Raw genomic sequence first — 44,276 nt, forward strand, 5'->3', positions numbered from 1 at the left:
GCGACATGGGCCGCGTCGATGCGCTGGTGGAAGACATTCTGCTGGCCAGCCTCGACAGTTGCATTCTTGAGGGCGAAGACCCGTTGCCCCGTGACGGTGCTGGCCTGGCCTCGCTGGCCGAGCGCAAGCGTGGCGCCTGGACCGAGCACGCCGAGCGCGTGGCGAAGCTGACCCTGGAGATCCTCAAGCTCTGGCACGGTTTGCAAAAACGCTTCAAGGGCAAGATCGACCTGGCGCAAGCCGTGGCCCTCAACGACATCAAGCAACAGCTCAGCCACCTGGTCTATCCCGGGTTTGTCCGGGAAACGCCGATGCAGTGGCTCAAGGAGTTGCCGCGTTACCTCAAGGCCATCGAACAGCGCTTCGAGAAAATTGGCGCGCAAGTGCAGCGCGACCGGGTCTGGAGCGGTGAGTTGAGCGGCCTGTGGACGCAATACCAGGCCCGCGCCAACAAACATGCCCAGGAAGGCAAGCGCGATCCGCAGTTGGAGCTGTATCGCTGGTGGCTGGAGGAATACCGGGTGTCGCTGTTTGCGCAACAACTGGGAACCAAGGTGCCGATCTCCGACAAGCGGCTGAACAAGCAGTGGTCGCAAGTCGAACCGTAACGCCTTTGTAGGCGCTGGCTTGCCAGCGAAGGCGGCCTGGAGCCATGTGTCGTCAGTGATGACCCCTTCGCCGGCAAGCCGGCTCCTACAAGGGTGGCGGCGTCTCTGATAACTGTAGGCGCTGGCTTGCCAGCGAATGCGGCCTTGAGCCGTGCGTTGTCAGTGGCAGCCCCTTCGCCGGCAAGCCGGACTCCTACAGAGATTGTGTGTGTTTTGATGGGCGGGTTCGCCAGCAAAAAGGGGCCAAACCCCACGGTTTATGGCAAACTTCGCGCCTATAAACACCAGCCCCGCGGTTTTAAGCCTTCACCATCGCGGGCCGCTCGGAATAAAGCGATGCCAGGTTTTGCGTCCCCAGGATGGGAATAGACCCTTTGCGTGTTGGTACGACGGTGCCAATGCTTTCTGCCTGAACAGATTAGAGACACGACCATGCATAACGTCGTCATCAGCGGCACCGGCCTGTACACCCCGGCCAACAGCATCTCCAACGAAGAGCTGGTGCAGTCTTTCAATGCCTACGTCGGGCAATTCAACGCCGACAACGCCGAGGCCATCGCGCGCGGTGAAGTGCAGGCGTTGACCGAGTCCAGTGCAGCGTTCATTGAAAAAGCCTCGGGCATCAAGAGCCGCTTTGTCATGGACAAGGAAGGCATTCTCGACCCGCAACGCATGGCGCCACGCCTGCCGGAGCGCTCCAACGACGAATGGTCGGTACTTTGCCAGATGGCCATCGGCGCCGCCGAACAAGCCTTGCAGCGCGCTGGCAGGACCGCCGCGGACATCGACGGCGTGATCGTCGCCTGCTCCAACTTGCAACGCGCCTACCCGGCCATCGCCATCGAAGTCCAGGAAGCGCTTGGCATCCAGGGTTTCGGTTTTGACATGAACGTGGCCTGTTCCTCGGCGACCTTCGGCATCCAGACCGCCGCCAACAGCGTGCAACTGGGCCAGGCCCGGGCGATCCTGATGGTCAACCCGGAAGTCTGCACCGGTCACCTGAACTTCCGTGACCGCGACAGCCACTTCATCTTCGGCGATGCCGCCACCGCGGTGATCATTGAACGTGCTGACCTGGCGACGTCCAAGTACCAGTTCGACATCGTCAGCACCAAGCTGCTGACCAAGTTCTCCAACAACATCCGCAACAACTTCGGCTTCCTCAACCGCGCGGCGGAAGAGGGCATCGGCGCCAAGGACAAATTGTTCGTGCAGGAAGGCCGCAAGGTGTTCAAGGAAGTCTGCCCGCTGGTGGCCGAGCTGATCGCCGAGCATCTGCAAGAGAACCAGCTCAACGTCAGCGACGTGAAGCGCTTCTGGCTGCACCAGGCCAACCTCAGCATGAACCACCTGATCGTCAAGAAACTGCTGGGGCGCGACGCCACCGAGCAAGAAGCGCCGGTGATTCTCGACACCTACGCCAACACCAGTTCCGCCGGTTCCGTGATTGCCTTCCACAAGAACCAGGACGACCTGGCCGCCGGCTCGCTGGCTGTACTCAGCTCGTTCGGCGCCGGTTATTCGATTGGTAGTGTGCTGTTGCGCAAGCGCTGATTTCGAATTAGCTGCCGCAGCAAAAGAAAAAATCGCAGCCCAACGCTGCGATTTTTTTTGCGCAGAGTTTTTCAGTTGAGGGTTTTGTGATGACGGCTTCTGTGGCGAGGGGGCTTGCCCCTGTTCGACTACGCAGTAGTTGCAGGTCAGATTGATGCGGTATGTCTGATAAATCGAGGTGGTTGGTTTGGGGACCGCTTCGCAGTCCAACGGGGGCAAGCCCCCTCGCCACCATTGATTGAGTGCAGGCGGGATGTGAAAACAGACTCGCGTTGATGCATCGGAGGATGATGGGGACCGACACACCAACGCCAGGCTGTAAAAGGGGCTCAGGCATCCTTGCCTGAGTCGTGCAGCGGGGTGATCAGAACTTGGCTTCGGCATCCAGTTGCAGGGTGTTGATGTCCGAATCTTTCTTGTTGATGTTGGCGTTGGTCTGGTCCGAAGTCGCCATGAAGTAAGTCGCGCCCAGGGCAAAGTTCTTGTCCAGGTCGTAGCTCACTTTCAACTTGCTGCCGCGCGAACCGGTGTAACCGTTGGCGAAGTCAGAGTCGGTGAAGGCACCCACCACCGCGTTACGCTGGACGTCGCGGTAGTTGTAGTCCAGGTTGAAGCCGTAGATCTTGGACTTCACACCGGCCAGCCAGCCTGTGTCCTGATCGTTGCTGGCGTCGGTGTTGTTGACGTACTGGCCGTAGATCGACAGCGGAACCGGCAGGTTGGTGAAATCCAGCTGACCAAAGCCTTCATACAGTTTGAAGGTTTCGCCCGGGCTGTTGCCATTGACGGCCAGTGCGCATGGCGCAGTCACGGTGCCGGTGGTTGGGCAGGCACTGCTGCTGTCGTTGTCGTAGGAGTAGATACTGCCGCCCAACGTCATTTTCATGCTGTCGGTGATGGCGAAGCGACCACCCAACTGACCGGCGTACAGGCGCAGGTCGTGCTTGAACTGCACGCCTTCGCCGTCGACGTTGTCCTTGAGGGTGTAGTGACCGGCGCTACCGAACAGCTCGGCGCTGCCGCTCAGCGGGTACTTGTAGGTGACGGCCAGACCTTCAGGGTTGATGTCGCTATCCCAGATGATGTCGCCCATGCTCACCCATTGTTGCGGCATCTTGCCGCCCACCAGGTGCAGGTTCTTGATCGCGTCCGGGTGGTAGTCGATGTAACCCTGGTCGAGCCAGATCGACTTCTTGTCGAAGTAGTTGTTCAGGTCCTGGTTGGTCGAACGAGCGTCGTCGTTGCTGCCGGTAGCGATACGGATACCGGTGTCGACCTGCGAGTTGATTTCGCTGTAGGCACCCAGGCGGGCACGAATGCGCTGGCGGTCCTGGTCCTTGCTGTTCGGCACGCCATCGTTGTGTACGGTTTCTTCACGGAAGCGCACGTCACCCTTGAATTGGGTCTTGGCGGCCCAGGCCAGTTTCTGGTCGAACGCGCTCAGTGTGTCGGTTTTCTTCGCGGTGGCCGCGATTTGCTCGTTGGTCTCTTGCTGAGCCTGACGGGCGATCTGCTGGTCTTTCTGATCCCTGGCCAGCTCGGCTTGCAGTTCGCTGTACTGCGCGTTGGTAATCGAGCCGTTAGCCTTGAGCATGTCGAGCAGTTTGGCGTCGACTGCGGCACTGGCCGGAACACTCATGGCCAGCAGCAAACCGCCACACAGGGCCGCCGCAGTTTTCGTGGAAGCAAGACGCATATCAATCTCCGAAGATGAGAGGGGATGACAGAGCCATCCGGGACACAACCGACCATTAGGGGCGGAAAACAGTGGCCGGGTATAACCCGGCGCTCTAAAAACAGGCGCCAGTATCGCGATGGTTTATTACAGTGCGGTGGCAATGTGATGTCATGTCGATGACGATACAAAGGCGCCCTGAACTATTGAGTTAGAGCACTGTCGTCGTTTTACCCGTGTGCAACGCAGAGCGATGGGTGATACTCGCGGGGCTTTCACGCCATGAAGAGTGAGGACGGTGATGCCGTTGCAACGCCTGCAAAAACTGTCAGAAATCGCCCCGCGCACCTGGGACGCACTGGTGCCGCAGAACCAGCCTTTTCTGCGCCATGCTTTTTTGAGCGCACTGGAAGACAGCGCCAGCGTCGGCCCCCATACCGGCTGGCAGCCCGAGCATTTATTGCACGTTGAAGGTGAGCGCCTGATCGCGGCGCTGCCCAGTTATCGCAAGTGGCATTCCTATGGTGAGTACGTGTTTGATCACGCGTGGGCCGATGCCTGCGAACGTGCCGGCATCGATTACTACCCCAAACTATTGACCGCCGTGCCGTTCAGCCCGGTCAGTGGCCCGCGGTTGCTGGCGGCTACGGTCGAAGACGGATTCGAGTTGCTCAACAGCCTGCCGGGTTACCTTGAGATCGAACAGCTCACCAGCGCCCACATTAATTTCACCGACCCGTTCACCGACGCCGCACTCAGCGAACAGCCGGGCTGGTTGCAGCGCGTTGGCTGTCAATACCACTGGCAGAATCGCGGTTACCGGGATTTTCAGGATTTCCTCGACGTGCTGAGTTCGCGCAAACGCAAGCAGATGCGCAAGGAACGCGAGCAAGTGGCAGGGCAGGGCTTTGAGTTCGAATGGCTCGAAGGGCGAGAGCTGAGCCAGGCACAGTGGGATTTTGTCTATGCCTGCTACGCCAATACCTACGCCGTGCGTCGGCAAACACCGTACCTGACGCGGGAATTTTTCAGCCTGTTGGCCGAACGCATGCCGGAGTCAATTCGTGTGGTGCTGGCCAGACAGGGCTCACGGCCGGTGGCGATGGCGTTCAGCCTGGTAGGGGGCGACAGCTTTTATGGCCGTTACTGGGGATGCCTGGCGGAGTTCGACCGCTTGCATTTCGAGACGTGTTTCTATCAGGGCATGGACTACGCCATCGCCAATGGCTTCCAGCGTTTCGATGCCGGCGCCCAGGGCGAGCACAAACTGATTCGCGGGTTTGAACCGGTCATCACCCATTCCTGGCATTACTTGCGTCATCCCGGTTTGAAGGCGGCGGTGAAGGATTTTCTGGAGCAGGAGCGGTTGGGGGTGCTGGCTTATGCAGAGGATGCGAAGTCAGCCTTGCCTTATCGACAAGGCTGATCTTCAGCGTTTCAGCTTTCTTCCTTGCCCAGCCAGCGATACAGCACGCCGCCGACCACGGCACCGAGCAGGGGCGCGACCCAGAACATCCACAGTTGCTGGATCGCCCAGCCGCCGACGATCAGCGCCGGGCCGGTGCTGCGCGCCGGGTTCACCGAGGTGTTGGTGACCGGGATCGAGATCAAGTGGATCAGCGTCAGCCCCAGGCCGATGGCAATGGGTGCCAGCCCCGCCGGTGCGCGTTTGTCGGTGGCGCCGAGAATGATCAGGATGAACATCGCAGTCATCACCAGTTCACAGACAAACCCCGCCGCCATTGAATAGCCGCCCGGCGAGTGTTCGCCATAGCCGTTGGAAGCCAGGCCGCCCGCCAGTTCGAAACCGGGTTTGCCGCTGGCAATGAAGTACAGCAACGCGGCGGCAATCACGCCGCCGATGACCTGGGCGATGACGTAGGCCGGCAATTCATTGGCCGGAAAGCGCCCGCCTACCACCAGGCCGAGGGACACTGCCGGGTTGAGATGACAGCCGGAAATATGGCCGATGGCGAACGCCATGGTCAGCACGGTCAGGCCAAAGGCGAAGGACACGCCGAGCAGACCGATCCCCACATCCGGAAAAGCCGCCGCCAGCACCGCACTGCCGCAACCACCCAACACCAGCCAGAACGTACCCACCAACTCTGTAGCCGAACGTTTTAACAGAGACATGAAGAAAGCCCTTTCGAGATTATGCTGCCTAGAGCATCCAGCCGATGGACTGCAGAACCACCTCCAGAAGGTTGAAGTGAGTACAGCACGGTTTTTTCAGAATTCCAGCAGGCAAAAAAACCGCCAGGACCCATGGTTGGCAGGTTCTGGCGGTTTTTTTGGTTGCTTTGGCATCACTTGACTTCTGTAGGAGCGAGCCTGCTCGCGATCGCGGTGGGTCAGTCAACATCATTGTCGACGGATACTCCGCCATCGCGAGCAGGCTCGCTCCTACAGGTTTTGTGGGCACCGCGGTACTCAATCGATGCCGACAAACCCCCCTGTCTGATGCTGCCACAACCGCGCATACAAACCGCCATGGGCCAGCAGTTCGGCGTGGGTGCCGGTTTCGGCGATCTTGCCGTTTTCCAGCACCACCAGCCGGTCCATGCGGGCGATGGTCGATAGCCGGTGGGCGATGGCGATCACGGTCTTGCCCTGCATCAGGGTTTCCAGGCTTTCCTGGATCGCCGCTTCGACTTCCGAGTCCAGTGCCGAGGTCGCTTCGTCCATGATCAGGATCGGCGCGTCCTTGAGCAGCACCCGGGCGATGGCGATGCGCTGGCGCTGGCCGCCGGAGAGTTTCACCCCGCGCTCACCGACGTGGGCATCGAAACCGCTGCGGCCTTCGGCGTCGGACAGCGAAGGGATGAACCCGTCGGCCCGGGCCTTGTGCACCGCTTCCCAGAGTTCGGCGTCGGTGGCGTCAGGCTTGCCGTACAGCAAGTTGTCGCGGATCGAGCGGTGCAGCAGGGAGGTGTCCTGGGTGATCATGCCGATGCGTTCGCGCAGGCTTTCCTGGCTGACGTCGGCGATGTTCTGGCCGTCGATCAGGATGCGTCCGCCTTCCACGTCGTACAGGCGCAACAGAAGGTTCACCAGGGTCGATTTGCCGGCACCGGACGGGCCGATCAGGCCGATTTTTTCACCGGCCTTGATGGTCAGGTTGAGGTCGCCGATGATCCCGCTCTGCTTGCCGTAGTGGAAATCCACCTGTTCGAAGCGCACTTCGCCACGAGCCACGGCCAACGGTTTGGCCTGGTCACGGTCGGTGACGCTGACCGGTTGTGAGATGGTCTGCAAGCCGTCCTGCACCATGCCGATGTTTTCGAAGATGCCAGTCACCACCCACATGATCCAGCCGGACATGTTGACGATACGGATCACCAGGCCGGTGGCCAGGGCAATCGCCCCGACGCTGATCAACGATTGTGTCCAAAGCCACAGGGCCAGGCCCGTGGTGAAGACGATCAGCAGGCCGTTCATGGTGGTGATGACCACGTCCATGCTGGTGACCACGCGGCCGGCCAACTGGGCTTTCTCGGTCTGTTCCTTGATCGCTTCGCGGGCGTATTGCTGCTCGAAGTTGGTGTGGGCGAACAGCTTCAGAGTGGTGATGTTGGTGTAGCCGTCGACAATCCGCCCCATGAGTTTGGAGCGCGCATCGGAGGCCACCACCGAGCGATCCTTGACCCGCGGTACGAAGAAGTAGAGGGCGCCGATGAAGGCGAAGATCCACGTCAGCAGCGGGATCATCAGGCGCCAGTCGGCTTCGGCGAACAGTACCAGCGAGCTGATGGCGTAGATCAGCACGTGCCACAACGCATCCACCGCCTGCACGGCGGAATCGCGCAGGGAGTTGCCGGTTTGCATGATGCGCTGGGCGATGCGTCCGGCAAAATCGTTCTGGAAGAAGTTCAGGCTCTGCTTGAGCACGTAGCTATGGTTCTGCCAGCGGATCATGCTGGTCATGCTCGGGCTCAGGGTCTGGTGCACCAGTAGGTCATGCAGGCCGACGAATATGGGGCGTAGCACCAGCGCCACCACCACCATCCAGGTCAGCTCCAGGGCATGCTCCTGGAACAGGTTGACGTTCGGCGTGCCTTGGGCCAGATCGATGATGCGGCTCAGGTAGCTGAACAACGCCACTTCGATCAAGGCACCGATCAGGCCGACGATCAGCAGGGCGGCGAAGCTCGGCCAGACCTGCTTGAGGTAATAGGTATAAAACGGCAATACGCGGTCCGGCGGCGAGGCCGTCGGTGCATCGCGAAAGACATCGATCAGTTTTTCAAAACGGCGATAAAGCATCGGTTTTTCACCCGCGAACGGGCTCTCCTTTTAACGGTTTGAGCCCTTGCCGGTACACACCGGCAACAGCCCGGACATCCTTGTCCAGCTTAGTCTCAGTCGATGCGCTTGGCCGACTTGATGAAGACTGGATCGGCCGGCACGTCTTTCATGCCGCTGCGAACGGTGGTCGGCGAATTGACGATGATGTCGACCACGTCCATGCCCTTGACCACTTTGCCGAACACCGCGTAGCCGTCACCGCTGTCCAGGAAATCGTTGTCCTTGACGTTGATGAAGAACTGGCTGGTGGCCGAGTCAGGATCAGAGGTACGGGCCATGGACAAGGTGCCACGTACGTTGACCAGGCCATTCTTGTGCTCGTTCTTGATCGGTTCTTTGGTTTCTTTTTGTTGCATCTGTTGGGTGAAACCGCCGCCCTGGACCATGAAGCCCGGGATCACGCGGTGGAAAATCGTGTTGTTGTAGAAACCGCTGTCCACATACTGAAGAAAGTTCTTGGTACTGATCGGGGCCTTGACCGGGTCCAGTTCGATTTCGATCTGGCCGTTGGTGGTGTCCAGTAAGACGTGCGGCGCTTTTTCCGGCGTCGCAGCCATCAGGTTGGCGGCAAACAGAACGGAGCCAGCGGCGAGGGCGATTTTTTTCAGCATGGGTCAATGATCCTGAGTGGTGGTGTCGACTGCGATGAGAAAATCCAGCAGTGTCTGGTTGAAACGGTCCGGCTGGTCCAGCGGCGTGGCATGGCGTGAATCGGCGATCACCACCAGCCGCGCATGGGGCAGCAGTTTTACGTAGTTTTCCTTCAGCGCCACCGGTGTGTAGTCCTGGTCGGCGCTGACGATCAGGGTTGGACAGGCGACCTTCGAAAGTCGTTCCTGAACGCCCCAGCCGACAATGGCATTGAAGCTGGCGAGATAAGCATGTTTGTCGTTTTTTGCCCAGCGCTCAGCCATCTTTTGTCGCAAATCAGCCTGCTCGGGTTTCGGGAACAGCTTGCCACCCAACGCCTTGCCGATGGTGCGCAGGCTGAGGGCGTGCATCAGGCTCCAGCGCTTGAACCACTGCCAATAATCCTCGCGGCTGCGCAGTTTGACCTCGGGCGCGCTGTTGACGATGCACAGGCTCTTAAGCAGTCGCGGCTGGTCAACGCCCAGTTGAAAGCCGATCATGCCGCCCATGGACAAGCCGACATAATGTGTCGGACCCAGGTTGAGGTGCTCGATCAGCGCGACCAGGTCGGCACTGAAACCAGCGATGGTGTAGCGCTCCCGGGGTTTGTCGGAACGGCCGTGGCCGCGGACATCCGGGACGATCACTCGGTAGCGGGTGGCCAGTGCCGGGATCTGCTTTTCCCAGTCCAGCGTGCTGGAGCCCAGGCCGTGGACCAGCAGCAGCGGCGTGCCGTGGCCGTATTCCTCATAGTGCAGGTTGCAACCTTCGTGTTCGAAATAGGCCATGCATACACTCCGTGTCAGGCTTGTTCGGGGGCGGCAAATGGTGCGTCCAGCGGTGCGGTGTCAAACGTGCGCAGCAGCTCGATGAGAATCTGCGTGGCCGGGCCGAGCGGTTTGTCCTTGTTTGAGTACAGGTAAAAACTCGGGTTGCGGCTGCCGCCCTGATCCAACGGTAGCAGCTTGAGCGTGCCTTCCTTGAGTTCCCGTTCGATCAGGTGCCGGGGCAGCCATGCAAACCCCAGGCCGCTGCTGACGAAGGTCGCGGCGGTGGCCAGGCTGCCGACGGTCCAGCGCTGTTCGGCGCCGAGCCAGCCGACGTCCCGCGGTTGCTGGCGGCCCGAATCACGGATCACCACTTGCATCTGGCTTTCCAGGTCCTGGAAGCTCAGTTCGCGGTTCAGGCGGTGCAGCGAATGCTCGGGATGGGCAACCGCGACGAACTCGACGTCGCTCAGCTCTGCGCCCAGATAACCGGGAATGCTCAACCCGGTGATGGCCAGGTCGGCGACGCCTTCGAGCAGGACTTCCTCCACGCCCGACAACACTTCCTCGCGCAGACGCACCCGGCAGCCACGGCTTTGCGGCATGAACGCGGTCAGGGCACGGACGAGGCGGGCGCTGGGGTAAGCCGCATCGACCACCAGGCGCACTTCGGCTTCCCAGCCCTGTTCCATGTGATGGGCCAGGTCTTCGAGCTGGCTGGCCTGCTTCACCAGCTGCCGGGAGCGGCGCAGCAACACACCGCCGGCTTCGGTCAGCACGGCTTTGCGTCCGTCGATGCGCAGCAACGGCACGCCGAGCTGGTCTTGCATGCGGGCCACGGTGTAGCTGACCGACGATTGCGAGCGATGCAGCGCCTCGGCGGCCTGGGCGAAGCCGCCGTGATCGACCACGGCCTGAAGCGTTCGCCATTGATCAAGGGTCACGCGGGGCGCTTTCATGTTGAGCTCCTCTTGTCCTAAGCTGGCAGCCCTTATTGGAGGCTGCTGAATGAAAAAATTCTGTTGTGTGCTGCTGGCGCTGCTGCCGCTGACCGCGTTTGCTTACCCGATCGATGTACAGAAAAACCTCAACGGCATGAAGATCGACTTCGAAACCTTCGATGCCGACAGCGACATCGGCTCCATCCGAGTGGCCAACTACGGTGACGTCGATGCGAGTTGCAAAGCGGTTTTCAGCAATGGCCCGGAAGCACCGCGTACCCGCAAGCTCGATGTGCCCGCCGGCAAACACAAAAACGCCACCGCCAAATTCAGCCGCGACATCATCCGGCTGCGCATCGAGCTGAGCTGCACACCGAAATAACACTGCTTTTCTGTGGGAGCGAGCCTGCTCGCGAAGGCGTCGTGTCATTCACCCTTTATGTCGACTGACACGCCTCTTCGCGAGCAGGCTCGCTCCTACAGGGGCATGATGTGCTTATAAACGAATTTATTGATGGGTTATAGCAGTTATTTGCGCTTTTTCATCGATATGACTCTGTTTAACCTTCACTCCATCGCCCTACAGCATTCTCAGATGGAGGCTACATCCAATGTCCCGCGTTCTGATCATCGAAAGCAGTGCCCGTCAGCAAGACTCGGTGTCCCGTCAACTGACCCAGACCTTCATCAATCAGTGGAAAGCCGCTCACCCGAATGACCAGATCACCGTCCGTGACCTGGCCGTCAATCCGGTGCCGCACCTGGACATCAACCTGCTGGGTGGCTGGATGAAACCCGCCGAGCAGCGCAGCGACATCGAACAGGTTTCGCTGGAACGTTCCAACCAGTTGACCGATGAATTGCTCGCCGCCGATGTGCTGGTGATGGCCGCGCCGATGTACAACTTCGCGATCCCCAGTACCCTCAAAGCCTGGCTCGACCATGTGCTGCGTGCCGGTGTGACCTTCAAGTACACCGAGACCGGCCCGCAAGGCCTGCTCAGCGGCAAGCGAGCTTATGTGTTGACGGCTCGCGGTGGCATCTACGCTGGCAGCACCGCCGATCACCAGGAACCGTACCTGCGCCAGGTCATGGGCTTCATCGGCATCCACGACGTGACGTTCATCCATGCCGAAGGCATGAACCTGGGTGGCGACTTCCAGGAGAAAGGCCTGAACCAGGCAAACGCCCGGCTTTCACAAGTGGCCTGACCGGTTAATCGCCAGATAATCGCCGGATGGTCTAGTGACCTGGCGCAACCCTTCAAGCCTGTACGCGCATCGAACCTCCCTTCGCACTTGTTGCTCCTGAGTGCCCTGGCCCGATTGAACGCTTTAGCGAGATCGGGCTTTTTTTTGTCTGCATTTCCATGACGGCCACAACCCCTGTAGGAGCTAGCTTGCTAGCGAAGACGGCGTGTCAGATACATCGTTGTTGAAGTGCCGACGCTTTCGCTAGCAAGCTAGCTCCTACAGGGGGATGGGGGTTTTCCGATAGGTTTTGGGGATCGCGATTCAAGGCAAAACCCGCTATCGTCGCCGCCATTCGAAATGAGGCGAGCATGGGCTATCTACTTTTTGTCACGCTGATCCAGGCGTTTTCCTTCAGTTTGATCGGCGAATACCTGGCCGGTCATGTCGACAGCTACTTCGCGGTGCTGGTGCGGGTATTGCTGGCGGGATTGGTGTTCATTCCACTGACCCGCTGGCGCTCGGTGGAACCGGCGTTCATGCGCGGCATGCTGCTGATCGGCGCGTTGCAGTTCGGCGTGACCTACGTGTGCCTGTACCTGAGTTTCCGCGTATTGACGGTGCCGGAAGTGTTGCTGTTCACCATCCTCACGCCGCTGCACGTGACCCTGATCGAAGATGCGCTCAATCGTCGCTTCAACCCTTGGGCCCTGGTCGCGGCGCTGGTGGCGGTGACAGGAGCGGCGGTGATTCGCTTCGACCGGATCAACCCGGACTTCTTCATGGGCTTCCTGTTGCTGCAACTGGCCAACTTCACCTACGCCGCCGGGCAGGTGCTCTACAAACACCTGGTGGCGCGCCATCCAAGCGATCTGCCGCATTACCGGCGCTTCGGCTACTTCTATCTCGGTGCACTGGCGGTGGCGTTGCCGGCGTTCCTGCTGTTCGGCAAGCAGAACTTCCTGCCTGAAGCACCGTTGCAATGGGGCGTGCTGCTGTTCCTCGGCCTGGTCTCGACCGCTTTGGGGCTCTACTGGTGGAACAAAGGCGCGTGCCTGGTGAACGGCGGGACGCTGGCGGTGATGAACAACCTGCATGTGCCGGTAGGGTTGCTGATCAACTTGCTGATCTGGAACCAACATGAGGAACTGGGTCGGTTGTTGCTGGGTGGGGCAGTGATTTTGCTGGCGGTGTGGATCAGCCGGTTGGGTGTGCGCCAGCCATTGGCTACTCACTGACCCCGGGACAAGCCTAATCCCCTGTAAGAGCGAGCCTGCTCGCGATGGTGTATCAGCCACCATTGTGTCGACTGACACTCCATCGCGAGTAGGCCCGCTCCTACAGGGATTGATGTGATGCCCAGATTATTTCGGTGCCAATTGCCCCAGCAGAAACTCGATGAACGCCCGCGTCTTTTGCGGCACCCGTCGTGTTGACGAATACACCGCGTTGATCGTAATCGCCGGGGCCTGCCATTCGCACAGCACCGGTACCAGTCGCCCGGCCGCCAATCCATCCTCGACGATGAAGTCGGGCAGCAGGGCGATGCCCATGCCAGCCTCTGCGGCCTGGGCGAGCAGGTCACCGTTATTGGCGTGCAAAGGCCCGGTGACGTTCACCCTCTGGGTCTCCTTGCCATTGCACAGTTGCAAACTGACGCCGCTTTGCAAATACCCGTAGTTCAGGCATTGGTGGGCGCGCAGATCCTGCGGTGTCTGCGGGACACCTGCGCGTTCGAGATAGGCAGGGGACGCCACCATGATGCGCGGCGCGGGCGCCAGTTGCCGGGCGATCATGGTCGAGTCGGGCAGGCTGGCGATGCGAATGGTCACGTCAAAGCCGCCTCGCACGGGGTCAACCTGCTGGTCGCTGAGTACCAGTTGCAGTTCGATATTCGGGTGCTGCTCGTGAAACAACGGAATCAACGGCCCCAGTCGCCGTAGCCCGAACGACATCGGCGCATTGACCCGCAACACCCCGCGCAACTCGCCGATGCCGTCACGGGCGCGTTGTTCGGCCTCATCAAGGGCTGCCAAGACTTCACGCGCTGATTCGAAATACTCGGCCCCGGCTTCAGTCAGGTGCAGGCTGCGGGTGGTGCGTTGCAGCAATTGCACGCCAATGGCGTCTTCCAGCGCCTGAATCTGTTTACTGACTTTCGAGCGTGGCACGTCCATGGCCCGGGCAGCCGCCGCAAAGCCGTTTTCGCCGACCGTGACGACGAAGGCGCGCATGCATTCGATGCGATCCATGATTGTCCCTCTTTTGGAATCAATGATTCTCGATTTTAGGTAATTGTCCCTTTTGTCGCTAGCCCCTAAAGTGACATCCAAGCCGACGACAAAGCCACTCACGGCAAGGTCGACTCACCCAGACCTCATTCGAAATCATCGACATCAAAAGGAACGCGCCATGTCTATTCGTGAACTGCTCAACCCAACCAACTCCGCCCTGATCCTGATCGACCACCAACCGCAAATGGCTTTCGGCGTGCAGTCGATCGATCGCCAGACCCTGAAGAACAACACCGTGGGCCTGGCCAAGGCCGCCAAGATCTTCAACGTGCCGACCCTCTACACCTCGGTCGAATCCGAAAGCTTCAGCGGTTATATCTGGCCCGAGTTGCTGGCAGTACACCCGGAGCAAAAGCCGATCGAGCGCACCTCGATGAACTCTTGGGAAGACAAGGCGCTGGTCGATGCCGTGAAAGCCACCGGCCGTAAAAAGTTGGTCATTGCCGCACTGTGGACCGAGGTCTGCCTGACGTTCCCGGCCCTGGAAGCCCTGGCCGAAGGCTACGAGGTGTACATCGTCACCGACGCTTCCGGAGGCACCAGCAAGGAAGCCCACGACATGTCGGTACAACGGATGATTCAGGCCGGAGCGGTGCCGGTGACCTGGCAACAAGTGCTGCTCGAGTACCAGCGTGACTGGGCCCACAAAGAGACTTACGAGGCGGTGATGGAACTGGTGCTGGAACACAGCGGCGCATACGGCATGGGTGTGGATTACGCGTACACCATGGTGCACAACGCACCGCAGCGGCAGGTCAAGTAACACTGAAACTGAGCAATCCTTGTAGGAGCGGGCTTGCCCGCGAAGGCGGAGTGTCAGTCGACATCACTGTTGAATGACCTGGCGCGTTCGTGGGCAAGCCCGCTCCTACAGGTTTTTTGGGGGTTACATCATGCGTTTTTCGGCGACATCGGGCAGGTGGCTCGCGCCCAGCATCGCCGGCAATACCCCCGCCCGCAAATCCATGCCGCTCGGTTGCTGATACAGGTTCAACCCGAACTCCGGCAGCACGGCCAGCAGGTAATCGAAAATATCCCCCTGGATCCGCTCGTAGTCGGCCCATGCCGTTGTGCGGGTGAAGCAGTAGATCTCCAGCGGAATACCTTGGGCGGTGGTCTGCATCTGGCGGACCATGCAGGTCATGTTCGGCTGGATCCCCGGGTGGCTTTTCAGATAGGCCAATGCGTACGCACGGAAGGTGCCGATATTGGTCATCCGTCGACGGTTGGCCGACATCGCCGCGACGTTGCCCTGGGCTTCATTCCATGCCTTGAGTTCGGCCTGTTTGCGGCTCATGTAGTCGGTAAGCAAATGCACCTGGGACAACTTCAGCTCTTCGTCGTCACGCAGAAAGCGCACGCCGCTGGCGTCGATGAACAGGCTGCGCTTGATCCGTCGCCCGCCCGATTGCTGCATGCCGCGCCAGTTCTTGAACGACTCGGACATCAGGCGCCAGGTCGGGATCGAGACGATGGTCTTGTCGAAATTCTGCACCTTGACCGTGTGCAGCGTGATGTCCACCACATCGCCGTCGGCGCCGACTTGCGGCATTTCGATCCAGTCGCCGACACGCAGCATGTCGTTGCTGGTCAATTGCACGCTGGCGACGAACGACAGTAGCGTGTCCTTGTAGACCAACAGGATCACCGCCGACATGGCACCCAGCCCCGACAGCAGCAACAGCGGCGAGCGATCGATCAACGTGGCGACGATGATGATCGCGCCAAAGATGTACAGCATCATTTTCGCCAACTGCACGTAGCCTTTGATCGAGCGGGTGCGGGCGTGCTCAGTGCGGGCGTAGATGTCCAGCAGGGCATTGAGCAGGGCACTGACCGCCAGCAGCAAAAACAGAAACGTGAATGACAGCGCGACATTGCCGAGGAAGTTCAGGCTGGCTTTGCTCAGGCCCGGCACCAGGTTGAGGCCAAACTGGATCACCAGCGATGGCGTGATTTGCGCCAGGCGATGAAACACTTTGTTTTGCAGGAAATCATTGATCCAGTGCAGGGCCGGCTGGCGGCTGAGCATTTTGGTCCCGTGCAGAATGAGGTAGCGCGCCATCCGTCCGAGGAACAGTGCAATCGCCAGCAGCAGCAACAGCGACAGGCTGGTGTGCACGAGCGGGTGCTGGTCGAGGGCACCCCAAAGGTCCAGGACGTTGATCCAGAGCTGTTTGATATCCATGGTCAAAAACGATTCTTCTGTAAGGCGCGAGAGCGGATTAGAGCATTTAAGACGCTTTGTATTACGTTCGGGGAAAAATCAGGCAACAAAAAAGCAACTGTTTACCGCCATTTGCACAAAGAAACTCGGCCTGAGCGCTCGAAACCGTTACCCTATGCAGCTGTTTTTTTGCATTTCTTCGAGGTAGCACCCGTGTTTTCCCAATTCGCCCTGCACGAACGCCTGCTCAAAGCCGTGGACGAGCTTAAATTTGTCGAGCCTACGCCAGTGCAAGCCGCGGCCATTCCGCTGGCGCTCCAAGGGCGTGACCTGCGGGTGACGGCACAAACCGGTAGCGGCAAAACCGCTGCATTCGTCTTGCCGATCCTTAACCGTCTGATCGGTCCGGCGAAAATCCGCGTCAGCATCAAGACGTTGATCCTGTTGCCGACCCGCGAGCTGGCCCAGCAGACCTTGAAGGAAGTTGAACGCTTCTCGCAGTTCACCTTCATCAAGTCCGGCCTGATCACCGGCGGCGAAGACTTCAAGGTCCAGGCCGCGATGCTGCGCAAGGTGCCGGACATCCTGATCGGTACGCCGGGACGGATGATCGAGCAACTGAACGCCGGCAACCTCGACTTGAAAGAAGTGGAAGTGCTGGTGCTCGACGAAGCCGACCGCATGCTCGACATGGGCTTCGCCGATGACGTACAGCGCCTGGTCGACGAGTGCACCAATCGCCAGCAGACCATGTTGTTCTCGGCCACCACCGGCGGTTCGGGCCTGCGCGAGATGATCGCCAAGGTGCTGAACAACCCTGAGCACCTGCAGCTCAACGCGGTCAGCCAGCTGAACGAAACCACCCGCCAGCAAATCATCACCGCTGACCACAACCAGCACAAAGAGCAGATCGTCAACTGGCTGCTGGCCAACGAGACCTACCAGAAGGCCATCGTCTTCACCAACACCCGGGCCATGGCCGACCGTATCTACGGCCGCCTGGTGGCTCAGGAATACAAAGCGTTCGTGCTGCACGGCGAGAAAGACCAGAAGGATCGCAAACTGGCGATCGATCGCCTGAAGCAGGGCGGCGTGAAGATCCTGGTAGCCACCGACGTCGCCGCTCGCGGCCTGGACGTTGATGGCCTGGACCTGGTGATCAACTTCGACATGCCACGCAGCGGCGACGAATACGTACACCGTATTGGCCGTACCGGCCGCGCCGGCAACGATGGCCTGGCGATCTCGCTGATCTGCCACGGCGACTGGAACCTGATGTCGAGCATCGAGCGCTACCTCAAACAGAGCTTCGAGCGCCGCACCATCAAGGAAGTCAAAGGCACCTACGGCGGACCAAAAAAGGTCAAGGCCTCCGGCAAGGCCGTTGGCGTGAAGAAGAAAAAGACCGACGCCAAGGGCGACAAGAAGAAAACCGCCGCCAAGACCCCGACCAAGCGCAAGAGCGTCAACCGGCCGAAGAGCGATTCGCTGGTGAGCAAGGACGGCATGGCGCCACTCAAGCGCCGCAAGCCCGAAGCGCCAGCGGCTGAGTAAGTCGTTGTAAGCGACCCACGAAAAACCCGGACACTGTCCGGGTTTTTTATGCGTGGCGTAGATCAGCCTTCGGTTTTCTTCTCCGCGGTTCCCAGCTCCTTCAAGCGCTGGTCGATCAACTGGCATTTGTCAGGCAGGTCCTTGGCGGCGGTGCCGAGGTCCATTTTCTGCAGTTCGTCATTGATTTCCTTGGCCTTGGCCGGGTTCTGCTCGGTGAGCTTGGCGACTTGCTGGGCCAGTTGTTCGCGTTTGGCGGTGGCTTCCTCCGGCGTGCAGGCCCAGGCGGGCAGGGCACAGGCGAGGGTGGCGATGAGAGTGAACGTCAGCAATGGTTTCATGGGGTGGGCCTCAGGTCCGGTCAAGGCGGTTACCCGGTTGAACGCGCAAGCCAGGCGAAAGTTCATTCTCTGGGTTGAGCGGCGCCGCGATCAGTCTTTTACCGCGATACACATCTGCAGTTGCATCACGCCGGTCTTTTCATCGAAGGCTGCCTCCACCGGATAGCGTTCGAACCCCGGGCGTTGGTCGTACTCCAGGCCGCTTTGCGGCATCCATTGCGTGCACATTTCGCCCCAGGCCGCCGGAATCTCACTGGCTGGGCCTTTGAATTCGGCCACGGCGTAGCGCCCGCCGGGGAGGGTGGTCACGGCAAACGGGAACTGAGGTTCGAAATCGGCAGGTACTTCGACGCAGGCGTCGTAGCGGCAGTATTGGGCCGGTGTGGTGCTCGGGTCGTCGTGGCCGATGCCGTAGCGCACGCGGTTGAGCAGGTTGTTTTCGATCATCCACGGCGCCACGGTTTCGCGCCAGAAGGCACCGATGGCCGGGCCGTAGGGGCCGGTGTAGCGCAGGTAGGCGACACGGGCGGGGGGCAGGGTTTTTAGGGTGACGTTCATGATCTGGGCCTTGTTTTTATAGTCTGTGGTTGTTGCGTTGGCGGTTGGGGCCTCATCGCGGGCAAGCTTGCCCGCGATGGCCGCGCCGCGGAGTCAGCGTTAACCCCCCTGACAGCAGCTCGACTTTTCCTGTCCTTCATATTTGTCATGATGGCGCACCCACTCCATGATTTCGTCCTCGTTGCGGCCCTTGGGCGTCAGGTCGAGGTAGTTGTAGGCGCCGACCAGCATGTCCAGGCCGCGGGCATAAGTGGAGTACGTGTGGAAAATTTCGCCAGCGTCATTGCGATAAAACACGCTGAGGCCGGGGAGTTCTTCCTCGGCGCCGTCAGTTTTTTCGTAGTTGTAGGTAGCCGTTCCAGCGGCGACGTCTTCGGCACGGGCACTGACGCCGAAGTCGTAATTGAAGTCGCAGCCTGCTGACGACACCCAGTCAAACTTCCAGCCCATACGCTGCTTGAACGCCTGGAATTCGGTGAACGGTGCATGAGACACCGCCACCACCGCGATGTCGTGATGCGCCAAGTGCTGATTGGCCCCATCGATGTGGTCAGAAAGGAATGAGCAACCAGGGCATCCTTCGTCCCAGCCCTCGGCAAACATGAAGTGATAGATGACCAATTGACTGCGGCCACCGAAGAGGTCCGCCAGTTTCAACTCGCCCTTGGGTCCCTGGAAAGGGTAGTCCTTGTCGACTTTTACCCAAGGCAGGGCGCGGCGTTCGGCACTGAGCTTGTCCCGTGCCTTGGTGAAGGCCTTCTCACGGGCCAGGTGGTGTTGGCGGGCGGCGAGCCATTCTTCCCGCGACACGACGGGATGATTCTGGATGTTCATGCTGGTTTCTCCTGCATGGGGCGGGGAGGTGTCTTACACAGACTAGTCGCTCGACTCCCGTGGAATTCGACATGCCGCCGGTCGGTCGTCAGCCAATACCGGGCTGAACGGCTGCCGTGCGTACCGGTCACAACCTGTAAGGCCCTGGCAATTGCGCAGATATCAATCATACGGGCACCGGAGGTTGAATCAGGATGACGACTTACAACTGGGATCTAATCGAGCGCTTGTTGCACGAAGCGCAGAACAGTGCGGGCCACAGCTTCACGCCGCGACCCTACGCTGAACAGCATGCGGCGCAGAAGGCCGCCGAAGGCGAGCCAATCGAGAATCTCGATCATCTGAAAGCGGTGGCCGGCGAGTACGAAAAGCTGCTGCTGGAGCGAGGCTATATCGAACCACGGCCGGAGGATGAAGGCGGGACGGGCGCCAATTACATTTTGACGGCGCGGGGTTCGCGCTTGTTGAGCCTGCTCGACAGCAGCATCCCCGGCAACGACCATCCACGCCAGGTGCTCGATGAGCAGGACGATGCGCTGGATGAGATGACCTTCGATCAGTTGGCGTCGAAGGCGCAAATTGCCTGAAACGCTGTGATCCCCTGTAGGAGCGAGCCTGCTCGCGAAGGCGTAATGTCAGTCGCATCGATGTTGGATGTACGGGCGCTTTCGCGAGCAAGCTTGCTCCTACTGAGGGAGGGCGGCTTTCAGGCATTTCAGGTCACTGAAGTCCTTGCGCACCCCCTCGATCTTTTTCAGTAACCGCTCACGCTGGCTGGGTGTGCTTTGCGCCATCAAGTCGACGAATAACGAGCGCGCCTGGGCTTCCGTATTGGCGAAGGCCTGGCGATAGGTGGGTGTCCACAAACTCTCGCGATCGACCAGCAGTGTCTCGATGCGTTGTGGGAATTGTGGACTCTGACGTTGCGCAACGGCGGCGCTGAACTGCTTCTGCCAATGGATGCGGTTGGCGATCCATTGGGTGTTCTGGTCGCCCAAGGCGCCGGACCACGCGGCGACCCGCTGTTGCTGGGTGGTGCTCAGGGGGCCGAGCCAGTCGTTTAGTCGTTTTTCCATGCGCTCGCCACGTTCCTTGATCTGCTGGTCGAGAGATGGCTTGAGGTATTCCTCCTGGCGTTTGCGCTGGTCCTTGGCGAAGGCCTCGTTCATTTCGGCGACCTGCTTGTCATCCAGACCTTGCAACAACTCGATGGCTGATGGCGTGATTTCCCGGGCGGTCTCGGCGATGGCCTGTTCGGCTTCGCGGGTGCGGGCCTGTAAGGCGGCATCAGTGACTTGGTTAGTCGCGATCATGGTTTGCAGGCGGTCCAGCCAATCGAGGTAGCCGGGCAATTGCGTGGTGCAGTGCCAGCTCAGGTGATCCTTCAGGCGTTCGTTGAGCCAGCTTTTTTGCTCGCCGTTCATGTCCAGGTAGTCGCTGAGCGTCCATGGGATGATCACGTCGAGGTTACGGTAGGCCAGGCCCATGCGGCTGCAGGCGCCTAGGGCGAGGGCGACGGTCAGCACAAAGGCGACGTGTTTTAACCAGCGAGACATGGGCGAATCCTTGCGAAAGCCGGCTTTCGGCGGCTGATGCTCATGTGAACCCGGCAGGGGCCCGGCAGTTCAGCCCATCAATAGAATGCGCGTTCAGCCTTCAGGGTGACCAGCCCGTCGCACTGGCTGTTGTGCCCGGAGTAGGCCGAGCAACTGCTGCCGCCCAGGTTCGAGTCACTGTAGATCAGGTCAAGGTCGATCCCCATGAATGGGCGCGACAGTTTCAGCGACCAGTCGGTAAAACTGCCGACATAGCCGCCATCCACCGACACGGGTGTGTTGAGTTGGTGGGTGGTGTATTTGAGGCTGATGCCGACACCGAACGGTTGATTGCCGCTCAAGTCAGCGAACAGAGTGCTGTTCTGTTTGTCCGGGTCATTGCTGAAGGCAATGCCGAAGCGACTGCCGAGCAAGGTCAGGCCGCCGAACAATTCCTGACTGGCGGGGGTTGTGACTTCGGGGTAGCTGTAGCGAATCAGGCCCACTTCGTAGCCGAGGGTCTGGTCGAAGGGTTGTTTGAAGCCTGCGTAGGTATCAATCTCGAGGTCTTTTCCCGGGCTGATGCCGGCACTCGGCGACCATTGGCCGAAGTAAAAGCCACTGTCGTGGCTCAGGTCCAGGCCACCGTGGAACGAGCCGACGGCCGATGGTTTGACCAGGCCTTGGGCCATGCTGCGGGTAGGCGTGGTGCCGAGTTTGAGGTCGAAGTCGCCCAACTCGCGCTGAAAGATCTGTGCATGGGCGACAGGGCACGCCAACAAGCTGCCGAGCAATGCCAATAGATAGAAAGGTTTGAACATGCGTCACTCCATGAACCGCGAGGGCAGGCTGCTGAGCCTGCTGAAACGCTTGATCCAGACGCGTGCAAGGATACCGGCGAATGATCGGCAATGAGGGCCGTTCGTCGATTTTTCGATTTTATGGGGGATGCGGGGGGAACGAGGGTTCCAGTCCAAGCGCTTCGAAGCTCAAAGCGCTTTGGGACCAGTTGTTACACAGGGATTACTTTTTGCCCAGGGTGATCTGCTTGGACGGGCCGAATGTCTGGCCGCTGACGCCTTTGGCAATTTGCTGGATTTCACCGCCGGACTTGAGGAACGCAGCGATTTGGCTGTTGATCGACTCGCTGGTTTCGACGGCTGGAGCTGGCTTTGCTTTGCTGGTGGATGCTTTTACGCGCATGGCGGCCATTAACCTGTAGAAAATTAACTTGGCCAGGCATCGTACAGGAATTACCTGATAATTGCTTGGCAAATATCCCTTCGTGATATCTGGCGGGACGGGCTAACTAGTCGTTGGCAATTATCCGAAATAGGCGTCTAACCTGCTGTTTTAACTAAGAACATGACTGCCGCAAATATCGCGATCGGCTGGCTTGGGTGTGGCGTAAATGCCCGGATCGGTCTGACGAGCGGCGAGATGCCCGGCGCAATCCACGGAAAATAAGGGCTTTGAGCGGAAATTTCTCGCGTCACCGGGCCGGGTGCCGAACGCGCGGCTTAAAACCGGGTAGAATGCCGCCACGCAATGAGGGTATTGGACATGGCTTTAGTCGGGCGTTACAACAGTTTACAAGTGGTTAAACACACTAACTTCGGTTTATATCTGGACGGTGGCGCGGACGGCGAAATCCTTCTGCCTAATCGTTATATTCCAAAAGATATTCCCAGCGAAGATGAAGACTGGCTCAACGTTTTTATTTATCTGGACAGCGATGACAAGCTCATCGCAACGACTGAAAAGCCGAAAGTTCAAGTCGGTGAATTCGCCAGTTTGAAAGTTGTTGAAGTTAACAGCATTGGGGTTTTCCTGGATTGGGGGTTGCCTAAAGACCTGTTGCTGCCGTTCTCCGAAGAGAAACGCCAGATGACGGCAGGCGAATATGTGGTCGTGCATGTCTACCTCGACAAACACACCCGCCGCATTACCGCGACCGCGCGCCTGGACCGCTACCTGGACAAGACGCCGGCCAACTACACTGCTGGCCAGGAAGTGGATTTGCTGGTGGCCGAAGCCACCGACATGGGTTTCAAGGCGATCATCAACAACAAGCATTGGGGCCTGATCCACAAGAACGAAATCTTCAAGTTCATGCGCGCCGGTAAAGAAGAGAAGGGCTTCATCAAGGAAGTTCGTGCCGACGGCAAGATCAGCCTGAGCCTGCAACCGGTCGGCCAGGAAGCAGCCACCAGCCTGAACTCGAAGATCCTCGCCAAGCTGCGCGAGAACAACGGCACTCTGCCGGTCAGCGACAAAAGCGACCCGGCGTTAATCAGTAGCCTGTTTGGTGTCAGCAAGGGCAACTTCAAGAAGGCCATCGGTGCGTTGTACAAGAACGGCCAGATTGTCATTCATGCCGATCGTATCGAACTGAGTTGATTGCCTGGCAATAGGGCAAGGATGGCGCCCGCAGAGAAGTGAAGGTCTCTGACAGGCGGTATTTTCTGGCCATTTGGTTAATAATCGACAGCCTCATTTTTCGCCCCGCTCGTTCTGTGCAAGCAGTCGTCCGGGGCTTTGTTTTGACTGCCGAGTGTCTGCCATGAAATGCGTGATCGAGGTGTTCCGGTGAGTGCCGCCCGGCGCAGTACCGACGGGTTTGCCCTGCAAGTAATGGTTGGCTTGTGCCTGGTCTGGGGCATTCAGCAAGTGATGATCAAATGGGCGGCGGCCGATATCGCGCCGGTGATGCAGGCGGCCGGACGCTCTGGCCTGTCGGCTGTGCTGGTCGGGCTGTTGCTCTGCTGGAAGGGCGGTTGGAACCAGGTGGGCACGACCTGGCGCGGTGGCCTGCTGGCCGGTGGCTTGTTCGCGCTGGAGTTTTTCTTCATATCCGAAGGCCTGCAACTGACCACGGCGGCGCACATGTCGGTGTTCCTCTACACCGCGCCGATCTTCACCGCTTTAGGTGTGCACTGGTTGCTGCCCAGCGAACGCTTGCGACCGTTGCAATGGCTGGGAATTGCCCTGGCCTTTGTCGGGATTGCCATTGCGTTTGCCGGTGGGGTGTCCTGGGACAACCTTGATCACCGCATGTTGTTGGGCGACGCCCTGGGTGTGCTGGCGGGTGCGGCTTGGGGCGCGACCACGGTGGTGGTGCGCGCCTCTCGCCTGTCGGAAGCGCCGGTGACCCTGACGTTGTTCTATCAATTGATCGTCGGTTTCTTCGGCTTGCTGCTGATTGCACTGCTCAGCGGCCAGGTCACCCATGTCAGCCTGACTCCTGTGGCGGTGGCCAGTGTGCTGTTCCAAGGCCTGGTCGTGTCGTTCTTCAGTTATCTGGTGTGGTTCTGGTTGCTGCGCCGTTACCTGGCGGCGAACCTTGCGGTGTTTTCCTTCATGACGCCATTGTTCGGCGTCACGTTCGGTGTGCTGCTGCTGGACGAAAAACTGACGCTGAACTTCATCGTCGGCGCGGTGCTGGTGTTGGCCGGTATCACGTTTGTCAGCGCTGAGCAGTGGCTGCGCCGTCGTTTGCGCACGGCCCTCGGGCAGCGTTGAGCGGAGCGAGCAACAAGCCGCCGGCGATCAGCAGGCCACAGCCGGCAACCACCAGTGCTGGCTGCAAACCGCCACTGAAATGACTGCTCAGCGCCGCCAGCAAGGGGCCGCTGAGCTGGCCCACGGCAAAGCACGCCGTCAGCAGCCCGGCATTGCGTTGGGTGGCGTGGGGGGCCAACTCCCGGGAACGCTGCATCACCAGTTGCATGCAGGCCAGGAACGGCGCGCCGCACAGGATCACGCCCAAGGCCAGGCCAGGCCCGTTACCCAGCAGGCAGGCGAACACACCAGCCGCTTGCAGCCATAACGTCGCCATCAGCCAGTGCCGCGTGGCGCCGGGCCTTTGTCGACGCAGACTCACCAGCACCACGCCGGTTGCCGCTGCCAGGCCAAAGCACGGCCAGAACAAATCGGCCTGCCATTGGCCATGGAATTGCGCATTGGCCATCTGCGACAAAAAGGTCGCCGGAATGATGTAGCCCAAACCGTACAAGGCGTAGATCAAGCCCAGGCGACCGATGCCTTGAGTGTCTGACCCATTGGCGCTGGGCGCAGCTGTCGCGGTGGCGGCCGGTTGTGGCAGGAACGGCAGGATCCCCAACAACATCGCCAACCCGACAGCGGCGTACACCAGCCACAGGGTGGCGGAGGTCTGGCCCAGCAGGTTCGAGCCGAGGGCCAGTAAACCGGTGAGGAAAATCCCCAGGCCCGGTCCGGCGAACACCAGGGCACCCAGTCGAGGGCGCCCGGCCGCGGCCGCAAGTGGCTGGCTCAGCGCGGTGATCATCACCAGCACCCATGCACTGGCCACACCGGTGCCGAAACGCAGCAGCAGGTGCGACCAAAAGCCATTGGCCCAGAACGACGCCAGGGTCAGCAATACGCAGAGCCACAGGCCACCGAGCAAACGCCGACGCACTTGCGCGGGGCGCCGGGAAAACATGGCGTCCACCGCGCCGATGAAATAGCCGAGATAATTGGCGGCGGCAATCAGCCCGGCGGCGGTCAGGTCGATCTGGCCTTCGCTGAGCAAATGCGGGAGTTGCGGGGTCAGGGCAAAGCGGCCGATGCCCATGGCCATCATCAGTGCAACGAAACTGGCGGATAGGCGAATCAAGGGAGACATGGTCTGGAATCCGTTAGGAGGATCAATGACCGTCAGGCTAGGACTGATTGACTTTCTTTAAAAATGAATAATAGTGAGTAACTTGTTCTTTTTTGGAGAATGTCGTGGAGTTCAGCCAATTACGCATCTTCCAGGCCGTCGCCAAGGAAGGGTCCATCACCCGGGCCGCTGAACGGCTGCACCGTGTACCGTCGAACCTGTCGACCCGGCTTAAGCAACTGGAAGAGCAACTGGGTGTAGAACTCTTCCTGCGCGAACGTCAGCGCTTGCAGTTGTCACCTGCGGGAAAAGTCCTGCTGGACTACACCGCCAAGCTGTTTGCCTTGCGCGACGAAGCCAGTGCGGCGGTGCAGGGCGGGCAACCGGCGGGCGACTTCGTGCTTGGCACCATGTACAGCACGGCGGCGATTCATTTGCCCGGGCTGTTGGCGCGCTATCACCGTTTGTATCCGGCGGTGAACCTGCAGGTGCAGTCCGGCCCCAGCGGGGAATTACTCGAGGGCCTGCTCACCGGCCGGCTCGATGCGGCGCTGGTGGATGGTCCCATGGAACTGGCCGGGCTCGACGGTGTGCCCTTGTGCGATGAGCGCTTGGTGCTGATCAGCGAAGCCGACCATCCGCCGGTGCGCAGCGCGCTGGATGTGGAGGGCCGGTCGGTGTTCACTTTTCGCCAGGGCTGCTCCTACCGCATGCGTCTGGAAGCCTGGTTCGCTCATGATCATGCGGCCATGGGCCGGGCGATGGAGATCGAGTCCTATCCGGGCATGCTGGCTTGTGTGATTGCAGGTTCCGGCGTGGCGCTGATGTCGGAATCGATGCTCGCCAGCCTGCCGGGCCGCGAGAGTGTGGCGGTGCACCCGCTGGCCGAGCCGTTTGCCAGCGCGACCACCTGGTTGATGTGGCGCAAGGGTATGGTCGGCGCGAACCTGAATGCCTGGATCGAGCAGCAGCAGGCGGTTTTTCCGCCGGCACCAGTGCAGGCGCAGGAAATTGCCTGAACATTGCCTGATTGTGATGGATTCAGTAACAGATCATTGCGACTTTGCGCGAGCATTGCGTAGGACTTCGGACTATTATCAGTGCGAAGGGGCGGCGCAATTTTGGCCGCTCGGCACTACCCTGAAGGGGGCACCATGAAAGATAAAATCCAAAACTGGCTGCATGACCTGGGCGTCGCACTGGGTTTGATCGAACCGCCTCTGCAACCTGTGCCTATTCGTACTGACGACGAACAGCGTCGGCGCCAGCAGCGACGCCGGTAATGGCTGACGCACCTGACTGATGAAGGTCTTGTTGTGTTGCAGGGGGCTTGCTGTGGCGAGGGAGCTTGCTCCCGCTGGGCTGCGAAGCGGCCCCATATAGTCACTGATCACCAGCAGATCATTTGATAGCAGGTTTTGCGACTGCTGCGCAGTCGAGCGGGACAGAGCGGCGTTCCGACAAGCTCCCTCGCCATAAAAGGCGATACCTGCACTTGGCCTCAATGCCGCCCAATCTCCAACAAAAACCGGCTCAAATCATTTGCCGTCCTGGCGGTCTTGAGCATCAGGTCTTCCTCGGCAGTAAACGCCGTCACCCCCAGCTCATCTTCCAGATGGAAGATCAGTTCTTCGATATCTTCCTTGTCCAATCCCAACTGCGCCAGGCTGGCGTTGTCGTCGAAGTCATCCCGGCCTTCCAGCAGGCGGCTGATGTAGCGATGCACGACGGCACGGACGGCGGCTTTTTTCATGAGCGTTCTTCGGAGCGCGAGTGGTTGTTCTCCCTGCCGGTGAAGTCCTGCCCTTGAGTACAGCAGGCTTCAGCCGTGCGAGCGCTGCCATTGGTCAATCATGTTGCGCAAGTGCTCGCCGGAGAAACTGCTGAAATGCCCGCCATGCACCGTACGGATCGACAGCGCCTGCAAGCGTTGCAGACTGCGGGCGTAATCATCGAGGTCGGAGTGGTAGGCGTCTTCGATCAGCGGACCGTCGTAGATGATGTCGCCGCTGAACAGCGTTTCGGTCGCGGCTTCGTACAGGCAGATACCGCCCGGCGAGTGGCCCGGGGCGTGCACGACCTGCAGCACCCGATTGCCCAGGTCCAGCACATCGCCATCCTCGACAAACCCCGTGGCCGGCGCGGCCTTGACCCGGTATTGGGCATAGCACAGCGGGCAATCGGGGTGCGCTTCGAACATGTCGTCGCCGACGAAAGCCTTGCTCAGGTCGTTGTCGCCATCCGGTGCGGCGAGAATGTCCGCTTCGGCTGGGTGCACCAGGCGTTCGGCGAATTCATGGTGACCGGCGATGTGATCGAAATGGCAGTGGCTGGCCACGGCCACCAGCGGTCGTTCGGTGATCCACGGCAGTTGCTCGCGCAGGCTGACCAGGCCCGAGCCGCTGTCCAGCAGCAGGTCCTTGTCACGGCCCTGGATGTGCCAGAGGTTGCAGCGGTAGAACGGGCGAATGTACGGCTCGTGAATCAGGCGGATGCCATCACTGAGGTGTTTGACTTCGAACCATTGATCGCGAGAAACAATCTTCATGAAAGGTTTTCTCCAGGCGAAAAAAAACGGGTGTGGCAACCGACGCCACACCCGTCGAAGAAAGCATCAAGTCGTTATGTTCAGCTTAGGCAGCGCTGGCCAGGGTCGCTGGGCGACGGGACATCAGGCTGACCACGACAAAGCTCACCAGACCGACGGCCAGGCTGTAATAGATCGGGCTGTTGGCGTCCAGGCCATCCTTGAACATGAACAGCAGCGCGGTGGCGAAGCCCATGCCCATGCTGGCGATAGCGCCGGCAGTGGTGGCGCGTTTCCAGAAGATCGCACCGATCAGCGGGATCAGCATGCCGCCTACCAGCAGGTTATACGCCAGGGTCAGGGCACTGATCACGTCGTTCACGACCAGCGCGATACCGAGCACCACAATACCGGTCAGCATGGTGACCAGGCGGTTCAGGCCCAGGCTCGACTGTTTACCGCCGCGCAGTTTCGGCAGCAAGTCTTCGGTCAGGGTGGTGGCAGCGGCGAGCAAGCCGGCGCTGGCGGTGGACATCATGGCGGCCAGTGCAGCGGCGATCACCAGGCCACGAATACCGTCCGGCAGGGACAGCTTCACGATAGCGGCGAAGGCGTTGTTGACGTTATCCAGGTCCGGGATCAACACGTGAGCGGCCATACCGATCAGGGCGCAGGCCAGACCGTAAACGATGCAGTAGATACCGGCAGCCGTACCGGCCACCTGAGCCACTTTAGCGGTCTTGACGGTGAACACCCGTTGCCAGATGTCCTGACCGATCAGGATGCCGAAGAAGTAGATCATGAAGTAGGTGATGATGGTGTCCCAACCGATGGTGGTGAAGCTGAAGGCGGTTGCCGGCAGTTTCAATACCAACTCATCCCAGCCGCCAACGCGGTACAGGCAGATCGGCAACAGGATGAACATCAGGCCAACGGTCTTGATGATGAACTGGACGATGTCGGTCAGGGTCAGGGACCACATGCCGCCGATGGCCGAGTAGATCACCACGACACCACCGCCGAGCAGGATGGACACCCAGAATGGCAGGCCGAACAGCACTTGCAAGACGGTGCCGATCGCCAGGATCGAAACCACGCCGATCATCAGCGCGTAGGCCAGCATGATGATCGCGCTCGCGGAGCGGGCCATCGGGTTGTAGCGTTTTTCCAGCACCTGGGTAACGGTGTAGATCTTCAGTTTCAGCAGCGGCTTGGCCAGGAACAGGTTCAGCGCCACGATCCCGCAACCCAGTGCGGCACACAGCCAGAAACCGGAGATGCCATGTACGTAGCCCAGACGCACGGTGCCCACGGTGGACGCTCCGCCCAAGACCGTGGCCGCCATGGTGCCCATGTACAGGCTTGGGCCCAGGTTACGACCAGCGACCAAAAAGTCTTCGTTGGTCTTGGCCTTGCGCATGCCGTAGTAGCCGAGTAGCAGCATCGCGGCGGCGTAGATGAGTACGACGAATAAATCCAAAGCCATGATGGCGTGTCTCCGATTGTCTTTTTTATGTGAGGCTAAAAATCAAACCCTGTGGTGCCACCAATCCCTGTGGGAGCGGGCAAGCCACGCTCCCACAGGTGAAGTGTTCGCCATAGGTCGGTGCGTTAAATCAGGCGACTTGTCGCATCGCCGGTTTAGCGAGCGAATCCGTGCTCTTGCTGCGAGGGTCGTTCGGGCCGAATACTTCGCGCGGTTCCGGGAACAGGCTCAGCAGCGCCAGGTACACCAGCGACGCCAGGCCCAGAGTCACAGGCAGGCTGATGTCGATGCCACCGGCCATTTCGCCCAGTGGGCCGACAAACTGACCCGGCAGGTTCACGAAGCACAGGCCCACGGCCGCGCTCGGGATCCAGGCACCCAGGCCACGCCAGTTCCAGCCGTGGGTGAACCAGTAACGGCCACCTTGCTCGCCACGGGTGAACACTTGCAGGTCATCCGGGCAGTAGAAGCCGCGACGCACCAGCAGGCCGATGATCATGATCACCATCCATGGCGTGGTGCAGGTGATGATCAGCACGGCGAAGGTCGACACGCTCTGCACCAGGTTGGCGGCGAAGCGCCCGATGAAGATGAAGGCAATCGACATCACGCCGATCAGCAGCGTTGCTTTCACTCGCGACAGCACCCGTGGGAACACGCTGGACATGTCCAGGCCCGTGCCATAGAGCGAGGTGGTGCCGGTGGACATGCCGCCGATCACCGCGATCAGGCACACCGGCAGGAAGAACCAGCTCGGCGAAACAGCCAGCAGGCCGCCCACGTAGTTGTTGGCGGCGATGTAGTCCGGCGCCTTGATCGCGACGATGGTCGCGGTGGCCAGGCCGAACAGGAACGGGATAAAGGTCGCGATCTGCGAAATCACCACGGCGGCCATGATGCGCCGCTTGGAGGTGTCACGCGGAATGTAGCGCGACCAGTCGCCGAGGAACGCACCGAAGGAAATCGGGTTGCTCATCGCCACCAGCGCAGCACCGATGAACGCCGCCCAGAAACCAGGCTGGCCCATGTTCACGGTACCGGCGTAGTTTGCATCGAAAGGACCGGCGAAGGCGAAGATGCCCAGCAGGAACAGCAGGCTGGCACTCCACACCGCGATCTTGTTGACCCACAACAGGAAGCGGAAGCCATAGATGCACACGGTCAGTACCAGGACCGCGAACAGACCGTAGGCCAGGCCCAGGGTCAGGTCGGTTTCCGGCAGGCCGATCAGGCGTTTGGCGCCACCGATCAGCGCATCACCCGAGCTCCACACCGAGAGCGAGAAGAACGCGATGGCGGTCAACAGCGACAGGAACGAACCAACGATCCGCCCATGCACGCCGAAGTGTGCGCCGGAAGACACGGCATTGTTGGTACCGTTGATCGGGCCGAACAGGCCCATTGGTGCCAAGATCAGCGAACCGAGCAACACGCCCAGCACAATCGCCCAGACGCCGGCCTGGAAAGACAAGCCGAACAGTACCGGGAAGCTGCCGAGGACGGCGGTGGCAAAGGTGTTGGAACCACCGAAGATCATCCGGAACAAGTCCGTCGGGCCGGCGGTGCGTTCGTTGTCCGGGATCTGTTCGACCCCGTGGGTTTCAATTTGCGTAAGGCTTTGGTCTTTGTTGTTGTTATTCATGATCAGCTCCGATCATAAAGGCGCGCTCATCGTGCGTGAGCGTCACCTGTATTGGCTAAGGGGTTGGCAGCCCTTGCGGCATGGCCGACAAATGTTCATGGCAGGCCAGCCATAGGCCTTGTTGTTCTTGGCCAGACGCTTGTTTCTTGAAAACAATCGTCTCGCGCTCCTGGCTGAAGTGTTGCTCCCCTTGCATGCGCAACTCGGTGGCCACGTCATGGATGAAAATCGCCACGTCACCCTGCAGGCTGACGAATGCGTTGCTTGAGGTGCACGAGAGCACCTCGAAGCCATCCTCCGAGCGCCAGCCGTCCCACATCGCCTGATAGGCGTCGCGCGACAGCAGCGGCTGTTCGAGGGTGTAGAAGACGAAGCTGGCATCGGCGCTGAACGCGCCGAAGTAGGCTTCGCGATCGTTACTGGCAAAAGCGGCCACCAGATCGGCGGCGGCCTTCAAAACCTGATCACGGTCATTCATGGCCAATCCTCAGCGGTGGACCACGCCAGGCAGTACGCAGAGCATTTCGTACAGCAGGTTGGCGGCCAGCAGCGAGGTGTTGCCGGTGGTGTCGTAAGCGGGCGAGACTTCTACCAGATCGCAGCCCACCAGGTCGAGGCCTTGGCAACCGCGAACGATCTCGATCGCCTGAATGGTCGTCAGGCCACCGATTTCCGGGGTGCCGGTGCCTGGAGCCCAGGCCGGGTCGATGCCGTCGATGTCGAAGCTGAGGTACACCGGGCCGCCACCGACTTTCTCGCGGACTTCAGCCATCAGCGGCGCCAGCGACTTGTGCCAGCACTCTTCGGCCTGAACCACGCGGAAGCCCTGGTTGCGGCTCCAGTTGAAGTCGTCAGCGGTGTAGCCCTGGGCACGCAGGCCGATCTGCACGACGCGGTCCGGATCCAGCAGGCCTTCTTCGACGGCGCGACGGAAGGTGGTGCCGTGGGCGATTTTCTCGCCAAACATGTGATCGTTCACATCGGCGTGGGCATCGATGTGCACCAGGCCGACCTTGCCGTGCTTTTTATGGATGGCACGCAGGATCGGCAGGGTGATGGTGTGGTCGCCGCCCAGCGTCAGCGGGATCACGTTGTGTTCAAGGATGTCGTCGTAGGCTTCTTCGATGATGCGTACGGCGTCCAGCAGGTTGAACGTGTTGATGGCCACGTCGCCGATGTCGGCCACCGACAGCGAGTCGAACGGTGCAGCACCGGTCGCCATGTTGTAAGGACGGATCATCACCGATTCGGTGCGGATGTCACGAGGCCCGAAGCGGGTGCCCGGACGCAACGAAGTACCGATGTCCAGCGGCACGCCTACGAAGGCAGCGTCCAGGCCGGCAGCGGTATTGAGGTGGGGGAGTCGCATCATGGTGGCGATGCCGCCGAAGCGCGGCATTTCGTTGCCGCCCAGTGGTTGGTGAAGAATCTTGTCCACGGGTAGGGCCTCATCGTCGTTTGTTTTATTTATGTCGGTTGCGCCGCTCACGGGAGGTACGGGCACCGGTTTGGGCGGATTCTGCGAAATGTAGTGACCGGGAAGAATCGCTACGGGCAAATACTTAGTTCAGATTTTTCTAAACTAATGGGGCGCAGGGGATTAGACTTTACGTCGCAGTTGATGGGGTGTGTCGAAGGGCCTATTCGCTGGCAAGCCAGCTCCTACAGGTTTTGTCGCGTGCAGCATCATCTGTAGGAGCTGGCTTGCCAGCGAAGGCGGCCGCATGATCGCCACCCGTCTGACCCTACACTGATCGGAGTTCTCACATTCCATGGCCAACGCTTTACCCGACCTGAAACTATTGCGCATCTTCGTCAGCGTGGTACGCCATCAGGGGTTTGCCAATGCCCAGCAAGCGCTCAATCTCTCGACGTCGGCCATCAGCACCTACATGAGCCAGCTCGAGGCAGCCCTCGGCCTGGTGTTGTGTCATCGCGGCCGGGGTGGTTTCAGCCTGACCAGCAAGGGCGAGCTGTTCCATCAGGAAACCCTGCGCCTGTTGGGCGAACTCGAAGGTTTCGAGCAGTACGCTGCCGCGCTCAAAGGCGAGTTGCGCGGGACCTTGAATCTCGGGGTGATCGACTCCACTGTCAGCGACAAGGCCCTGCCGTTCGCCGAAGCCATTGGCGCGTACAGCCAGGAACACCCAGCTGTGCACTTGCACCTGTCGGTGATGAGCCCTTACGAATTGCAACTCGGCGTGCAGGACAACCGTCTCGACCTGGCCATCGGCGCGTTTTCCACGCGCATGAGTGGGTTGGTGTACATGCCGCTGTACCGTGAACAACACTGGTTGTATTGCAGCACGCGGCATCCGCTGTTCAACGAACGGCGCATCCCCGAGCAAGTGATTACCCAGCAGCGCATGGTCGGACGTGGCTACTGGAGCCAGGCGGAACTGGCGCGTCACGGCTTCAAACACAGCGCAGCGACCGTGGAAAGTATGGAGGCGCAGTTGATTCTGGTGCTGTCCGGCGCCTACATCGGCTACCTGCCGGAGCATTACGCTCAGGCCTGGGCCGACAAGGGCGACTTGCGGGTATTGCTGCCGGCAACCTTTGGTTATCAGGCACCGTTTTCGATGATTGTGCGCCGGGGCCGCAGCCGCGAGCCGCTGATCCAGACCTTCCGTGATTTGCTTAAAGCCCAACTGAACCAGGCCTGAGAAGATGTCCAGAATCCAATGCCCGCGCTGCCTGCGCCCGCAAAGTCACTGCCTTTGCCCTTTGATTCCGAGGCTCGACAGCCGCACCCGGGTGTTGCTGTTGCAGCATCCGAGCGAGGTGAACCATGCGCTGAACACCGCGCGCTTGGCGGCGCTGGGCTTGAACAATGCCGAGTTGATCGTAGGTGAAGTGTTCGAAGACTTGCCGAGTTTGCTCGATCAGCCAGGCTATCAGGCGCGGTTGTTGTTTCCCGGTGACGATGCACAGCCGATGCAGGCTTACGCGGCCACCGATGAACCGATGTTATTGGTGGTCCCGGATGGCACCTGGCGCAAGGCGCGCAAAATGTTGCACCTCAATCCGTTATTGGCGGGGTTGCCGAGGGTGACGCTGGCCGAGGGCGGTGTGTCTCGCTATCGACTGCGCAAGGCACCGGGGCCTGGGGCGTTGTCGACGGTGGAGGCGATTGTGCAGGCGCTGGAAACCCTGGAGGCACCGAAGACCTTTGCGCCTTTATTGAGGCCGTTCGAAGCGTTGATCGAGGGGCAGATTGCGGCGATGGGGGAGGAGGTTTTTCAGCGTAATTATGGTTTGAAATAATCGGTGTTTTTATGGCCCCTTCGCGGGCAAGCCCGCTCCCACAGTGTCCGATGTGCGCACAAAATCTGCGAACACCACTAAACCTGTGGGAGCGGGCTTGCCCGCGAAGGCGGCCTTTCAGCCACCACAACTTTCAACTAAATGCCTACCGCTCGCGCATCGCCTCGGTCCGCGCTTTCAACACCGGCTTGAGCAAGTAATCCAGCACCGTTTTCTCCCCGGTAATGATGTCCACCGTGGCCACCATCCCCGGGATGATCAGCAGCGGTTTGACGTCACCGCCCAAATGGTTTTTATCGGTGCGTACCTGAATCAGATAGAAGCTGTTGCCCTTGTCGTCGGTGATGGTGTCGGCACCGATCAGTTCCAGCTTGGCGCTCAAGCCCCCGTAGATCGTGTAGTCGTAGGCACTGAACTTGACCATGGCCTTCTGGCCCGGATGCAGGAACGCAACGTCTTGCGGGCGGACCTTGGCTTCGATCAGCAGGTTGTCTTCCAGGGGCACGATTTCCACCATGTCACTGCCCGGCTGGACCACGCCGCCGATGGTGTTGACCTTCAGCACCTTGATGATGCCGTGAACTGGCGAGACCACCGTGGTGCGGGTCACGCGATCGTCGATGGCGATGCTCGATGCCGTGATTTTCGACAGGTCGGTGCGTTTGTCATTCAGCTCCTTGGCGGCTTCCGAGCGGAAGGTTTGTTCCGACTCGTCGATTTTGCTTTTGATCTCGTTGATCGCCGATTCGGCCCTGGGAATGGCCAGGGTCGTGGCGTCCAGAGAGCCGCGAATCTCCACCGCGCTGCGTTTGAGCCGGAGGATTTCCACCGGAGAAACGGCGCCAGTGCCGACCAGTGGCGTGGACATGTTCATCTCCTGTTGCAGCAGGGCCAGGCTGGAGCTGAATTGCCCCTGCTTGGAGCGGAACTCCGCCAGTTCCTGGGTTTTTTGCCGAAGTTGTTCACTCAGCGTCCGTTGCTCGCTGGCCAGCCTGCGTTGCCGCTGGTCGTAAAGTGCGCGCTCGTCTTCAGCCACTTGTGGCGCCTTGCTGATGACCTCTTCTGACAGCTTGAGCGGCTGGCCTTCGGCTTCCGCCTCCAGCCGTTCGACCTTCGCGGTCAGTGCATAGCGGTCGGCCTCGCTTTCGCCCTTGTTCGACAGGTAGCGGGTGTCATCCAGGCGCAGCAGGGTGTCGCCCTTGTTCACCATTTGCCCTTCGCGGACGAAAATCTCGGTGACGATGCCGCCCTCCAGGTTCTGGATCACCTGGACCTTGCTCGACGGAATCGCCTTGCCTTCGCCCATGGTCACTTCCTGCAACACGGCGAACCGGGCCCAGACCAGTGCGCTGATCAGCAGTGCCGCAGCCAGCCACACGGTGATGCGCGACCAGCGCGGAGAGTCCTGCAACGAGGCGCCGGCGGTTTCCGGCATGAACTCGGTTTCGGCACTCTTGTTGAAACTGTCGAAGTAGCCACGGGATCCTTGATCGGCAGACATGGGCGACTCCTAGACGGCCGCAGAGCCGACACGGCCCTTGCGCAGTGCATCGATGACCGCTTCTTTCGGACCGTCGGCGACGATCCGTCCGTTGTCCAACACCACCAACCGGTCCACCAGGCTCAACATTGAGGTGCGGTGGGTGACCAACAGGATGGTCTTGCCTTTGACCCAGCCGTGAAGCTTTTGCCGCAGGACGTCTTCGCTGCTGTTGTCCATGGCACTGGTGGGTTCGTCGAGCAGCATGATCGGCGGGTCGAGCAGCATCGCCCGGGCCATCAGTACCGCCTGGCGCTGACCACCGGAGAGCAATTGCCCGCGCTCGCCCACGGGCCGGTCGAAGCCTTGCGGGTGTTGCCGGGCCAGCTCGGTGACACCGGTCATTTCCGCCACTTCGAGCATGCGTGAATCGCTGATGTAGCGGGCACCGAGGGTCAGGTTGTCGCGCAGACTGCCGGCCAGCAGCGGCAGGTCGTGGGCGACGTAGCCGATTTGATGGCGCAGGTCGGCGACGTCCAGTTGCCGCAGGTCCAGGCCGTCGAGCAGCAACTGGCCTTCTTCCGGTTCGTAGAACCCCATCACCAGGCGCGCCAGGGTACTTTTGCCCGAGCCGCTGCGACCGATGATGCCGATGCGTTCACCGGGTCTGACACTGAAGCTGATGTTGGCCAGGGCCGGAGCACTCTGGCCGTTGTAGTGAAAGGTCACGCCGACAACATCCAGTGCGCCTTGCAGTTGAGTGCGCTCCAAAGGGCGTTGCTTGGCGTCGCGCTCCTGGGGCAGGCCCATCAGCGCGTCGGTGCTTTTCATGGTCAATTGCGCTTGCTGGTAGCGGGTGATCAGGCCGGCGATCTGCCCCAATGGCGCCAGCACCCGGCTGCCGAGCATGTAGCTGGCCACCAGGGCGCCGACGCTGAGGTTGCCGGCGATGATGCTGTAGACCCCGGCGACAATGGTCGCCATGCCGGACAATTGCTGGATGAACAGCGTGCCGTTGGTGGCAAGCGCCGACAGGTTGCGTGCGTGGCTGTCGAGACGGGTGAGGGCGCCGTGGGTGGTTTCCCATTTGTGTTGGCGTTCGCTTTCGGCGCTACAGGCCTTGAGGGTTTCCAGGCCGCTGAGGGTTTCGATCAGCAGGGCCTGGCGTTCGGCGCCGAGGCTGAGGCTTTTCTGCACGGTGTCGCGCAGGCGAACCTGAATCACCATGGCGAAGATGATGGTGATCGGAAACGCCAGGATCGGGATCACCACCAGCCAGCCACCAAGCAGGCCGATGACCAGCAGCATCAGCAGGCAGAAGGGCAGGTCGATCAGGCTGGTGAGGGTCACGGCGGTGAGAAACTCGCGCAAGCCCTGGAAGTCATGAATGCTTTGGGCAAAACCACCGATGGTGGCCGGCCGTGCTTTCATCGACATGCCGGTGATGCGCTCGAACAGCGTGGCCGAGAGGATCACGTCGGTTTTCTTGCCGGCGGTGTCCAGCAAGTGCGCGCGCACCACCCGCAGCACGAGTTCGAACGCGGTGCCGATCAACAAACCGATCGCCAGCACCCACAAGGTCGACGTGGCCTGGTTCGGCACCACACGGTCGTAGGTTTGCATCACGAACAACGGCACCATCAGGCCCAGCAGGTTGATCAGGAAACTCGCCAGGATCGCATCGCTGTACAGCCATTTCGACAACTTCAGCGTATCGCGGAACCAGGCCTGCACCCGTGGCACCAGTGGCGAGCGAAGGTCTTCGAGTTCGTGGCGGGGCCGAGCGAACAACGCCTGGCCACTGTAATGCTCGGCCAGCTCTTCGGGGCTGAGCCATTGTTCGCCGCCATCGGCTTCGCTGGGCAGGATCAGCACCTTGCCGTCTTCGCCATAACGGCGCAGCACCGCCGTGCGACCGTTGTTGAGCAACAGCAGCACGGGCAGGTTGAGGGCGGAAATGTCCTTGAGGTCGCGGCGCAGCAGGCGCGCCTGCAAACCGGCCCGGGCCGCTGCACGGGGCAGCAGGTCCAGGCTCAGGCGTTGGTGTGCCATAGGCAGCCCGGCACTGAGGCTGGCGCGACTGACTGTCGCGCCGTGGAGTTTGCAGAGGATCAACAGACCGTCCAGAAGCGGGTCATCGAAGCTCAGGCGCGGATCGACACCAAGGTTGCCGGGTTCCATGCTGGTCATTGAACGCTCCCGTGTACTACTTCAGTTCAGGCAGACGTGCTTCGTTCTTCACTTCGGTCTGGGCGATCGCATCGGCGGGCAACACGACCCGTTGCTTGCTCAGCAACTGGCCCATGTTCGCCAGTACACGGTACATCGAATACTCTTCGGTGTAGCGCACTTCGGTGTAGCGACGGTTGGCGTTATAGAGTTCGTTTTCGCTGTCCAGCAGGTCGAGCAGGGTCCGTTGGCCGAGGCCGAACTGATCCTGGTAGGCCATGCGCACGCGTTTACTGGTGTCGGCGTATTCACGGGCGGTCGGGGTTTGCTTCTTGGCATTGACCATGGCATTCCAGGCCAGGTGAATGTTCTCGTTGAGTTGGCGCAGGGCGTTGTTGCGGATGTCCATGGCCTGGTTGATCTTGTGGGCATCGGAGGCCAGGCGCGCCTTGTCGCTGCCGCCGCGGAACAGGTTGTAGTTCATCACCACGCCGACACGCCATTCGTTGTCGTGGCCTTCGTCACCCTGCACGTTGTTGTTCGCACCCACGGCCGCCTCGGCGTCCAGACGCGGGTAGAACGGCGACTTCGCGACTTCGTACTGGCTCTCGGCCGATTGCACGTCGGCCTGGGCCGATTTCAGGTACGGGTTGTTCTCCACCATGCTCTGCTGGGCTTCGGGCAGGGAAGTGGGGACTTCGCCGCGAATCGATGGCGGGGTTTCCAGCTCATCGGGCATGCGCCCCACGACGGCGTAGAAATTGGACTCGGCATCCGCCAGATCAACTTCGGCGGTGTCGAGGTTGTTTTCCGCCAGGGCGCGACGGGCGGTGGACTGGTCGGCGTCGGCGTTGCTGCCGATCCCGCGCTGGGTGCGCAGGCCGATCTGGTCGTTAACCCGCAGGTGCGCTTGCAAGTTGTTCTTGGCCAGGGTCACCAGTTCGCGGCGCTTGAGCACTTCGAGATAGACCTCGGTGGTGCGCAGGGCCAGGTCCTGCGCGGTCCCTTGGGCGTAATAGGCGCGAGAGTTGACCACGCCCTTGGTGCGCTCGACTTCATTGGCGGTGTTGAAACCGTCGAAGAGCATTTGCCGCAGGCGCAATTCCGACTGGGTGTAATTCAAGGTTTCGGTGTTGTGCCCACCTTGGGTGAGTGCCCGGGTATTGGTGTTATCGCTGTACCCGCGCCCGTACGCGGCGTTTAGATCGACGGATGGGTAAAAGCCCCCTTTGGCGACCTTGACGTCTTCGTCGGCCGACAGGCGGCTGTCTACCCGCGAAGCCAGTTCCGGGTGAGTCGCAATGGTGCTCTGGATCGCGTCGGTCAGCGTCATGGCCTGAGCGTGGGACGAGCAGGCCATGGCCAGCAGAACCGCGCTGCAGAGGGGGGTTAAAAGGCGCATGGGTGCATCTCCCTGATTCCTGATGGTGCTTATCAGTCGCCAATTATTTGACGACATTTATAGGTAGAGTTGTTTCATGTCTTTAACAAAAGAGCTAAGAACATTCTGAAGCGTAGCTAAGAAATTTTTTTCATAACGGTTATGCCAAAAAAAACTTATGCGCTCTGCAAAATCCAGCACATTGTTCAACTGCAAAGCCTTTGTTTTATGAGCTCTAGGGCGCTCATCGGGGGTTGAGGAAAGTTCCAATCCACTTATCGACATAGAGCGGAGAAGTGCTGGAGGGGAGGGACGCGAGCGATCTAGGGGTGACGGTTTTTTGTCACTGAACTGATTCACGATCGTTACGCATCGCTCAACGGCAAGTTGTCGCGAACAGGACCCCGATGCCATTGATTGCAGAGGGTTTTTCCAATAAACGCGAACAACGCCGTGAGCGACTGGCTGGGCGAGACCGTCGCCGGGGCCGCGGCTTACTCACGTAAGCCGGCACCCGGCGCACGATCCGCCAGACAACCCGCTCAAGCCATGAGCACGTTCTTCGCACAAACAAGGTGCCGACAGCGGTTGGCAGCGGAGGAAGTGCACATGGCTACGCTCATCGGTATCGTCAGTAAGGTCATAGGTCAGGTGTTCGCAGTGGCGAGCGACGGCACCCGTCGCGCGCTGGTCGAGGGAGACAGGGTGTTCGCCGGCGACCAGTTGACCACCGGTGCCGAGGGCGCGGTGGCGGTGCATCTGCAAAATGGCCAGGAGCTGACCCTCGGGCGTGACAGCAGCATGCAGATGTCGCCACAGTTACTCGCCAATCAGATTCCTCATGTGGATTCGCCTGAAGCGGTGACGCCGAGCGAAGCGCAACTGACCGATGTCGAACAGCTGCAAAAAGCCATTGCCGCGGGCGCCGACCCGACCCAGACCGCTGAAGCCACCGCGGCCGGGCCAGCCATGACGACCGGGGTGCCTGGCGGCGTCCAGGGCAGCGGCCACAGTTTTGTCCTGCTCGAAGAAGTGGGTGGTCACGTCGACCCGACCATTGGCTTCCCCACCGCCGGTTTCGGCGGCATTCCCGAACTGCCCGAGCAGCGTTTCGACGCCAATCCAAACAATTTCGTGGCAACTGCCGATGTGCCTGTCGTGCCGCCCGTGGTTGCGCCATTGCTTCCACCTGAACTTCCACCTGAGTTGCCGAACAACCCGGTGAGCCTCAACGGCCTGTCGGTAGAGAACGGCGAACTGACCGTCAGTGAAGCCAACCTGGCCAACGGTTCGGCGAGTAATGTTGGCGCGCTGACGCAAAGCGGCACCTTCACGGTCAATGCAGCGGACGGGCTGTCCAGCCTGAGCGTGGGCGGCATCAACGTGGTCACCGGCGGGGTGGCCGCGGGCTTCCCGCAATCGATCACCACGCCGCTGGGCAGTACGCTGACCATCACCGGATTCAACCCGGCCACCGGCGTGGTCAGCTACAGCTACACCCTCAACGGTGCAGAAACCCATCCGAGCGGTGGGGGCGCCAATAATCTCGGTGAACACTTCACCGTGGTAGCCAATGACAGCAACGGCGACAGCGCCACCGGTTCGCTGGACATCAACATCACCGATGACGTGCCCAAGGCTGTCGACGACCACAATGGCACCGCCTCGGAAACCCAACTCACGCTCAATGGCAACGTGCTGACCAACGACGTCCAGGGCGCGGACCGTGTGACGGTCGGGGAGAACAGCGGGCCGATCACCCCCGGCACTTTCACCGGTACCTACGGGACTTTGGTGCTCAATGCCAATGGCACCTACACCTACACCCTGAATACCAGCGATGCGGATTTCAAAGCCCTGCACGGCGCTGGCAACGGCACCGAGACGTTCACCTATACGTTGACCGACGCTGACGGTGACAGCAGCACGGCGAACCTGGTGCTGCAAATCCACAACAACGATGACCCGGTGACGATTGGCGGATTGAGCGTTGAGGGTGGCGAACTGACCGTCTTCGAGAAAAACCTCAGCGACGGCAGCGCGCCTGACTCGGCCGCACTGACTCAGAACGGCACCTTCACCGTCACGGCCCTCGATGGCGTCACCAGCCTGACCGTCGGTGGCATTTCCGTGGTCACCGATGGCGTGGCCGCAGGCTTTCCGCAATCGATCACCACACCACTGGGCAGCACACTGACCATCACCGGCTTCAATGCCGCGACCGGCGTCGTCAGCTACAGCTACACCCTGAATGACAACGAAGCGCACCCAACGGCCAACGGCGCCAACAATTTGCCAGAGCAGTTTGCCGTGACCGTGGTCGATGACAACGGCACCACCGCGACCGGTTCACTGGACGTCAACATCGTCGACGACCTGCCCAAAGGGGTGGATGACAGCAACCTCCATACCGCCTCGGAAACCCTGCTCACCCTCAACGGTAACGTGCTGACCAACGACGTCCAAGGCGCCGACCGTGTAACCGTCGGTGAAAACACCGGGCCGATCACCGCCGGCACTTTCACCGGGACCTACGGCACTTTGGTGCTCAATGCCAACGGCACTTACACCTACACCCTGAACACCAGCGATGCTGACTTCAAAGCCCTGCACGGCGGTGGCAACGGCACTGAAACGTTCACCTACACCATCACCGATTCGGACGGCGATACCAGCACCGCGAACCTGGTGCTGCAGGTCCACAACAACGACGACCCGGTGAGCCTCGACGTTTCCGGCGGGCAACTGACGGTCTATGAGAAAAACCTCACCTATGGTTCCGAGCCGGATGCCCCGGCGTTGACCCAGAACGGCACGTTTACCGTGACGGCGCCGGACGGCCTGCAATCGCTGACCGTGGGCGGGGTCTCCTTGATCAGCGGCGGCGTCGTGGTCGGGTTCCCGCTATCGGCCACCACCGCGTTGGGCAGTACCTTCACCGTCACCGGCTACAACGCGACCACAGGTGTGGTGAGTTACACCTACACCCTGAATTTCACGGATCCTCACCACCCCAACGCCGATGGCGCCAACACCGTCACCGAGCACTTTGAGGTCGTTGCCACCGACGCTGACGGCAGCACGGCAAGCGCGCAACTCAACGTCAACATCGTCGATGACCTGCCCACCGCCAACCCTGACGTCGCGTCGGTCGGCGAGGGCGGTATCGTCAGCGGTAACGTGCTGGCGAACGATGTCGGCGGCGCCGATGGCCCGGCGGCGGGCGGCGGAGTGGTCGGCGTGCGCGCCGGCTCAGACACCTCGACCCCGGTCAGTGGCGGCCTCAACACCCAGATCAATGGCACTTACGGATACCTGACACTCGATGCCCACGGCAACGCGGTTTACCACAGCAATCCGAATGCGGTGAGCGGCCCCGGCGCGAGCGACACCTTCACCTACACCTTGCGTGATGCCGACGGTGACGAAAGCACCACCACCCTCACCATCGACGTCCACAACAGCTGCATCATTGCGGTCAGCGACCACGACGTGACCGTCTACGAAAAAGCCCTCGACCTGAGCAAGGACGGCCAGGACCTGGCCGCCGGTACGGTCACCGGCAGCGATCCGGGCAACACTGGCGAAACCGCGTCGGGCACCCTGGTCGGCTCGGTCACCGGCGCAACGGGCGCGATCACTTACGCCTTGGTCGGCAGCGACACCGGGATTTACGGACAGATTGCGATTCACGCCGATGGCACCTACACCTACACCCTGACATCGCCGCCAGGCACTACGCCGCAGGCGAACGACGGCGCGAATGTCACGCACGAAACCTTTACCTACCAGGCCACCGACTCACTGGGCAATATCGTCACCAGCACCATCGTGGTGAACATCGTCGATGACGTGCCGACCGCCAAACCTGAACACGCCTCGGTCGGCGAGGGCGGCATCATCAGTGGCAATGTGCTGGACAACGATGTCATTGGCGCCGATGGCCCGGCGGCGGGAGGCGCGGTGGTCGGCGTACGCGCCGGCTCCGACACCTCGACGTCCGCCAGCGGTGGCCTGAACACCCACATCAACGGCACTTACGGTTACCTGATCCTCGATGCCCAAGGTAATGCGGAGTATCACAGCAACCCGAACTCGGTCGGCGCCGCCGGAGCCACCGATACGTTCACCTACACCATCCGCGATGCCGACGGCGATGAAAGCACCACGACCATCACCGTCGACGTGATCAACAGTTGCCTGACAGCGGCCAGCGACACCGACGTCACGGTCTACGAAAAAGCCCTCGACCTGAGCAAGGACGGCCAGGACCTGGCCGCCGGCACCGTCATCGGCAGCGACCCCGGCAACACCGGCGAAACCGCGTCGGGCACGCTGGTTGGCTCGGTCACCGGCGCGGTGGGCGGTCTCACCTATGCGCTGGTCGGCAGCAACGTCGGTGCCTACGGGCAGATCCAGATCAACCCCAACGGCACCTACACCTACACCCTGACCACACCGCCGAGCACCACGCCGCACGCCAACGATGGTGCAAACGTCACGCACGACACGTTCACTTATCAGGCCACCGACGGGCAGGGCAATATCGTCACCAGCACCATCGTGGTGAACATCGTCGATGACGTGCCGACCGCCAAACCTGAACACGCCTCGGTGGGCGAGGGCGGCATCATCAGTGGCAATGTGCTGGACAACGATGTCATTGGCGCCGATGGCCCGGCGGCGGGAGGCGCGGTGGTCGGCGTACGCGCCGGCTCCGACACCTCGACGTCCGCCAGCGGTG

General features: G+C 60.5%; 40 protein-coding genes (1 of these 40 cut by a window edge). 16 read left to right on the forward strand and 24 right to left on the reverse strand.

The annotated features are described in order from the left end of the window. Together hrpA and J1D76_RS15940 are read left to right on the forward strand one after the other, a co-directional pair. Positions 1–608, forward strand: partial view of an ATP-dependent RNA helicase HrpA gene (gene hrpA / locus J1D76_RS15935; protein WP_421139201.1) — the final stretch only. 3,304 nt of this gene lie to the left of the window's left edge; the window shows 608 of its 3,912 coding nt (coding positions 3,305–3,912); its start codon lies off the left edge, out of view; the stop codon is at positions 606–608. 432 nt (positions 609–1,040) lie between these two features. Then, complete coding sequence (locus tag J1D76_RS15940) at positions 1,041–2,162, forward strand: beta-ketoacyl-ACP synthase III (protein WP_421139202.1); 1,122 nt, start codon at positions 1,041–1,043, stop codon at positions 2,160–2,162. Positions 2,163–2,526: 364 nt separating this feature from the next. Here the strand turns inward: J1D76_RS15940 and J1D76_RS15945 are convergent, their stop codons facing one another. Beyond that, a complete protein-coding gene (locus J1D76_RS15945) occupies positions 2,527–3,858 on the reverse strand; it encodes a putative porin (RefSeq protein ID WP_421139203.1) in 1,332 nt (443 codons plus the stop codon). Between the two features lie 280 nt (positions 3,859–4,138). Between J1D76_RS15945 and J1D76_RS15950 the strand changes: the two genes are divergently transcribed. Next, positions 4,139–5,263: a GNAT family N-acetyltransferase gene (locus J1D76_RS15950; RefSeq protein WP_421139204.1), complete on the forward strand. Its 1,125-nt coding sequence runs from the start codon at positions 4,139–4,141 to the stop codon at positions 5,261–5,263. An 11-nt stretch (positions 5,264–5,274) separates the two neighbouring features. Here J1D76_RS15950 and aqpZ read toward each other — a convergent pair whose 3' ends face one another. The 5 genes from aqpZ to J1D76_RS15975 form a co-directional block, all read right to left on the reverse strand. After that, positions 5,275–5,973 (reverse strand): aquaporin Z, encoded by a 699-nt coding sequence (gene aqpZ / locus J1D76_RS15955; RefSeq protein WP_421139205.1) that lies wholly within the window; start codon positions 5,971–5,973, stop codon positions 5,275–5,277. A gap of 297 nt (positions 5,974–6,270) precedes the next feature. After that, the gene (locus J1D76_RS15960; protein ID WP_421139206.1) at positions 6,271–8,103 is read right to left on the reverse strand and encodes an ABC transporter ATP-binding protein; all 1,833 of its coding nucleotides are present in this window, start codon (positions 8,101–8,103) and stop codon (positions 6,271–6,273) included. Positions 8,104–8,198: 95 nt separating this feature from the next. Then, positions 8,199–8,756: a peptidylprolyl isomerase gene (locus J1D76_RS15965; RefSeq protein ID WP_110660041.1), complete on the reverse strand. Its 558-nt coding sequence runs from the start codon at positions 8,754–8,756 to the stop codon at positions 8,199–8,201. 3 nt (positions 8,757–8,759) lie between these two features. Further along, positions 8,760–9,563, reverse strand: a complete 804-nt coding sequence (locus tag J1D76_RS15970) for an alpha/beta fold hydrolase (RefSeq protein ID WP_421139207.1) — start codon at positions 9,561–9,563, stop codon at positions 8,760–8,762. A 14-nt stretch (positions 9,564–9,577) separates the two neighbouring features. Further along, positions 9,578–10,501: a LysR family transcriptional regulator gene (locus J1D76_RS15975; protein WP_421139208.1), complete on the reverse strand. Its 924-nt coding sequence runs from the start codon at positions 10,499–10,501 to the stop codon at positions 9,578–9,580. 49 nt (positions 10,502–10,550) lie between these two features. Between J1D76_RS15975 and J1D76_RS15980 the strand changes: the two genes are divergently transcribed. The 3 genes from J1D76_RS15980 to J1D76_RS15990 all read left to right on the forward strand — a co-directional run bounded on the left by J1D76_RS15980 (position 10,551) and on the right by J1D76_RS15990 (position 12,911). Further along, on the forward strand, positions 10,551–10,865 hold the full coding sequence (locus tag J1D76_RS15980; RefSeq protein WP_421139209.1) for a 3-phosphoglycerate kinase: 315 nt from the start codon (positions 10,551–10,553) through the stop codon (positions 10,863–10,865). A gap of 229 nt (positions 10,866–11,094) precedes the next feature. After that, a complete protein-coding gene (locus J1D76_RS15985; protein ID WP_421139210.1) occupies positions 11,095–11,694 on the forward strand; it encodes an FMN-dependent NADH-azoreductase in 600 nt (199 codons plus the stop codon). A 350-nt stretch (positions 11,695–12,044) separates the two neighbouring features. Then, complete coding sequence (locus J1D76_RS15990; RefSeq protein ID WP_421139211.1) at positions 12,045–12,911, forward strand: carboxylate/amino acid/amine transporter; 867 nt, start codon at positions 12,045–12,047, stop codon at positions 12,909–12,911. Positions 12,912–13,037: 126 nt separating this feature from the next. Here the strand turns inward: J1D76_RS15990 and J1D76_RS15995 are convergent, their stop codons facing one another. Further along, the gene (locus J1D76_RS15995; RefSeq protein ID WP_421139212.1) at positions 13,038–13,925 is read right to left on the reverse strand and encodes a LysR substrate-binding domain-containing protein; all 888 of its coding nucleotides are present in this window, start codon (positions 13,923–13,925) and stop codon (positions 13,038–13,040) included. A gap of 160 nt (positions 13,926–14,085) precedes the next feature. On the opposite strand from J1D76_RS15995, the gene J1D76_RS16000 reads away from it, so the two are divergent. After that, on the forward strand, positions 14,086–14,730 hold the full coding sequence (locus J1D76_RS16000; RefSeq protein ID WP_421139213.1) for a hydrolase: 645 nt from the start codon (positions 14,086–14,088) through the stop codon (positions 14,728–14,730). Positions 14,731–14,853: 123 nt separating this feature from the next. On the opposite strand, the gene J1D76_RS16005 is transcribed toward J1D76_RS16000, so the two are convergent. Next, positions 14,854–16,155 (reverse strand): mechanosensitive ion channel family protein, encoded by a 1,302-nt coding sequence (locus J1D76_RS16005; RefSeq protein ID WP_421139214.1) that lies wholly within the window; start codon positions 16,153–16,155, stop codon positions 14,854–14,856. Positions 16,156–16,347: 192 nt separating this feature from the next. Here J1D76_RS16005 and J1D76_RS16010 point away from each other — a divergent pair, with 192 nt between their 5' ends. Further along, positions 16,348–17,688, forward strand: coding sequence for a DEAD/DEAH box helicase (locus J1D76_RS16010; protein ID WP_421139215.1), 1,341 nt, complete (start codon positions 16,348–16,350; stop codon positions 17,686–17,688). A gap of 62 nt (positions 17,689–17,750) precedes the next feature. Here J1D76_RS16010 and J1D76_RS16015 read toward each other — a convergent pair whose 3' ends face one another. The 3 genes from J1D76_RS16015 to J1D76_RS16025 form a co-directional block, all read right to left on the reverse strand. Next, entirely contained in the window at positions 17,751–18,026 is a 276-nt protein-coding gene (locus J1D76_RS16015; protein ID WP_421139216.1) for a hypothetical protein, read from the reverse strand. Between the two features lie 90 nt (positions 18,027–18,116). Further along, positions 18,117–18,584, reverse strand: coding sequence for an AraC family transcriptional regulator (locus J1D76_RS16020; protein ID WP_421139217.1), 468 nt, complete (start codon positions 18,582–18,584; stop codon positions 18,117–18,119). 99 nt (positions 18,585–18,683) lie between these two features. Beyond that, the gene (locus tag J1D76_RS16025) at positions 18,684–19,418 is read right to left on the reverse strand and encodes a DUF899 domain-containing protein (RefSeq protein WP_421139218.1); all 735 of its coding nucleotides are present in this window, start codon (positions 19,416–19,418) and stop codon (positions 18,684–18,686) included. Positions 19,419–19,612: 194 nt separating this feature from the next. Here J1D76_RS16025 and J1D76_RS16030 point away from each other — a divergent pair, with 194 nt between their 5' ends. Further along, positions 19,613–20,005 (forward strand): transcriptional regulator, encoded by a 393-nt coding sequence (locus tag J1D76_RS16030; RefSeq protein ID WP_421139219.1) that lies wholly within the window; start codon positions 19,613–19,615, stop codon positions 20,003–20,005. A 99-nt stretch (positions 20,006–20,104) separates the two neighbouring features. On the opposite strand, the gene J1D76_RS16035 is transcribed toward J1D76_RS16030, so the two are convergent. The 3 genes from J1D76_RS16035 to J1D76_RS16045 form a co-directional block, all read right to left on the reverse strand. Continuing rightward, positions 20,105–20,974: a DUF6279 family lipoprotein gene (locus tag J1D76_RS16035; protein ID WP_421139220.1), complete on the reverse strand. Its 870-nt coding sequence runs from the start codon at positions 20,972–20,974 to the stop codon at positions 20,105–20,107. Positions 20,975–21,051: 77 nt separating this feature from the next. Next, entirely contained in the window at positions 21,052–21,774 is a 723-nt protein-coding gene (locus J1D76_RS16040) for a TorF family putative porin (protein ID WP_421139221.1), read from the reverse strand. Between the two features lie 202 nt (positions 21,775–21,976). Continuing rightward, positions 21,977–22,165 carry a hypothetical protein gene (locus J1D76_RS16045; RefSeq protein WP_015096330.1) on the reverse strand — a complete coding sequence of 63 codons (189 nt, stop codon included), beginning with the start codon at positions 22,163–22,165 and terminating at the stop codon, positions 21,977–21,979. A gap of 351 nt (positions 22,166–22,516) precedes the next feature. Between J1D76_RS16045 and J1D76_RS16050 the strand changes: the two genes are divergently transcribed. Beyond that, entirely contained in the window at positions 22,517–23,353 is an 837-nt protein-coding gene (locus J1D76_RS16050; RefSeq protein WP_421139222.1) for a S1 RNA-binding domain-containing protein, read from the forward strand. Positions 23,354–23,542: 189 nt separating this feature from the next. After that, complete coding sequence (locus tag J1D76_RS16055) at positions 23,543–24,475, forward strand: DMT family transporter (protein WP_421139239.1); 933 nt, start codon at positions 23,543–23,545, stop codon at positions 24,473–24,475. Here J1D76_RS16055 and J1D76_RS16060 read toward each other — a convergent pair. Continuing rightward, positions 24,420–25,601: an MFS transporter gene (locus tag J1D76_RS16060; RefSeq protein ID WP_421139223.1), complete on the reverse strand. Its 1,182-nt coding sequence runs from the start codon at positions 25,599–25,601 to the stop codon at positions 24,420–24,422. The two genes, J1D76_RS16055 and J1D76_RS16060, sit on opposite strands and share 56 nt — an antisense overlap. Positions 25,602–25,705: 104 nt before the next feature. On the opposite strand from J1D76_RS16060, the gene ptrR reads away from it, so the two are divergent. After that, positions 25,706–26,599 carry a putrescine utilization regulator PtrR gene (gene ptrR, locus J1D76_RS16065; RefSeq protein WP_421139224.1) on the forward strand — a complete coding sequence of 298 codons (894 nt, stop codon included), beginning with the start codon at positions 25,706–25,708 and terminating at the stop codon, positions 26,597–26,599. A 135-nt stretch (positions 26,600–26,734) separates the two neighbouring features. Continuing rightward, complete coding sequence (locus tag J1D76_RS16070; RefSeq protein WP_421139225.1) at positions 26,735–26,863, forward strand: PA1414 family protein; 129 nt, start codon at positions 26,735–26,737, stop codon at positions 26,861–26,863. Between the two features lie 218 nt (positions 26,864–27,081). On the opposite strand, the gene J1D76_RS16075 is transcribed toward J1D76_RS16070, so the two are convergent. From J1D76_RS16075 to speB, 6 genes are all read right to left on the reverse strand, one after another. After that, positions 27,082–27,333: an acyl carrier protein gene (locus J1D76_RS16075; RefSeq protein WP_421139226.1), complete on the reverse strand. Its 252-nt coding sequence runs from the start codon at positions 27,331–27,333 to the stop codon at positions 27,082–27,084. Positions 27,334–27,402: 69 nt separating this feature from the next. Then, the gene (locus J1D76_RS16080; RefSeq protein ID WP_421139227.1) at positions 27,403–28,128 is read right to left on the reverse strand and encodes an MBL fold metallo-hydrolase; all 726 of its coding nucleotides are present in this window, start codon (positions 28,126–28,128) and stop codon (positions 27,403–27,405) included. 85 nt (positions 28,129–28,213) lie between these two features. Next, positions 28,214–29,593, reverse strand: a complete 1,380-nt coding sequence (locus J1D76_RS16085) for a sodium:solute symporter (RefSeq protein WP_421139228.1) — start codon at positions 29,591–29,593, stop codon at positions 28,214–28,216. A gap of 130 nt (positions 29,594–29,723) precedes the next feature. Continuing rightward, positions 29,724–31,235 (reverse strand): purine-cytosine permease family protein, encoded by a 1,512-nt coding sequence (locus J1D76_RS16090; RefSeq protein ID WP_421139229.1) that lies wholly within the window; start codon positions 31,233–31,235, stop codon positions 29,724–29,726. Between the two features lie 55 nt (positions 31,236–31,290). Beyond that, positions 31,291–31,713, reverse strand: coding sequence for a YybH family protein (locus tag J1D76_RS16095; protein ID WP_421139230.1), 423 nt, complete (start codon positions 31,711–31,713; stop codon positions 31,291–31,293). Between the two features lie 9 nt (positions 31,714–31,722). Next, positions 31,723–32,673: an agmatinase gene (speB, locus tag J1D76_RS16100; RefSeq protein WP_421139231.1), complete on the reverse strand. Its 951-nt coding sequence runs from the start codon at positions 32,671–32,673 to the stop codon at positions 31,723–31,725. Between the two features lie 334 nt (positions 32,674–33,007). Here speB and J1D76_RS16105 point away from each other — a divergent pair, with 334 nt between their 5' ends. After that, positions 33,008–33,901 carry a LysR family transcriptional regulator gene (locus J1D76_RS16105; protein ID WP_421139232.1) on the forward strand — a complete coding sequence of 298 codons (894 nt, stop codon included), beginning with the start codon at positions 33,008–33,010 and terminating at the stop codon, positions 33,899–33,901. Positions 33,902–33,905: 4 nt separating this feature from the next. Then, entirely contained in the window at positions 33,906–34,502 is a 597-nt protein-coding gene (locus J1D76_RS16110; RefSeq protein ID WP_421139233.1) for a tRNA-uridine aminocarboxypropyltransferase, read from the forward strand. 145 nt (positions 34,503–34,647) lie between these two features. Here J1D76_RS16110 and J1D76_RS16115 read toward each other — a convergent pair whose 3' ends face one another. From J1D76_RS16115 to J1D76_RS16125, 3 genes are read right to left on the reverse strand one after another with little or no spacing between them, the layout of a single operon-like run. Continuing rightward, positions 34,648–36,003, reverse strand: a complete 1,356-nt coding sequence (locus tag J1D76_RS16115; RefSeq protein ID WP_421139234.1) for an HlyD family type I secretion periplasmic adaptor subunit — start codon at positions 36,001–36,003, stop codon at positions 34,648–34,650. Positions 36,004–36,012: 9 nt separating this feature from the next. Then, positions 36,013–38,172, reverse strand: a complete 2,160-nt coding sequence (locus J1D76_RS16120) for a type I secretion system permease/ATPase (protein ID WP_421139235.1) — start codon at positions 38,170–38,172, stop codon at positions 36,013–36,015. A gap of 16 nt (positions 38,173–38,188) precedes the next feature. Next, positions 38,189–39,553 carry a TolC family outer membrane protein gene (locus J1D76_RS16125; RefSeq protein ID WP_421139236.1) on the reverse strand — a complete coding sequence of 455 codons (1,365 nt, stop codon included), beginning with the start codon at positions 39,551–39,553 and terminating at the stop codon, positions 38,189–38,191. 588 nt (positions 39,554–40,141) lie between these two features. Between J1D76_RS16125 and J1D76_RS16130 the strand changes: the two genes are divergently transcribed. Then, a partial coding sequence (locus J1D76_RS16130) for a retention module-containing protein (RefSeq protein WP_421139237.1) occupies positions 40,142–44,276 on the forward strand: 4,135 nt, incomplete at its 3' end.

Origin of the sequence: Pseudomonas sp. NFX15, assembly GCF_049132105.1 — a bacterium.
Classification (GTDB): Bacteria; Pseudomonadota; Gammaproteobacteria; order Pseudomonadales; family Pseudomonadaceae; genus Aquipseudomonas.

What these genes read in the sequence shown, in the direction of transcription:
- J1D76_RS16095 (WP_421139230.1), bottom strand. Translation starts at nt 31,713, where the DNA reads ATGAATGACCGTGATCAGGTTTTGAAGGCCGCCGCCGATCTGGTGGCC.
- J1D76_RS16115 (WP_421139234.1), bottom strand. Translation starts at nt 36,003, where the DNA reads ATGTCTGCCGATCAAGGATCCCGTGGCTACTTCGACAGTTTCAACAAG.
- J1D76_RS15950 (WP_421139204.1), top strand. Translation starts at nt 4,139, where the DNA reads ATGCCGTTGCAACGCCTGCAAAAACTGTCAGAAATCGCCCCGCGCACC.
- J1D76_RS16050 (WP_421139222.1), top strand. Translation starts at nt 22,517, where the DNA reads ATGGCTTTAGTCGGGCGTTACAACAGTTTACAAGTGGTTAAACACACT.
- J1D76_RS16060 (WP_421139223.1), bottom strand. Translation starts at nt 25,601, where the DNA reads ATGTCTCCCTTGATTCGCCTATCCGCCAGTTTCGTTGCACTGATGATG.
- J1D76_RS15980 (WP_421139209.1), top strand. Translation starts at nt 10,551, where the DNA reads ATGAAAAAATTCTGTTGTGTGCTGCTGGCGCTGCTGCCGCTGACCGCG.
- J1D76_RS16035 (WP_421139220.1), bottom strand. Translation starts at nt 20,974, where the DNA reads ATGTCTCGCTGGTTAAAACACGTCGCCTTTGTGCTGACCGTCGCCCTC.
- J1D76_RS15940 (WP_421139202.1), top strand. Translation starts at nt 1,041, where the DNA reads ATGCATAACGTCGTCATCAGCGGCACCGGCCTGTACACCCCGGCCAAC.
- J1D76_RS15990 (WP_421139211.1), top strand. Translation starts at nt 12,045, where the DNA reads ATGGGCTATCTACTTTTTGTCACGCTGATCCAGGCGTTTTCCTTCAGT.
- J1D76_RS16125 (WP_421139236.1), bottom strand. Translation starts at nt 39,553, where the DNA reads ATGCGCCTTTTAACCCCCCTCTGCAGCGCGGTTCTGCTGGCCATGGCC.
- J1D76_RS16025 (WP_421139218.1), bottom strand. Translation starts at nt 19,418, where the DNA reads ATGAACATCCAGAATCATCCCGTCGTGTCGCGGGAAGAATGGCTCGCC.
- aqpZ (WP_421139205.1), bottom strand. Translation starts at nt 5,973, where the DNA reads ATGTCTCTGTTAAAACGTTCGGCTACAGAGTTGGTGGGTACGTTCTGG.
- J1D76_RS16020 (WP_421139217.1), bottom strand. Translation starts at nt 18,584, where the DNA reads ATGAACGTCACCCTAAAAACCCTGCCCCCCGCCCGTGTCGCCTACCTG.
- J1D76_RS16005 (WP_421139214.1), bottom strand. Translation starts at nt 16,155, where the DNA reads ATGGATATCAAACAGCTCTGGATCAACGTCCTGGACCTTTGGGGTGCC.
- J1D76_RS16120 (WP_421139235.1), bottom strand. Translation starts at nt 38,172, where the DNA reads ATGACCAGCATGGAACCCGGCAACCTTGGTGTCGATCCGCGCCTGAGC.
- J1D76_RS15965 (WP_110660041.1), bottom strand. Translation starts at nt 8,756, where the DNA reads ATGCTGAAAAAAATCGCCCTCGCCGCTGGCTCCGTTCTGTTTGCCGCC.
- J1D76_RS16000 (WP_421139213.1), top strand. Translation starts at nt 14,086, where the DNA reads ATGTCTATTCGTGAACTGCTCAACCCAACCAACTCCGCCCTGATCCTG.
- J1D76_RS16075 (WP_421139226.1), bottom strand. Translation starts at nt 27,333, where the DNA reads ATGAAAAAAGCCGCCGTCCGTGCCGTCGTGCATCGCTACATCAGCCGC.
- J1D76_RS16110 (WP_421139233.1), top strand. Translation starts at nt 33,906, where the DNA reads ATGTCCAGAATCCAATGCCCGCGCTGCCTGCGCCCGCAAAGTCACTGC.
- J1D76_RS16070 (WP_421139225.1), top strand. Translation starts at nt 26,735, where the DNA reads ATGAAAGATAAAATCCAAAACTGGCTGCATGACCTGGGCGTCGCACTG.
- J1D76_RS16105 (WP_421139232.1), top strand. Translation starts at nt 33,008, where the DNA reads ATGGCCAACGCTTTACCCGACCTGAAACTATTGCGCATCTTCGTCAGC.
- J1D76_RS16030 (WP_421139219.1), top strand. Translation starts at nt 19,613, where the DNA reads ATGACGACTTACAACTGGGATCTAATCGAGCGCTTGTTGCACGAAGCG.
- J1D76_RS16040 (WP_421139221.1), bottom strand. Translation starts at nt 21,774, where the DNA reads ATGTTCAAACCTTTCTATCTATTGGCATTGCTCGGCAGCTTGTTGGCG.
- J1D76_RS15995 (WP_421139212.1), bottom strand. Translation starts at nt 13,925, where the DNA reads ATGGATCGCATCGAATGCATGCGCGCCTTCGTCGTCACGGTCGGCGAA.
- J1D76_RS16090 (WP_421139229.1), bottom strand. Translation starts at nt 31,235, where the DNA reads ATGAATAACAACAACAAAGACCAAAGCCTTACGCAAATTGAAACCCAC.
- J1D76_RS15970 (WP_421139207.1), bottom strand. Translation starts at nt 9,563, where the DNA reads ATGGCCTATTTCGAACACGAAGGTTGCAACCTGCACTATGAGGAATAC.
- J1D76_RS15985 (WP_421139210.1), top strand. Translation starts at nt 11,095, where the DNA reads ATGTCCCGCGTTCTGATCATCGAAAGCAGTGCCCGTCAGCAAGACTCG.
- J1D76_RS15945 (WP_421139203.1), bottom strand. Translation starts at nt 3,858, where the DNA reads ATGCGTCTTGCTTCCACGAAAACTGCGGCGGCCCTGTGTGGCGGTTTG.
- J1D76_RS16045 (WP_015096330.1), bottom strand. Translation starts at nt 22,165, where the DNA reads ATGGCCGCCATGCGCGTAAAAGCATCCACCAGCAAAGCAAAGCCAGCT.
- J1D76_RS15960 (WP_421139206.1), bottom strand. Translation starts at nt 8,103, where the DNA reads ATGCTTTATCGCCGTTTTGAAAAACTGATCGATGTCTTTCGCGATGCA.
- J1D76_RS16080 (WP_421139227.1), bottom strand. Translation starts at nt 28,128, where the DNA reads ATGAAGATTGTTTCTCGCGATCAATGGTTCGAAGTCAAACACCTCAGT.
- J1D76_RS16085 (WP_421139228.1), bottom strand. Translation starts at nt 29,593, where the DNA reads ATGGCTTTGGATTTATTCGTCGTACTCATCTACGCCGCCGCGATGCTG.
- J1D76_RS15975 (WP_421139208.1), bottom strand. Translation starts at nt 10,501, where the DNA reads ATGAAAGCGCCCCGCGTGACCCTTGATCAATGGCGAACGCTTCAGGCC.
- J1D76_RS16015 (WP_421139216.1), bottom strand. Translation starts at nt 18,026, where the DNA reads ATGAAACCATTGCTGACGTTCACTCTCATCGCCACCCTCGCCTGTGCC.